Source organism: Aliiroseovarius sp. M344 (assembly GCF_025140835.1).
GTDB lineage: Bacteria > Pseudomonadota > Alphaproteobacteria > Rhodobacterales > Rhodobacteraceae > Aliiroseovarius.
In genome coordinates, this window is sequence record NZ_CP081153.1 from 1884177 (window position 1) to 1941847 (window position 57671).

The following is a 57671-nucleotide window of genomic DNA, read 5'->3' on the forward strand; positions in this document are numbered from 1 at the left end:
TGTTGCTGTGTCAATCGGAGATTGGTGATGGCATGACAGACTTGTGCGTCGCCGGCGACGGCACAGCTTCCAATGACCGAGAGCACAAATGCCATCAGAAATACTTGGATGTTATTGGTGGTCGAAATGCGATTGGCCATTACAAACGGAAGCCTGACAGAAGTCCGTTTCTAATTTGCTAACTCGCGCAGTGACGAAAAGGCTTAGCCCAACCGCCCCTTACGACCACCACGTCGTTTCGGGGTCGCCGCTTCCTCCAGTGCCAACCGCATCACCTGCGTCATCGGATGCTCTGGGGCGTCCGTACCATAATGGTCCAACAGTGCTGTAATACGCTCGCCCTGCGCCATCGCATGGTCGTCGAACAACGCCCAATCCAAAAAAATGGATCGGCATTCCTCGATCCGGATCCCGTCGATTTGATAGCTTTCACGGATCAGCCCACGCGGGTCGATGGCTTTGATGAGATCAGTCATAACATCTCCTCGGCACCCGCCGCCGTGCCGGTACTAACCGGGTGGCGACGCCAGCACCTCGTCTATGGCAAGGGCGGCGGCCCGCGCCTTATTCTCTAAATCCTCAACCAGTGCCGCCTCACTTTCGGCACCGGTTTCACGCAAGAGCAAGTCCTGCCCGCCGCGTCCCAGCGCGTCAAGGTCCAACGGACCATCCGACAACAGCTTCGAGGCCGCTTGCAGACGCCACATCAGATCATGACTGTCCGACATGGCGCGCCCCTGTGCGTCAGAAAACCACCCCGAAGCGACACCTTGCGCGATTTGGGACGCGGGGTCGCGCGCTGTGTCATGCGACAAAAGCGCGGCGGCCTGAGCGACCAGTTCCACATCCTGTAGATGGCCAACCCCCAGTTTTGCGTCCAGTGCACCGCCGCCGGTTTTGGCCTCGGCAATTCGGTTGCGCATGTCGATCACATCGGCCACCACCTTTGCGGGGTCGCGATCGAAGGCCATCACCTCGGCGCGCGCGGCCTCATAGGCGGCGGCCACGCTGTCCGGGCCGGTAACGACGCGGGCCCGGGTCAGGGCCAGATGTTCCCAGGTCCAGGCTTCGTCCTTTTGATAGGCGCGGAAGCTGTCGATCGACGTGGCCACCGGGCCCTGCCGTCCCGAGGGGCGCAGGCGCATATCAACCTCGTATAGCCGCCCTTCCGCCATCGGGGCTGACAGCGCCGTCAGGAAAGCTTGCGTCAGGCGGGCATAATATGTGCGGGTCGCCAATGGGCGGCGGCCGTCCGACATGTCTTCGCCTTCAGGGTCATAGATCATGATCAGATCAAGGTCCGAGGTTGCGGTCAGGCTGCGCGCGCCCAGCGACCCCATGCCAATAATCGCAGCCCCTGCGCCGGGCGGATTGCCATGTTTCACCGCAAAATTATCAACCACCACGGGCCAGATTGCGCGGATCACGGCATCGGCCAGATCAGTATATTGGGTCCCGGCTTCACGCGTCGGGATCAGGCCGCGCAACAGGTGCACGCCGATACGGAAGTGCCATTCTTTCATCCAGCGCCGCGTGCCATCCAGCCGTGCCTCGTAATCCGGCAAGGTCTCTAATCGGGCAACGAGCTGTGCGAACAGCGCTTCCGCGCCGGGCCAGTCTTCAAAAAATCCGCCGCCAATGACGGCGTCCAGCACCTGTGCATTGTGACCCAGATAAGCGGCCAGCGCGGGGGCTGTGGCGGCGATGTCGACGATCAGATCCACCAGTGTAGGGTTCGCTTCGAACAGCGAAAACAATTGTACCCCGGCAGGCAGGCGCGACAGGAACCCATCGAATTGGATCAGCGCGTCATGCGGGCGTGGGGCATCCGCCAGACGGGCCAGCAGGTCCGGTTTCAGCCGGTTGAAAATCTCAACCGCGCGGGCAGACCTCAGGCAGGGATAGGTTTCCCAGCGACGCACAATTTCGGCCTCTGCCTGGTCCAGTTCGCGCGTGTCGGCCGCAGTCCCGTCTGGCGCAAAGAAGCCCTCGGTGACCGAGTGCACCTCGGCCAAGGCGTCGTGGATGCGCGATTTCAGGGCACCTGTGTCCCCTTCCCCCATCATCCGCGCCAGCCGATCAAATCCGCCCTCGGTCGACGGCAGCTTGTGTGTCTGCGTGTCCCGCATCATCTGAACGCGGTGTTCAACTTCGCGGTGGAACCGATAGTGACCCGTTAGGATTTGCGCCACGTCATCAGGGATCCAGCCCTTGCTGGCCAAAGCTGCAAGCCCGTCGACCGTGCCACGCTGGCGCAGGCCCTCATCCCGTCCTCCGGCAATGATCTGCCGTGTTTGGGTGAAAAACTCGATTTCGCGAATGCCGCCGCGCCCAAGTTTCATGTCATGGCTGTCGAGCGTGATATCACCATGCAGCCCTTTGTGTTCACGAATGCGCAGGCGCATGTCATGGGCATCTTGAATGGCCGCAAAATCCAGATGTTTGCGCCAGATAAACGGTCTGAGCCGGGTCAGATAGGCATTGCCCGCCGCGATGTCGCCGCCACATGGGCGGGCTTTGATGTGGGCCGCGCGTTCCCATGTTCGTCCAAGGCCTTCATAATACCGCTCGGCCGCCTCCATCGAGACGCAGACAGGCGTCACTGCCGGATCGGGGCGCAGCCGCAGATCGGTGCGGAACACATACCCATCCGCCGTCAGCTCGGACAGCATTGCGCTCATCTTGCGGGTGGCGCGGATGTGGCTGGCGCGCGCCTCGTGGAAGTCATCACCTTCAAATTTGCTGTCATCAAACAACATGATCAGATCGATATCCGAGCTGTAATTCAGTTCATGCGCGCCCATCTTGCCCATCGCCAGCGCCACCATGCCGCCCGAATTCACGATGTCATCTTCGGTCATCCCGGGCAGCTTGCCGCGCCGGATTTCCTGCCCGACCTGAAATTGCATGGCCGTGTTGGTCGCTCGGTCCGCCAGATCAGTCAATGCACCCGTGACCTGTTCCAGACAATACACCCCAGCCAGATCAGCAAGCCCGGCCAGCAAGGCCACGCGCTGTTTGGCGATACGCAAACTTGCACGTAAGGCGCTGTCGCTGGCTTCGGTCGCCACAATCTCGGCCAGAGCGGCCGCGATCGCATCCTCGGGGGCACCAGCCAACGCGGTGCGTAGCCAGTCGGCCTGTTTCTCCATCAACCCCTTCAGATAAGGCGCGCACCCTGCGGTCCCTGCCAACACCTCGCGCAGGTCCGGCGATAGATCCGCGAACAGCGCCTCAATCTCGGCCGCCGGTTCGGCTTCGAAGGCAATGGGACAACGGGTGATGCGGTTGGTAAAGGAGGTGTGACTCATGCCTGCAAATTGCGCATTGGGCGGGGGCGGGTCAACTGGCGACTGCGATCTGCGGCAATTGTGCCGGTTGGCCCTTGCCCACGGCATGTCATTGGTTAACGTGCCCCCAATCCGAACTGAAAAGGACCAAGACATGTCGAAAAGCCTGAAGCGCGTACAGACTGCCCTGATCGACCTTGGACTTAAGACCGAGATTCACGAGATGGCGGACGGCACCCGCACCGCCGCCGATGCGGCCCAAGCTGTGGGGTGCGAGATTGATCAGATCGCCAAATCGATCATCTTTCGGGGCCTACGCAGTGGGCATGTGGTTCTGTTTTTGACGGCGGGCGGTCATCAGGTTGATGCGGACAAGGCTTCGGCGCTGGCGGACGAGCCGTTGGGCAAGGCGGACGCCAAGCTGATCCGGGACGAGACCGGCTTTGCGATTGGTGGTGTTTCGCCGGTGGGACTATTGCAACCGGTGCGGGCCTTTTATGATCCGCGCCTGCTGGCTTTTGATAAAGTTTGGGCGGCAGCAGGCACACCGCGCCATGTGTTTGCGGCCCCACCCAACGAGCTCATTCAAGCCTGCGGCGCGCAGCTCGGCGACTTCGTCACCCGCTGACCAGCATCCAAAGACGTCGTCTGCGGGTATGAGGGATATTCGTCACTTGCATATGCAAGTTATGCTTGCCCATCTTGCAAATGCAACTATCATGCGCTGAAACACTTGGTTCAGGAGACCATCATGACCCGATATCACCCTACCCTCGTTGCCCTGCACTGGATCCTTGCCATAATGATCATCGTCGCCTTGGTCATGGGGGGGCAGGTCTTGGCCGCCTTACCCAATGACAGCCCCGATAAAATGTTCAGCCTGCGCGCGCACATGTCTATCGGACTGATCATTGGCATCTTGATGGTGGCACGGTTGGTAACACGCGTGAAAACCCAACATCCACCGAAAGCGGATACAGGTAACGCCCTGCTGAACATGGGCGGGCAAGTCGCGCACTGGGCACTATACGCCTTCGTCCTTCTTATGGTCGCCAGTGGCATCGGCATTTCGGTCACTGCGGGACTGCCCGGCATTGTTTTCGGTGGATCAGGCGCTCCGTTGCCTGAAACATTCAACGATCTGGCACCCCGAGCGGCGCATGGCATCATCTCAAAGCTGCTGGCTTTGACGATACTGGCCCATATTGCGGGTTGGCTATACCACCAATTCGTCCTGAAAGATGGCCTGATCAGCCGCATGTGGTTTGGCAACCGGACCTGATCCGGACCCACACACGCCAGAAAGAGCCGCCTTTAGGGGCGGCTTTTTTGTTTGATATCAATGCTTTAAAAAAATAATGTAAAAAACTTTCACATTAAGACTTGATGCGGAGCCGGAAATACCCACATCTTAATCATGTGAAAGGCATTCACATTCAACACCAACCAACGGAGACCTACCATGAACACCGCCGCACAAACCGACTTCCCTGCCGCAACGCGCGGCTGGTTTTCGCGAAGCGAAGCATGGCTGGACGAGCGCGGCAAAGGCGCTTGGGTCGCGGCCATGGTCATCAGCTTCATCTTTTTCTGGCCCGTTGGGCTGGCCCTTCTCGCCTATATGATCTGGAGCAAACGCATGTTTTCGAAATCTTGCAGCCACCGCCGGTCAACCGAAACCACCGCATGGAAAGACGCACGCTACGCCCGTCGCCATGGGTTCTCGACCTCAGGCAACACAGCGTTTGACGCCTATAAAGCAGAGACACTGCGCCGCCTGATGAGCGAACAGGAAGCCTTTGAAGCCTTCCTTGAGCGCCTGCGCGCCGCCAAAGACAAGTCCGAGTTCGACCAGTTCATGGACGAACGCGTCAGTGCCGCCCAATCGGCCCGCGACGAGGCATATGATGAAGACTACGATCAAGACGACGTAGACGACATCGAAGTGCTGGACGAACCGGCCCGCGACAAAAAGAAGAAAAAGTCGTAAACCAGTCGCTGACACCTTTGCGGGTGTCAGCCCTGCCCCACCCGGCCCGTTTTTTGGGCCGGGCATTGCGCTGAACACCACAAGAAAACAGGACCCAAAATGTCTGACTTCCCCCACGCGTTCCAAGGCGACACACACGGCCGCGGCCCCTATTGGGGCTTGCCTGATCCCGTGACGCAAGCCGAGTTCTATCAGGACGTGACATTCAAACGACTGCTGGCTTGGTTGATCGATGTGATTTTGATTGTTGCCCTGTGCCTGCTGATCAGCCTGTTGACCTTTGGTATCGGCTTCTTTCTTTGGGGTCTCATCTATCTGGCCGTCAGCTTTACCTATCGGGTCACCACACTGACCAGCCAGTCTGCCACCCTTGGTATGCGTCTGACCGCGATTGAGCTGCGCAACCACCGTGGTGAAAAGTTCGACCGCACGACTGCTGCACTGCACACACTGGGTTTTTTCGTGTCGATGTCGACAGTGGCTGTCCAGATGATCTCTATCGTCATGATGTTCACCACGCCGCGCGGACAAGGTCTGGTTGACATGATGTTGGGAACAGCCGCCGTGAACCGCACCGCTGGCCGCTGACCCTGAGTCAGATGCAGAAATGGCGCCACAGAGCACCATATTTACCTTACTTCTATCAGGGACTTGCCCGCTCTGGCAGTCCACGCTAACTTTCTAAGACCAACACAACTTCGAAAGTGTCATGCGCCATACTTTACCGCTTGCACCACAGTTCTACGTAACCGCGCCGCAGGAGTGTCCCTACCTGGATGGCCGGATGGAACGAAAGTTGTTTACGGCCTTGCAGGGCGAACACGCCAGCACGCTGAATGACACCCTGTCCAAACAAGGGTTCCGTCGGTCGCAAAACGTTCTTTACCGCCCCTCTTGCGCAGATTGTTCAGCCTGTTTGTCAGCGCGCATTCGCGTGGCTGACTTTGTGCCAAGCAAAGGCCAACGCCGTGCCGTCAAACGCAACAATGATCTGGAACGGCGCGCGCGTGCACCGTGGGCCAGTGAAGATCAATATGACCTGTTCCGCAGATATCTGGACAGCCGCCACGCGGATGGCGGCATGGCCGATATGGATGTGTTCGAATTTGCCGCGATGATCGAGGAGACCCCGATCAAAAGCCGGGTCATCGAGTATTCGGAACGGGGCGCGGACCAAGATCCCGGTGACGAACCCACGGGTCCGTTGCGTGCCGTTTGCCTGACTGACGTTTTGGATGATGGTCTGTCGATGGTCTATTCCTTCTATGATCCCGATCGCAGAAAGACCTCGCTTGGCACTCATATGATCCTGGATCACATCCAGATCGCCCGTGAGGCCGGGCTTCCTTATGTCTATCTGGGCTATTGGGTGCCCGGCAGTCCGAAAATGAACTACAAATCCACATTCTCGGCATTGGAAATCTATCGTGGGGGGGAATGGTCCCCACTGCACGGGGACGAGGATTATGCGTCGGAATTACACCCCCTGTCGACCGATCCGATTGCCGAGCAGGTTGCCAGCATCACACTGCCGGACACTGTTCGGCCGGTCAGTAGCTAAGGCCCAGAGCACAGCTTTTCCCGTTCCTAGCACCCACTTCGCCATTCTGCCAATCACCGCGCAATCTGGCCGCCGATTTTCGATAATTGCGCCAAAACACCCACAAGCAGGCCGAAAATTTCAAAATTTTCGTGGCTGCGACACTTTATTCACCCATTTCGCGGTTGACGCCCCTCCGCCCCACTCATAATGTCGCGCCCACGTAAGCATGAAGCCCCGCAAGAAGCGCGGGCAGGCACGACAAAGGAAATGTTGCAATGGGCAGCGTCCTCGTACTTGTAAGGAAATGGCGCATGGGCCGGTAACGGAACCATATTGGATCCCCATGCGCCCCCGAAAATCGGGGGCTTTTTTGTGAATAACGCACGTGGAACGGAGAGAGTGATGACACGTCAGATGACCGGAGCGAAAATGGTGGTACAGGCCCTGAAGGATCAGGGTGTCGACACAGTATTCGGCTATCCGGGGGGCGCTGTCCTACCGATTTATGACGAGATCTTTCAGCAAAATGACATCCGTCACATTCTGGTGCGTCATGAACAAGGTGCTGTGCATGCGGCCGAAGGCTATGCGCGCTCGACTGGCAAGCCCGGCGTCGTTCTGGTGACGTCCGGCCCCGGCGCCACCAACGCGGTGACCGGCCTGACCGATGCGCTGCTGGATTCGATCCCGATTGTTGTGCTGACCGGACAGGTGCCAACCTTCATGATCGGCACAGACGGATTTCAGGAAGCCGACACGGTTGGCATCACCCGCCCCTGCACCAAACATAACTGGCTGGTGAAAGAGACCGACAAACTGTCGGAAGTAATTCATCAGGCGTTTCACGTTTCGACCGCCGGTCGTCCTGGACCCACTCTGGTCGACATCCCGAAAGACGTGCAGTTCGCTACGGGCACCTACACCCCGCCCGCGAAAGCGGACACCAGCCACTATACGCCGCAAGTCCGCGGCGACATCGACGCGATCACCGAATTGGTGGCCGCGATTGAAACCGCCAAACGGCCGATTTTTTATACCGGCGGCGGCGTGATCAACTCAGGGCCCGAGGCGTGCCAATTGCTGCGCGAACTTGTCGACGCGTCTGGCATCCCGATCACCTCGACCCTGATGGGATTGGGAGCCTATCCGGCCACTGGCGAACACTGGCTGGGGATGTTGGGCATGCACGGGCTTTATGAAGCCAACATGGCGATGCATGATTGCGACCTGATGATCTGCGTCGGCGCGCGGTTTGACGACCGGATCACCGGACGTATGGATGCGTTCAGTCCCGGCTCGAAAAAGGCGCATATCGATATTGATCCAAGTTCGATCAACAAGGTCATCCATGTCGAGATCCCGATCATCGGCGATGTCGGCCATGTGCTTGAAGACATGCTGAAAATCTGGAAAGCCCGCGGGCGTAAAACCAACGCCGACGCGCTGTCCAAATGGACCGCTCAAATCAGCGAATGGAAAGGGCGTGATTGCCTTGCCTATACCGGCAACGACAAGGTGATCCAGCCACAATACGCGATGGAACGGCTTGAAGCGCTGACCAAGGACAAGGACCGCTATGTTGCGACAGAAGTGGGTCAGCACCAGATGTGGGCCGCCCAGTTTATGGGGTTCGATGCACCGAACCGTTGGCTGACGTCGGGTGGGTTGGGCACGATGGGCTATGGCCTGCCCGCCTCGCTTGGTGCGCAGATCGCACACCCGGATGCGTTGGTGATCAACGTCGCAGGTGACGCAAGCTGGCTGATGAACATGCAGGAAATGGGCACGGCTGTTCAGTTCCGCGCGCCGATCAAGCAATTCATCCTGAACAACGAACGTCTGGGTATGGTGCGCCAGTGGCAAGAGCTGCTGCACGGCGAGCGGTATTCACAAAGCTGGTCGGAAAGCCTGCCGGACTTCGTGAAACTGGCCGAGGCCTTTGGGTGTAAGGGGCGGCAAGTTTCCGACCCCGCAGAACTGGACGACGCCATTCAGGAAATGCTGGATTTCGACGGTCCGTTCATTCTGGACGTGCTGGTTGAAAAACACGCCAACTGCTTCCCGATGATCCCATCGGGCGAGCCGCACAACAAAATGCTTTTGGGCGAAGCCGAGACGCAAGGCGTCATTGGTTCCTCAGGCGCGACGCTGGTTTAAGGAGGGTCTGAATATGTCTGCACTTAAGATCAAAAAAGGCTCGTCACGCAAATCGGCCTATGACCTGCGGGACCCAAATTCGGACGTGATCGAGCGTCATACGCTGGCGATCATCGTCGACAACGAAGCGGGCGTGCTGGCGCGCGTGATCGGCCTTTTTGCGGGCCGTGGATATAACATCGAAAGCCTGACCGTGGCCGAGGTGGACCACCTGGGCCACCTGTCACGGATCACCATCGTTACCACCGGAACGCCTGCCGTGATCGAACAGATCAAAGCCCAGCTTGGCCGGATCGTTCCGGTTCATGATGTCCACGACCTGACCGTCGAGGGGCCCGCCGTGGAGCGTGAATTGGCGCTGTTCAAAGTCGAAGGATCTGGCGACAAACGGGTCGAGGCGCTGCGCCTCGCGGATATTTTCCGGGCCAATGTGGTCGATTCGACGCTGGACAGCTTCGTCTTCGAAATAACTGGAACAACAGAGAAAATCTCGGCTTTCTCTGAACTTATGCGCCCGTTGGGCCTGATCGAAGTTGCGCGCACCGGTGTTGCAGCATTGTCGCGCGGTGAAAAAGGTTAGCACTCTTCAAGCCACCTTGGTTTAAGCCCGCCATGGTTCCATGGTGGGCGTGCTTTCTGATTGGCAAATAGCTGCTGGCATCAGCGAACACTCACGCCCGACGCCCAGCCTGTTAATCAGGCCACAACGCGCAACGCCGTCCGTGCATTTGAGGCGTCATAGCTTTCCAGAATTTTTGCCGGGTCCGTACCGCTCATGACGACGGCCACCGAAGCAATCCGACGCACTGTGCGAAACCCATTCGTCTCGTCATACTCGAACCAAATCTGAGAACCCCGCGCGAGATCGTCGACACCATCTGGTCGCATGACATCCGGCCCGATGAACGCCAACGGTCCCTGATCTTCGCACCAGATCAAGCCAACGCTCTTCTCGGCGTTGTACCATAGGATTATTCCCAACATAGCCTTCTCCACTTCTAGTAGATATTTTATCCACCGGATGCGGCAGGAACAGGGCAAACTTCCGCCTATGTAAAAAAAAGTGCTACTTGGCAGGTCTTCGACGCTCACTTTCGATCCAATCGCCTCCGGACATCGCTATTGGTGCCGTAAAGTAAACTTCGGTTTGCTGCGCAGCAGAATCAGTTAGCGGTAGAGGGCGTGTTGTGGTCCTTTCCATTCGACCCTCCGCAAAAAGAATGGGGCGCCAAATGGCACCCCAGTTTCGCTGATAAGGCTCGTGATTGTTACTACCCGAGATGTTGTTGCCTGCGGCCTTATCCGCGTCAGGGGACGAGCGCACCCGCCCCGTGTTGAAATGGGCGGGCGCCCAGACGCCCTGCCCTGTTTTTCGCCGGATGCCGCCCCTTGGGAAAAGCCCGCATCCGGCAGAAAATCTTAGCTACAGCCGGTGGTCGACCCACAGGTGTTGCACTTCATGCAGGTGCCGTTGCGCACCAGCGTGTAGTTTCCGCATTCGCCACAAGGATCGCCCTCGTAACCTTGCATCTTGGCTTTGGTCCGCGCGTCGATCTTGTTGATCGTCCCGGTCGAGATTGCCGTCTCGCTGACAAAGGTTTCAGTCACCGTTTCTGTGGTGCTTGCGGTTTCCGGGACCAACGTGTTCAACGCGCCCACCGGATCAGTGCCAGTCAGCACCGCTGTCGCGTCCATGTTCGCGCCGCCCTGTAGTACCATCAGCTCTTGCGGCATCCGTTTGCGAAGATAGCCGGTCGAGCTGATTTGTTTCAGCACTTCCAATGACTTGGTGGCGGCGGTCTCGGTCATTTCCTGAACGTTCGACACCCCTTCTTCTTCGCCACGGCCCAGATCATCGAAGCTAGCGCCTTCGGGCTTCACATGTGCCAGATCGGTGCGGTCCAGATAAGACACGGCCAGTTCGCGGAAAATATAGTCAAGGATCGACGTCGCATTCTTGATCGAATCGTTGCCCTGAACCATGCCGGCCGGTTCAAACTTGGTGAAGGTGAACGCGTCCACAAACTCTTCCAGCGGCACACCGTATTGCAGGCCAACGGACACAGCGATTGCGAAGTTGTTCATCATCGCCCGGAAGCCGGCGCCTTCCTTGTGCATATCGATGAAAATCTCGCCCAGATTGCCGTCTTCGTATTCGCCGGTGCGCAGGTAAACCTTGTGCCCGCCAACGATGGCTTTCTGGGTATAGCCTTTGCGGCGTTCCGGCAGCTTTTCGCGGCCACGCGCAACTTCCTTGATGACGATCTTTTCAATGATCTTCTCGGCCAGTGTTACTGCTTTGTCATGGGTCGAACCCGATGCGAGGATCTCTTCGGCCTCTTCATCATCTTCAACCAGAGCTGCCGCCAGCGGTTGGCTCAACTTCGAGCCATCGCGGTACAGCGCGTTGGCTTTGATCCCCAGCGACCAGCTGAGTTCATAGGCCTTCTGGCAATCCTCAATCGTGGCATCATTCGCCATGTTGATGGTTTTCGAAATCGCGCCCGAGATGAAGCTTTGCGCGGCGGCCATCATATAGATATGGCTGTCAACATTCAAGAAACGCTTGCCTTTTTTGCCGCACGGGTTGGCGCAATCAAAGACATTGTAATGCTCTTCCTTCAGATGCGGCGCCGCCTCAAGGGTCATCGTGCCGCAGACGTGGTCGTTGGCAGCTTCAATGTCCTTGCGGGTGAACCCCAGATGGCTCAGCAGGCTGAAATCGGGGTCGGTCAGCTTCTTGGCCGGAATGCCCAGAACGTTGGTGCAGAACTCCTCGCCCAGCGTCCACTGGTTGAAGACGAACCGGATATCGAAGGCTGACGGCAGGGCGGCTTCGATCTTGTCGATCTCATTCTGCCCAAACCCATGGCCAATCAGCGTCGTGTGGTTGATGCCCGGCGCGTTGCCAAGGGTTCCGTGCCCCACAGCATAGCTGATGATCTCTTCAATCTCGGACGAGGCATAGCCCAGTTTCTCAAGCGCAGCTGGCACCGAGCGGTTGATGATCTTGAAATAGCCGCCGCCTGCGAGTTTTTTGAACTTCACCAGTGCGAAGTCAGGTTCGATGCCGGTCGTGTCGCAATCCATCACCAGACCAATGGTGCCGGTCGGCGCGATCACCGAGACCTGCGCGTTGCGATAGCCGTGCTTTTCCCCCAGCGCCAGTGCTTCGTCCCATGCGCCCATGGCCAGATCGATCAGATTGGCATCGGGGCAGTTGGCGTGATCCAGCGCCAGCGGCTTGATCGCAAGATCTTCATAGCCCTCGGTCGCGCCGTAAGCTGCGGTGCGGTGGTTGCGGATGACACGCAACATATGGTCTTTGTTGCGCTCAAACCCTTCGAACGCGCCCAGCTCACCCGCCATTTCGGCAGATGTGGCATATGATACGCCTGACAGGATCGCGGTCAACGCGCCACACATCGCCCGGCCTTCTTTGCTGTCATAGCCAAAGCCCATGTTCATCAGCAGACCGCCAATGTTGGCATAGCCCAGACCCAATGTGCGGAACACGAAGCTGCGCTCGGCGATTTCCTTGGATGGGAATTGCGCCATCATCACAGAGATTTCCAGCGTGATCGTCCAAAGGCGCGTGGCGTGCATATAGTCTTCGGCCTGGAACACACCGTCTTCGAGGAAGGTCAGCAGGTTCATCGACGCAAGGTTACAAGCCGTGTCGTCAAGGAACATGTATTCCGAGCACGGGTTGGAACCACGGATCTGGCCGTCTTCCGGGCAGGTGTGCCACGCGTTGACTGTATCATGATATTGGATGCCCGGGTCGGCACAGGCCCAAGCGGCGTGACCGATCTGGTCCCACAGGTCGCGCGCTTTGATGGTCTTGGCGACCGAGCCGTCAGTACGGCGGATCAGCTCCCAATCAGCGTCCGCTTCCACGGCTTTCAGATACGCATCCGTTACACGCACTGAGTTGTTCGAGTTCTGGCCCGACACCGTGGCATAAGCTTCTGAATCCCAGTCCGTATCATAGGTCGGGAACTCGATCGAGCCATAGCCCTGCTTTGCATAATCCAACACGCGCTTCACGTATACTTCGGGAATTGCGACTTTTTTGGCCGCACGAATTGCACTTTTCAAACCTTCGTTGACCTTTGGGTCAAACGCATCGTCCTCGGCTCCATCCCACGCACGGATCGCCGCAAAGATGTGGTTCAGATGCTCTTCGTGCATCTTCGACCCGGCCACGAGCGAGGCAACTTTCTGCTCTTCCTTGACCTTCCAGTTGATGTATTCCTCAATGTCCGGGTGGTCGCTGTCGACGATCACCATCTTCGCCGCGCGACGCGTGGTGCCGCCCGATTTGATCGCTCCGGCTGCGCGGTCGCCGATCTTCAAAAAGCCCATCAGGCCCGAGGATTTACCACCGCCCGACAGCGGCTCGTTCGCGGCGCGCAGGGACGAGAAGTTGGTGCCGGTGCCTGAGCCATATTTGAACAGGCGAGCCTCGCGCACCCACAGGTCCATGATGCCGCCATCGCCCACCAGATCGTCGCCGATCGACTGGATGAAACAGGCGTGTGGTTGCGGATGCTCATAGCTGGACTTCGATTTGGTCAGCTTGCGGGTTTTGTGATCGACGTAATAGTGACCTTGGGCCGGACCATCGATGCCGTAGGCCCAGTGCAGGCCAGTGTTGAACCACTGCGGCGAGTTCGGTGCGGCGCGCTGGCTGGCCAACATGTGCCGCATTTCGTCGAAATAGGCCTGCGCGTCGGCTTCGGTGGTAAAGTAACCACCCTTCCATCCCCAATATGTCCATGCACCTGCCAGACGATCAAACACTTGCTTGGCCGACACCTCGCCACCGAAGCGTTCCTCTTTTGGCAGATCCGCCAACGCTTTATCATCGGGCACCGAACGCCACAGGAATTCTGGTACGCCTTTTTCCTTTACGCGCTTCAGGGCCGCAGGCACGCCGGCTTTGCGGAAGTATTTCTGCGCGATGACGTCGGACGCGACTTGGCTCCAATCAGATGGGACTTCGCAATTGTCCAGTTTGAACACAACGGTGCCATCCGGGTTGCGGATTTCGGAAGATGTCGTGATGAAATCCAGCTCGGAATAGGCGTCTGCTCCAGCTGTGGTAAATTTGCGTTCAATTTTCATGGTGCCCCGTTTGTCCTTCGTGCGCTGCGGTGGTGCACGTCTTGGCGCGCCTTCACCCTTCTAAAATTTGCGCTGATCACGAAGGACGAAAACAAGGCATGAGTTCCTTGGCCGGGAGAATGGCATAACACCAGCCCCGGATGAGGGCGACCCGTTAGGTCTTGTCATATTTGTTTCACTGTCCCGCTCTAACCTGCCGCCACTATATGTTGTGGCTTGATGACCAGCGCCCACAACTTGGCGTAGCGACCCCTATCAGGTCAACAAAAACTTATGACATATCCACAACTCTTTTTCGTTGACCTCAAAAGGTGATTGGGCGTGCCGGTGTTAACAATTTGATTCCCGCAAACAGACCACCTGTGGGCGCTTTCAGAATTTTTTAGGAAACCAGCAGACTTACACCTTGAAGGACAAGCATCACCTCAATTCGCGGCCACGGAACACAAGTTCCTTGTGCGGCCGGGCAAGTGTTGCAACAACGCAAACAGGCGACATTCTGTCTAAAAAGCATGTGAACGGCGATCTGCCCCAAAAAAAGGTGCGGATCTGGTGTTTCTCGCCCATTGTTGCGGCAGCGGAAACAGTTTTTGTCAGCTTTCAGCAGAAAAAAGGAATCAGCGCTGGGTGAAGTGCCGGGTGGGCCAGCGGGGCGAAAAGAAAGCGCCACGCGAGGACCACATGCCAATCGCTCACGGTTGGCCAATCAAAAGAAGAAGTGGTCGGGACGGCAAGATTCGAACTTGCGACCTACGGTACCCAAAACCGTCGCGCTACCAGGCTGCGCTACGCCCCGAACGCCCTCTCCTTAACGGGGGTTCCGGGCGATGAAAAGAGCAAATTCGCGGCATCGGCAAACTACCTGCTGTTCGCTGGGTTACTCTGGCCCTGCGCACGGCCAGACGGCGATGCTCTGGTCCAAAGACGGGTGGCGCAAAACGCTGCCCTCCGCGATGCCGAAACGTGCCGCAACACCGCCGTTCACTTCAAGAACAGCAAGGATGTCCGCGCCGCCGTCAATTGGCGACAAGTCAAGCGGGACGGCATTCTGGTGTATCCGCGCCACTGTTCCATCTGCCGACAAAAACAACATATCCAAGGGAATCAGCGTGTTTTTCATCCAGAAGCTGACCTGTTGCGGCGTTTCATACAGAAACAGCATCCCGTGTGTGATGGCCATGCTTTCGCGATGCATCAAACCGCGGGCCCGTTCAAGCGGATCATCCGCAAGTTCGACCGTAAACCGCGCCTGCCCCCAATCGCCGCGCAGGTCGGCACGGTCAGGCGCGCAGTCCTCAGCCCATGCCATGCCGGAAAACAAAAGAGCGCCCGCTGTGGACGCCCCAATTGTTGGCAGGATTCGCATTTGGCCCGCCATTTTAGTGCTCAGAGTCGACAGCAGTGTCCCACGAGGTCACGCTGACGGCCATACACCCGCGCTTGCCCGCCGCAGACCGCAGGCCGATCGCTTCACCCGGCTGCAAATCAGCCAGACCTGAACGGCGCAGAACTTCAACATGAATGAACACATCTTCGGAACGGCCAAACACATTGGCAAACCCAAAGCCCTTGGCTTTATCAAACCACTTCACCCGCGCAGGTTCCAATGGGCCGACACTGTCAGGATCGACGAGGCCATCGGCAAATTCTTCAAGCTGGTGTTCGCCATCCCCTTCGGGCGGTTCAATCGACAGCACGCTGACAGCCTGACGACCGCGTTCGGTCGACTGCACAGTAATCTCGATCATAGATCCGTCCGCAACGGAGCTTTGGCCAAAGTTACGCAAAACGTTGGCGTGAAGCAGAATATCTGCCCCGCCCTCATCTGCGATCACGAAACCAAACCCCTTGCTTGGATCAAACCATTTGACTTGGCCGCGCAACACGATTGGTTCATGCGCGTCAGTATCTTGCGCCATAGTCATCCTCAAAATTTCGCATCCCCAAAGTCACTATTGAGGGGTTTGGATTCTGGGTGCAAGCCCTAAACACCTATACTTTTAGGTAGGTACATCACGTGAATCCCTTTTATTTAAGGGTTTAAGCGCACAACAGACCAAGAGGTATTTTTTTCCGATCGGGTCCACCGAAACCGGTCGTGAAGGCGAAATGCACCATCGGCCCAGAACTCGATTTCCGTCGGATGAAGGCGGTATCCTCCCCAAAATGGGGGGCGCAGCGGGTTGGTGCCATGGGTTGCGGTGACCTTTGCCACCTCGGCCAACAAAGTCGCGCGCGAGGCCAGAGGTTGGCTTTGCCGTGATGCCCAGGCCCCCAGCCGACTTTTCAGCGACCGAGAGGTATAATAGGCGTCCGCTGGTGGCCCCTCCTCCCGTTCGATTACACCGCGCACGCGGATTTGCCGGCGCAGGCTTTTCCAGTGCATCACAAAGGCCGCTTTGCCTGCGTGATCCAACTCTTGCGCCTTGGCTGATCCGTAATTGGTGTAAAATACGAACGCGTCGTCCTCGATATCTTTCAAAAGCACCATCCGGGCGTTCGGCAAGCCATCGGCGTCAACGGTCGACAGCGCGATCGCATTGGGATCGTTGGCTTCGGACTTCTCGGCCTCTGCCAGCCAGCTTCGCGCAATTACAAAAGGATCGTCACCCGCAAATATCCCACTTCGTTCCGCCATAAAGGCCCCCTTTTCGTTGCATTCCAATCATATGGCGTGCGCGGTTCCGTGCCAACTCTGTTACAAACACATAGCAGAAGGTTGGCCACAGGCTTGAAGAGACCCGGCCAATCGCCTAAACGGGCATATCGCAGTATCTCGGGACGGGGAACCAGAATGTCGACGGAATTGATGAAGGGCAAACGCGGCCTGATTATGGGGCTAGCCAACGATAAGTCCATTGCATGGGGGATCGCGAAAGCCTGTGCCGACGCCGGGGCTGAACTGGCGTTTTCCTATCAGGGAGAAGCGCTGAAAAAGCGGGTCGATCCGCTGGCCGCTCAACTGGGATCAGACATTATTGTTGAATGTGATGTGTCCGACCAAGGCTCAATCGACACGCTGTTTGGCGAACTTGAAAAGCAATGGGGCAAGTTGGACTTCGTCGTTCATGCCATTGGTTTCTCGGATAAAAACGAACTTCGCGGCCGTTATGTCGACACCAGCCAGGAAAATTTCCGCGTGACCATGGATATCTCGGTCTACAGCTTCACAGCCGTCGCCCGCCGGGCCGCCGCGATGATGCCGGATGGCGGGTCGATGCTGACGCTGACCTATTATGGCGCCGAGCAGGTCATGCCGCATTACAACGTCATGGGCGTGGCCAAGGCCGCGCTTGAGGCGTCCGTCCGTTACATGGCCGAGGATCTGGGCAAGGACGGCATCCGGGTGAACTCGATCTCGGCGGGACCGATCAAGACATTGGCTGCTTCGGGGATCGGTGACTTCCGTTACATTCTGAAATGGAACGAACTGAATTCGCCGCTGCGTCGCAACGTGACCATTCAGGACGTTGGCAATTCGGCCCTGTATTTGCTGTCTGACCTCGGCTCAGGCGTGACCGGCGAAACACATCATGTCGACAGCGGCTATCATGTCGTCGGCATGAAAGCTGTCGACGCGCCTGACATTGACGTGGCCACGGGCCGCAAAGAAGGAACAGCCTGACATGAGCGACCGTCTACCTCACGAAAAGGGCTTCCACATCAGCTGGGACCAGATTCACCGCGACAGCCGGGCTTTGGCCTGGCGGCTTGATGGTCAGGGCCCCAAGGACACCGGATGGCGGGCCGTGGTCGCGATCACGCGGGGCGGATTGGCCCCTGCCATGATTGTCGCGCGCGAGCTGGACATTCGCAAAGTGGACACAGTGTCGGTTAAATCCTACCACCACCAATCACAGGGCGAGGCAGAGTTGCTGAAGGCCCCTGACCCCGAAATGATGGGCGATGGCGAAGGTGTTCTGATCATCGACGATCTGGTCGATACCGGCAAAACGCTGGAACTGGTGCGCAAAATGTACCCCAAGGCCCATTTCGCCACGGTGTATGCCAAACCCAAAGGTCGCCCGCTGGTGGACACGTTCATCACCGAGGTCAGCCAAGATACATGGATCTTCTTCCCATGGGACATGGCGCTGCAATATGTCGAGCCTTATCGCGGCACGGACTAAACACCGCCTGATCTGACGCAAATTCGACAAAGCCCCGCCCTGTTGCGGGGTTTTCTTTTTGTGGGTTAGTGATCAGCCGTTCGACCCCATATGCACCAAACATGAAAAAGCCCGGCTCTTTACTGAAGAACCGGGCCTAAATTGTCGCCTTGGCCGCGCTGTTACTCGGCGGCTTCCGGTGCATCCGGCGCTTTGTTGTCACCCGGTTGATCTGAAGATTGATCGTTGGTCGGCGTGTCCGACTTCGCCGGCTTGCGCGGCTTGCGCGGGCGCGCGGGCGCTTTCTTTGGCTTGCTTTCGGGGGTTTCCACCAAGCCGCTTTCGGATGCGTCAGCCATCATTTCTGGCTGGGGCGCAACGTCGGGCTGGTCGCCGTCACCTGCAACATCCTGAGAAGATTTGCGCTCTGCACGTGCGTCCCGCTCTTCTTTCTCGCGCTGTTGACGCTCGCGATTTTGCTGTTCGGTCTGTTGACGACGCGCATCCATTTCTTTCTGCGCTTCGCTCAGCAAACGGGTGTAATGTTCAGCGTGCTGTTGAAAATTCTCGCCGGCCACGCGGTCGTTTGACAAAAACGCGTCACGTGCCAGTTGAGTGTATTTGTCGATGATCTGCTGAGGCGTGCCACGCACCTTACCCTCAGGACCCGAGCTGTCATAGACGCGGTTAATGATATTTCCCGGATTGTTCCGGTTACGGTTCGACTTATTGTTACGCGAACGTGATTTGGGCGATCTCATAAGCTTGTTTTTCCAGCTTTAGCTTTGAACGTGCGGAGCAATTGCCGCGCTGTGTTTTCGAACAAGACACCAATCTGTGCCACATCGTCCGAATTGTTGGGCTTACCAGCGGCGGCTGTCGCAAGGACTGCATCACTGCTAAATCCTGATTGTCACGTGGGTCGTCGAAACACAAGACTTATCTGGAAAAAACGTCGGAAACGGGGATTTTTGCCAGAATAACGACGCTTTGTGTGGCCTATCCCCCCGGTTTTCGGGCTGTTCAGATCGCGGTTTCACCGATCGGGCGCCAAATGGCCAACAACAACCCGATCATGACCAGACAGATCTTTCAGAACCTGAATTGAAAGGAAACCAGCCGCATTAAACAGTGCCTTAACCGCATCCCCCTGTGTGGCCCCGATCTCGACCATCAACCGACCACCTGGCGTAAGGCGGCACGGCGCGCCGGAGGCGATCACCCGATAGGCGTCCAGACCGTCGCCACCGGGGGTCAGCGCAAGATGCGGCTCCCACGACTTCACATCCGGGGAAAGCTCTGCCATTTCAGTCGCTGAGATATAGGGCGGGTTTGAGACGATCAGATCGAATAGCGCGTCGCTTTGCATATCTTCAAACCACGACGCTTCGCAAAACCTGACACGGCTCAAGACGTCCAACGCCTGCGCGTTGCGTTTGGCAACCTCCAACGCCGCGCCAGACAGGTCCACTCCAAGCCCCTCGGCCGCAACTTTTTCTGCAAGCAATGTCAAAAGGATACAACCCGACCCTGTTCCAAGATCCAGTACGGTTGAAAAGGGCGCTTCCAACGCAGTGTCCACCAAAAGCTCCGTTTCCGGTCGCGGATCCAATACATCGGGTGTGACGATGAAATCACGCCCATAGAAGGCGCGCGTTCCGGTGATCTGGGCAACCGGCTGGCGGGCGGCGCGGGCGGTGATGGCATTTTCAAATGCGCGCGCCCTGTCGCCGTCAATCTCGTCCGGCAACACCAATGTCAGGTGGCTGCGGTCGATGCCCAGAGCATATGCCAGCAGAACCCGCGCATCGCCCGCCGGATCGTCCACACCTGCCGCCCGCAACGTCTGCGTGGCCGCAAAAAGCAAGGCAGTGCCGGTTGTCATCCGTCCATATCGGCCAGTTGCGCCGCCTGATCTTCGGAAATAAGCGCGTCGATCACTTCGTCCAGATCCCCCGCGATGATCTGGTCGAGCTTATAAAGCGTCAGATTGATCCGGTGATCCGTCATCCGGCCTTGCGGAAAATTATAGGTGCGAATGCGTTCAGACCGGTCGCCAGACCCAACTTGCGCTTTGCGATCAGCAGCACGGGCGTCATCCACCCGTTGGCGTTCAAGATCGAACAGCCGCGTTTTCAGAACCTGCATCGCGATCTCGCGGTTGCGGTGTTGGCTTTTCTCGGAACTCGTCACCATGATGCCCGTCGGCAAGTGGGTGATCCGCACCGCGCTATCGGTGGTGTTCACGTGTTGCCCGCCAGACCCGGACGCCCGCATCGTATCGATGCGAATGTCATTAGCATCAATCTGGATGTCCACATCCTCGGCCTCGGGCAGCACGGCCACCGTCGCCGCAGAGGTGTGAATACGCCCGCCGCTTTCGGTTTCCGGCACGCGCTGCACCCTGTGTACACCACTTTCGTATTTCAGCCGGGCAAACACGCCCTCGCCCTTCACATGTGCCACAACCTCTTTGATCCCGCCAAGTTCGGTCAGGGATTGCTCCATGATCTCAAACTTCCAGCCGCGTGCTTCTGAATACCTTTGGTACATCCGCAACAGGTCGGCGGCGAACAGCGACGCCTCGTCGCCACCGGTGCCGGGACGGATTTCGATCATTGCAGGCCGGGCGTCGGCGGCGTCCTTGGGCAAAAGTACCAGTCGCATCGCCTGTTCGACATCGGGCAAGCGGTCTTTGAGGGTTGGCAACTCTTCCTCAGCCAATTCGCGCATGTCCGGGTCGTCCAGCATCGCCTCGGCATCGGCGATATCGTCCAGCAGACGGCGATAAGCGGCGATTTCTTCCACCACCGGCTTGAGCTCGGCATATTCACGGCCAACTTGCGCGATTTCTTCGCCCGACAGCCCTTGGGCCATGCGGGCTTCCAGAAACTCGAACCGTTCCGTGATCGCTGAGAGTTTTTCCATAGGAACCATTGTGGCGGTGTCTCTTATCACGGGGGTTTGGTCAAGGGGCGCGAATATGCTAGGCTAAGCCATGTTCAGGATAACGCCCATATTCCTTGTCGCGGGCGGGACGTTCGCAGAGCCGGCGCTGGCTGATGTCACGACGCCGGGTGGCAAGGTTATTGATTGTTATTGCACAGATACGTCCGGCAGCCGGGTTGAGTTGGGCGAGAGCATCTGCCTTTTTGTGGGGGGGCGCGCCTTCATGGCGCGATGCGAAATGAGCCTGAACGTGCCGATGTGGCGTGAGACAGGCAAAGGCTGTGTGTCGTCGCAATTACAAAGCCAAACGGAACGGCCTGCCAGTGCGGCCCCTGACGTCCTGCCGCACCTTTAGTCAGAACTCATCTTCCAAATCATTATCAAGGTGTCTGAGTGTATCAAGCCACCCCTCGACGCGTTGTTCATTCGCGCCCATGTCGTTTTTGCCGTACACCAGATGTGCGTGGATATGCAGAGACCCGTCGGCAACCCATGCCACTGTGATGTCTGGAAAGCCGATGCGGCGCGAGCGGGTAACTACCGCGAACAGATCATCTTCCTGATATTTCAGATGGGTGCGCGGTGCTTCCAGCGCGATCCAGGCCAGATGATCCAACGCGCCCTCGGGCAGAATACGCAACGGGATCACGTATTTCACACCGCCTGGCAGCTTATGCGTTCCCGGATCTTGTGGCCCGGGACGCGCAGAAAAACGATCCTCTGGCAACGGCGCAAGGCGCACCCAGCCAAGCGCCAGCACAGCCAAAAATAAAATTCCTAAAAATATAGCAACAGGATAATTCACACACGCCCCCTCACCCTCCGCCCCCCGCGGATCGGGATTAGTCAACTATTGGTAGCGATAGAGGAGCCCGGCAAACCCTGCAAGCCCAATCCTTTAAGGCGATGGAGGTTGATGTTTCCAGCAAGTGAACCTGCGCCGCCTGCAATCTTTCTGATCCCAAGCAGGCGGGCGCCCTGCATGCCAGTAGTTACCGGATTTAACTTCGGCGCGTAAAACCCCATAGATTAAGGATTTCCATTGCAACATGGGCCCCTGCGATGGCCGTGGCCCCGGTGGTGTCAAACGGCGGGGAAACCTCGACCACATCGCCACCGACCAGATTGATCCCCGCCAGATCGCGCAGGATCATTGACACCTGTGCCGAGGTCAGACCGCCCCAAACCGGTGTGCCCGTGCCCGGGGCAAACGCCGGGTCCAACCCGTCGATGTCAAAGGTCAGATAGGTCTTGTGATCACCGAGGATCGATTTGATCTTCTTAACCACCGCATCCGGCCCGGTTTCATGCACCTCGCGCGCGTCGATGATGTTCACGCCCAATGTGTCGTCATTATGGGTGCGAATACCCACTTGAACCGAGCGTGCCGGGTCGATCAACCCCTCTTTCACAGCCTTATAGAACATCGTGCCATGATCCACGCGGGTCATGTCATCGTCTTGCCAAGTGTCCGTATGCGCATCGAATTGAAGAAGGCTCAGTGGCCCGTGTTTCTTCACATGAGCCCGCAGGATCGGGAACGTAATGTAGTGATCGCCGCCCAGGGTCAAACAGGCCGCACCCTGATCCAAAATGCCCGCAATATGGGCTTCAAGCGCGGCTGGAAACTGGTCGATATGGGCATAGTCAAACGCCATGTCGCCATAATCGGCTATGGCAAATTCGCTCATCACATCGAAATCCCAGCCATAGGCCTGATCCGGAGATTGCAGACACGATGCTTCCCGGATGGCGCGTGGGCCAAGGCGAGTGCCGGGGCGGTTGGTGACCGCCTGATCAAACGGAATGCCCGTGACTGCGATGTCGACGCCCGTCAGGTCTTTGGAATAAGTGCGGCGCAGAAAAGACAGAGCGCCACCAAACGTATTTTCAAAGGCCAAACCCTTGAACCCGTCCCGCGTGAACGCGTTATCAACTTGTGTTTTTGCGTCTTCCAAAGCCATGAGTGCCTCCTTCGTTTCTGATCGGTTATCACAGGTTACTCGGCCTGACTAGATAATTTGATCAAATTAAGGGGCGGTGGTCAAATCGGGTTCAGGCGCTCCACCAGACGCGCGAAGAAACTGGCACCATAGGGCGCGGCCTCGTCGTTGAAATCATAGGCGGGGTGATGCACGCCCGCGCCATCCTCGCCCTGCCCCAGAAACAGATAGGCGCCGGGGCGTTCTTCCAACATATAAGCGAAATCTTCGGCCCCCATTTCGCGCCCCTCATTGGCGGCAACCCGATCCGCGCCGCTAATCTCTCTAGCGACGGCGGCTGCCTTTTCGACCGAATCTGGGTCATTCACGGTGGGAGGATAACCCAGTTCATAGTCGATATGGGCGGTGACACCAAAACTGGCCGCCTGCCCTTCGATCACCTCGCGCAGGCGGCGCTGCGCCATCTCGCGCACCTCGGGGGTGAAAGACCGGATGGTTGCGGCGAACCACGCATCCTCGGGGATGATATTGTCGGCCGTGCCCCCGCCAATCATCGTCACCGAGACCACCAGATTGTCCATCGGCGACAGGTTACGGCTGATGATGGATTGCACCGCCTGCACCATGGTCACAACCGCGATAATCGGATCGACCGTGTCCTGTGGGTAAGCGGCATGGCCGCCACGCCCGGTGACCTTGACCTTCAGCGTATCCACAGCGGCCATGATTGGGCCGGGCGTGGTATAGAACTTGCCCACCTCATGCCCTGGCATGTTGTGAAGCGCATAGACCTCGGCAATATCAAAGCGGTCCATCATCCCTTCGTCACACATGTATTTCGCACCACCATCGCTTTCTTCAGCGGGTTGGAAGATCAGCGCCACGCGACCCTTGAAGTTCCGCGTCTCTGCCAGATACCGCGCAGCACCCAGCAACATCGTGGTGTGCCCGTCATGGCCACAGGCATGCATCCGCCCCGGCACCGTCGAGGCATAATCCAGACCTGTCGTTTCCATCATCGGAAGCGCATCCATATCGGCGCGCAGACCAATGGTTGGCCCTTCCCCCTGCCCGTTGATGATCGCCACGACGCCTGAGATGCCAATTTTCTCGTGAACCTCGTCCACCCCGAAGGCACGCAGCTTGTCTACCACATAGGCTGCGGTATCGTGACACTCCAACCCCAGTTCGGGATGGGCATGCAACCAGCGCCGCCAAGTTTTCATGTCTTGGGCAAATTCGCCAATGCGGTTGATGATCGCCATGACTTCCTCCTATCAAGGGTGCAATGAAACAATCCTGATTTGGACCATGACGCAATGAGCAAAACCGAAGATCATTCCCCCTCTGACAGTCTGGTTCACCACCCGCAAGGGGGGATGGATCGGTTGCGCGAGATCATGCGCCGACTTCGCGACCCCCAGAGCGGCTGTCCGTGGGATATCGAGCAGACCTTTACCACCATTGCCCCCTATACGATCGAGGAAGCCTATGAGGTCGCCGATGCGATCGAGCGCGAGGCATGGGGCGAATTGAAGGGCGAGTTGGGCGATCTGCTGTTTCAATCCGTCTTTCATGCCCAGATGGCCGAAGACGCCGGCCTGTTCACTTTTGACGAGGTCGCCGACACCATGTCTGACAAGATGGTCGCCCGCCATCCCCATGTTTTCGGGGACGAAGATCGCGACAAGTCGGCCGAGCAGCAGACCCGCGACTGGGAAGCCATCAAGGCTGCTGAGCGGGCTGAGAAAGCCCAGCAAGGCGTGTTGGACGGCGTGGCCATTGGCCTGCCCGCCCTGCTTCGTGCGGTGAAACTGCAAAAACGCGCCGCGCGTGTAGGTTTCGACTGGCCCGATATTGGCCCGGTGCTGGACAAGATCACCGAAGAGGCCCGCGAACTGGCCGAAGCCCGCGAAACGCTTGGGCCGGACGAGGTGCGCGAAGAATTGGGGGACTTGCTGTTCGTCGTCGCCAATTTGGCCCGCCACCTTGGCGTCGAGCCTGAAGAAGCCCTGCGTCATGCCAATGCGAAATTCGAACGGCGCTTTCAAGGCATCGAAAGACGGCTGGCGGCGGACGGACGCACGCCTGTGGACGCCACGCTTGAAGAAATGGACGCCTATTGGGACGCGGAAAAAGCCGACGAACGCCAGAGCAGAAAATAAATTCTGATTATTTTAATCAGGTATTGACCTGAGCAAAAGACTCGGATTTAAGCGCCTTATCGAAACAAGGAGATTCACGTGATGAACACTGTTCGCACCCTTGCCACGGCCTCGATCATGGCCGCAGCCCTGACCCCCGCCATTGCCAGCGCGGACGAGGTCAATGTTTATTCCTATCGCCAGCCCGAGCTGATCCAGCCGCTGATGGATGCGTTCACTGAAGAAACCGGCATTCCGGTCAATGTTGCCTTCCTGAAAAACGGCGTGATCGAACGCCTTCAGGCCGAAGGCAAACGCAGCCCCGCCGACCTGATCATGACGGTTGACTTCGCCCGTCTGGCAGCCGTGGTCGAAGCTGATCTGACCCAGCCGGTCGAGAACGAGACGCTGACCGCGAACATCCCCGCCGCCTATCGCGATCCGGGCAATGAATGGTTCGGCCTGACCTCACGTGCGCGCATTGTTTACGCGTCGAAAGATCGTGTGGCCGATGGCGAAGTGACCACCTATGAAGATCTGGCTGATCCCAAATGGAAAGGTCGCATCTGCACGCGCTCGGGCACACATGCCTACACTCTTGGACTGGTTGCGGCTCACCTAACCCACAATGGCGAAGAGGCAACCCGCGCCTGGATCGACGGCGTGAAAGCCAACCTGGCCCGCAAGCCACAGGGTAACGACCGCGCTCAGGTCAAGGCGATCTGGGCGGGTGAATGCGATATTTCGATCGGCAACACCTATTACATGGGCAAAATGCTGCAAGATCCGGAGCAAAAGGAATGGGCTGACAGCGTCAACGTCGTCTTCCCGGTTTTCGAAGGCTCTGGCACCCATGTGAACGTGTCGGGCATGGCGCTGACCAAATACGCGCCCAACAAGGAAACAGCCATCAAACTTATGGAATTCCTGTCCTCGCCAAAAGCGCAGCAGATCTATGCCGCCCAGAACTTTGAATACCCGCTTGCACCCGGCGTTGACGCGGATGAGATCGTGAAAAGCTGGGGCAGCTTTACGCCGGATGGCGTGAACCTGATGGATGTCGCAAGCCATCGTGACGACGCCCTGAAACTGATGCAGGAAGCCGATTTCGACGGCTGATCGGAACCACCAGAGCACTGAACAAAGCCCGGCTGTGACGCCGGGCTTTTTTTTGGATCATTCGCCAGCGGCCCGCAACGGCGTCAGCATCTGCGTCAGATAGTGGCCGGTATAGCTTTCCGGAACCGCCGCCACCTGTTCAGGTGTGCCGACCGCCACAATGCGCCCGCCGCCGTCACCGCCTTCAGGGCCGATATCTATCAGGTAATCTGCGGTTTTTACCACGTCCAGATTGTGCTCGATCACCACAACCGTGTTGCCCTGATCGACCAGTTCATGCAGCACCTCCAACAGCTTACGCACGTCTTCGAAATGCAGCCCGGTCGTCGGCTCATCAAGTATGTAAAGCGTGCGACCGGTCGAGCGTTTGGACAATTCCTTCGACAGCTTCACCCGCTGCGCCTCGCCGCCCGACAAGGTCGTCGCCTGCTGGCCCACCTTGATATAGCCCAGCCCCACACGCATCAGCGCATCCATCTTGTCGCGGATCGAAGGCACGGCTTGAAAGAATGTCTGCGCGTCTTCGACAGTCATATCCAGCACGTCGGCAATCGACTTGCCCTTGAACTGCACTTCCAGCGTTTCACGATTATAACGTTTGCCCTTGCAGGTCTCGCAGGTGACGTAAACGTCGGGCAGGAAGTGCATCTCGATCTTGATGACGCCATCGCCCTGACACGCCTCGCAGCGTCCGCCCTTGACGTTGAAGCTGAACCGGCCCGGCTTGTAACCGCGGGTCTTGGCTTCGGGCAGACCCGCAAACCAATCACGGATCGGCGTGAACGCTCCGGTATAGGTCGCGGGATTCGAGCGCGGCGTGCGCCCGATTGGGCGCTGGTCGATGTCGATGACCTTGTCCAGATGCTCCAACCCTTTGATGGTTTCGCAGGGCGCGGGCGTCTGACGCGCGCCATTCAGACGCATCGAGGCGGTCTTGAACAGCGTTTCAATGGTCAGCGTGGATTTCCCCCCACCCGACACGCCGGTCACACACACAAACTGGCCCAGCGGGAAGTCGGCGGTCACATTTTGCAGGTTGTTGCCCGTGGCCTTCACCACTTTGACCTTCTTGCCATTGCCCTTGCGCCGTTGGGCAGGCACAGCGATCTCGCGCGCGCCGGTCAGATACTGTCCGGTTATTGACGCTTTGCAGGCCGCAATATCGTCGGGCGTGCCGTGCGCGATCACCTCGCCCCCATGAACGCCTGCGCCGGGACCAAGGTCGAATACGTAGTCCGCCTCGCGGATCGCTTCTTCGTCATGCTCGACCACGATCACGCTATTGCCTTGATCGCGCAGGTTTTTCAGCGTGGTCAGAAGCCGCCCGTTGTCGCGCTGGTGCAACCCGATCGAGGGTTCGTCCAAAACATAAAGCACGCCGGTCAGGCCCGATCCGATTTGGCTGGCCAGCCGAATGCGCTGACTTTCCCCACCCGACAACGTGCCAGAATTGCGGCTCAGCGTGAGATACTCCAAGCCCACATTGTTCAAAAAGCCCAAGCGTTCACGGATTTCTTTCAGGATCGCACGGGCGATTTCATTCTTTTGGGCAGACAGATGGTTAGGTGCGTCCTCGATCCAGTCCAGCGCCTCGCGGATCGACATCTGAACCACCTGCCCCACATGCAGCCCGCCAATCTTCACCGCCAGCGCTTCGTCGCGCAGGCGATACCCGTGACAGGCGCCACAGGGGCGATTGTTTTGATAGCGTTCGAATTCTTCACGGATCCAGTTCGAATCCGTCTCGCGATAGCGGCGTTCCATGTTGGGAATGACGCCTTCGAACGGTCGCGTCACCTCATAAACGCGCCCGCCTTCGTCGAAGCGAAACTTGATTTCTTCCTCGCCCGAGCCATACAGGAACACCTGCTGCACAGGTGCGGGCAAATCCTTCCACGGCGTGTTCTTGTCAAACTCGTAATGGCGCGCGATGCTTTCGATGGTTTGCAGGAAATAGGGTGACTTTCCCTTGCGCCATGGGGCCAGCGCACCGTCATAGATTTGCAGCGTGGCGTCGGGCACGACGAGGCGTTCATCAAAAAACAGCTCTTTGCCCAACCCGTCGCAAACCGGACACGCCCCGAAGGGCGCGTTGAAGGAAAACAGGCGCGGCTCAATTTCGGGGATCGTAAAGCCCGAGACCGGACAGGCAAAGTTTTCCGAAAAGGTGAAAATCTCGGGCTCACCTTCGGTGGGCGCGGTTTCCAGAAGCGCAATGCCATCGGCCAGATCAAGCGCGGTTCGGAAACTGTCGGCCAGCCGTTGATCCATCCCTTCACGCACCACCACACGGTCCACGACAACGTCGATATTATGGCGGTATTTCTTGTCCAATTTGGGTGGGTTATCAAGCTCGTGAAGCTCTCCGTTCACCTTGATGCGCTGGAATCCCTTCTTCTGAAGGTCTTGAAATTCCTTGCGATATTCGCCTTTCCGGTCACGCACGATGGGGGCCAGAAGATAGGCGCGCGTGCCCTCCTCCATCTTCATCACGCGATCCACCATGTCCTGAACCTGCTGGGCCTCGATGGGCAGCCCGGTGACAGGTGAAAACGGCGTACCGGCGCGGGCAAACAGCAAGCGCAAATAGTCGTAAATCTCGGTCACCGTGCCGACGGTAGACCGAGGGTTCTTTGACGTTGTCTTTTGCTCAATGGAAATCGCAGGCGACAGCCCCGCGATATGATCCACATCGGGCTTTTGCATCATGTCAAGGAATTGCCGCGCATAGGCCGACAGGCTTTCGACATAACGCCGCTGCCCTTCCGCATAGATCGTGTCAAAGGCCAAAGACGACTTACCAGACCCGCTGAGCCCGGTGATCACCACCAGCCGATCGCGGGGAATGTCCACATCGATGGATTTCAGATTGTGTTCGCGCGCGCCGCGGACCTGTATTTCTTTCAGCTCGGCCATTCTGACCCCCAGTTCACAGTTGCTTAACGGTTAGGACAAACCGCGCGGCGGGACAATCGAAAAGTTAGAACATTTGAGGAACATTTACAACTGCTACCCAATTCTCCACCCATCACATTCACTTTTATGAATTTAAATTGCGCCACCCGTTGATCTGTATACGGCGAAACCTATATCTCAGATCAAACCCCAGTCGGGATAGGAGAAACACATGTTTGGAACCATGATGAGCAGGCAAGGATTGGACCCGCGCGAGGCTGTTGCGCGCGCGCAGGCGGGTGAGATCACAGTGATCGACGTGCGTGATCACGGCGAAGTCCAAATGACTGGAAAGGCGAAAGGCGCGGTTGTCGTACCGCTGACCGTCATGCCATTCCAATGCGACCCCAAAGGGCCGGATTTCAACACTGATATCGATCCAACCAAACCCATCGCGCTTTATTGTGCTTCGGGCGCGCGCTCGGCACAGGGTGTGCAACTACTCAAGCGGTTGGGTTATAAAGAGGTCCACAACATTGGCGGCCTGGGTCATTGGTATCAGGCCGGCGGCGAGATCTCTCACTAACCGCCTTCAGAGGCTGCAATCTAAAACGCCGGCGCGAGTCGGCGTTTTTTCTTGTCCGGACGTTCATTCACCTTTCTGGTTGACTGAAAACAAGGCGCGCGTTATTCATCCATATGGTTGAACGAAAGGAAACTGGCCGTCTTAGCACGGTATTGAAGGCCGCGTCTGATCCGACGCGACGTGCCATTCTGACCCTGTTGGCTCAGGAAGGGCCGCTGCGGGTCACAGATATCGCCCGTCATTTCGACATGAGTCTGAACGCGATCTCCAAGCATATCAAAGTGTTGGAAGGTGCGGGTCTTGCGACCCGACGCACCGAATGGCGCGAGCATCTGATCGAAGTGCAGATGGCCCCCCTTTCCAAAATCGATCAATGGTTTGCCGAATTGCGTTCGATCTGGGCGCTGCGGTTGGATGCCCTCGAAGCTGCCCTTAAGGAGGACGACAATGACTGAACTCTCACTGGAAATAACCCGCCACATCCCCTACCCGCCAGAACGCGTCTTCGATGCCTGGCTGGACCCGAAGATGCTGACGAAATTCATGATCCCCGGCGCCGGCGTGACGGTGCCCGAGGCCACCGCCGATGCCAAAGTTGGCGGCCGCTTTCGCATCATAATGCGGGTGCCCAACGCCGGCGATCTGCCACATCAGGGCGAATACAGGGTCATCAACCGGGCCAAGAAGCTGCAATTCACATGGGAATCGCCTGCAAGCACGGCCGAAAACTCGGTTGTCACGCTGGACCTGACGCCCAAGGATGGCGGAACGGATCTGCGGCTGCATCACATCCGGTTTCCATCCGAAGAAAGCCGCGACAACCACAATGGCGGTTGGTCGTCTATTATATCAAAACTGGATGAGGTTCTGACCTAAGAGCGTGTCAGACCGGAGTGCCGTCCACCTACTCAAAGAAAAGGCCGGGCGATTTGCCCGGCCTTTTCTGTGGCTTACATGTGAATGACGCGATCATAAGCGTCCAGCACCGCTTCGTGCATACTTTCCGAGATTGTCGGATGCGGGAAGACGGTGTGCATCAACTCTTCTTCGGTGGTTTCCAGCGTTTTGCCGACCACATAGCCCTGGATCATTTCGGTCACTTCCGGGCCGACCATATGGGCGCCCAGCAACTCGCCTGTCTTGGCATCGAAGATGGTCTTGATCATGCCTTCCGGGTCACCCATGGCGATGGCCTTACCATTGCCGATGAACGGGAAGCGACCAACTTTGATCTCGTGCCCCTGCTCTTTTGCCTTAGCTTCGGACAGCCCGACGCTGGCAACCTGTGGGTGACAGTAAGTGCAACCGGGGATGCTTTCGGGCTTCACCGGATGGGCGTGCAGGCCCGCGATCAGCTCGGCAACCATTACGCCTTCATGGCTGGCTTTGTGAGCAAGCCACGGTGCACCGGCGATATCACCAATAGCATACAAGCCATCAACACCCGTGCGGCAATGCGCGTCGGTGACGACGTGGGTGCGATCAATTTTCACGCCCAGCTTTTCAAGCCCCAGACCTTCGACATTGCCAACGATCCCAACAGCGGAAATCACCGTGTCGAATTCCTGCTTCTCGACCTTGCCGCCGACTTCGATGTGAGCTGTGACCTTGCCCTTCGCCCGGTCGAGCTGTTTGACCATGGCTTTCTCCATGATCTTCATACCCTGCTTGACGAAAGACTTCTTGGCGAAGGCCGAGATCTCTGCATCTTCGACCGGCAACACGCGATCCATCACCTCGACGACCGTTGTGTCTGCGCCCAAAGTATTGAAGAAGCTGGCAAATTCGATGCCGATTGCGCCGGACCCAATGACAAGGAGCTTTTTCGGCATGCGGGGCGGGTTCAGCGCGTGTTTATAGGTCCAGACCAGATCGCCGTCGGCTTCCAGCCCCGGCAACTCACGGGCGCGCGCGCCGGTGGCCAGCACGATGTTCTTCGCCGTCAGCTCCTCGGTCCCTTTGTCGGTTTTGACCGAGACTTTGCCCTTGGCAGGGATCGTGGCCTCGCCCATCACAACATCGACCTTGTTCTTCTTCATCAGGTGGCCGATGCCGCCCGAAAGCTGTCCGGCCACACCGCGCGAACGCTTCACAATCGCTGGCAGATCATAGTCGATTTTGTCTGCGGACAGACCAAACTCTTTGGCCCGATGCATCAGGTGGAACACCTCTGCCGAGCGCAAGAGCGCTTTAGTCGGGATACAACCCCAGTTCAGGCAAATACCGCCCAAATGCTCTCGTTCGACGATGACAACCTTCTGCCCCAGCTGGGCCGCCCTTATGGCCGCCACGTATCCGCCCGGCCCTGCGCCGATCACGATGGTATCATATGCCTTACCCGCCATGGGGGATCCTCCTCATCCAAAAAGTAGTTTGCCATTAAACTATTTTGTTCAACGGATCAATGATCCTACGGAAGACCCGCTATTCGCTCAGCGAAACACTCGCAGGCCTCTCACCAGAATGGGAACACAAATGGAGTGACGGTGCAACTGTGGTACTTACCCGCCCTCGGCCTCGAACTTTTTGCGAAGGGCGGTGTATCCGCCATTCTCAATAAACGCGCGTTCTTCATCGGTGGTATCGCGCCCCAACGCGTCATTGCGATAGGGAAAGCGCCCGAAACGCTCGATGATCGCCCGGTGCACACGGGCGTGTAACGTGTCACCCTGCCCCGGTGTGTCGGCCATCCGCTCTGCCATCAGCGAAATGCACCGATCCTGATCAGCCATCGCTTCGCTGTGCATGAAAGGCATATAGAAGAACTGCCGGTCCGGCAGGGCAATCTGCATGTCCAGGCCGCGCGCGATTGCATGATCGGCACAGGCGTGCGCCGCCGGGTCGGTAGCAAAGGACCGCGCGTCGCCGCGAAACATGTTGCGTGGAAACTGGTCTGTCAGGATCAGAAAGGCCAGCGCCCCGTCCGGGGTATCGCGCCAGTCATCGCGCGAACCGCCCCGTGCAGCCTCCCAGTCTGCCATGAACCGGGTGCGGATGGTGTTGTCCAACGCGTCCGAGCTTTCATACCAGCCCTTCGGCCCGACATCCTTTATCCAGAACGTGGTTATTTCATCTGGTGCTGACATGGTTGCGCCCTCCATTAGCAACACCCTAACGACTAACACCTGCTGTGCAAGGCAGCTTCTAAAGGCTCAGGCTTACTCGTCCAGCTCGGCCTCGTCGGCCCAAACTTCCTGCGCCATGTCTACAGCCACCAGCGACGACGCAGGCGACATGTTCACATAAGCCCCCGTATCCTTGGGCCCCGGGCTGGACCGTCGGGATACGCGCCACAGGCCATAGGCCAGAAAACCAACCAGCAAAAGTGCCATATAGCCAAAGAACCCAAGCGGCCCCATCACGCCCATAACCCAGCCGGTCACGACGGGGCCAGCGATGGCCCCCATTCCATTGATGAAAAGCAGTCCAGCCGAAGCGGCAGGCATATTCTCCGGTTCCAGAAAATCATTCACATAGGCCAACAGCAGCGCATATAGGGGGTTCGTCATGCCACCCAGAAAGAACGAGGCTATCAAAAGCACCTCGTAACGTGTGCCGAACACAACCGGCAAAAGTGCAGCCACTGCGGCGATTGTGGTGATGATCAGGATCAGGGTACGTCGATCCATTCGGTCGGAAATCCAGCCGATCGGGTATTGCAGCACCAATCCACCGATATAAAGCGCGGACACAAAGCCCGAGATTTGCCCAACCGTCAGGCCGATTTGCTGACCGAACACAGCTGCCATTCCGAATTGCGCGGCAAAAACGCCGCCAAGAAGTGCGAAACCCACACAGCCGAGTGGCGAGATATGGAACAGTTCTCGCAAGCTCAGACCTTTTGTGGTCTCGAACGCAGGCGTTGGGTTGACCGACAAAAGAATGGGCGCGAATGCGATGGACACGAGCACCGAAGGTAGGATGAACAGGATAAATCCGCCGGGATCGCCGATCACCACAAGCCCTTGCGCCGCAATGATGCCCACCATCTGCACAAACATATAAAGCGACAGCGCTTTACCGCGATTTTCGTTGTCTGCTGCATTGTTCAGCCAGCTTTCCGCTGTCACGTACACACCCGAGAAACAGAACCCGACGATGACCCGCAGGACCGTCCAGATCCAAGGGTCGGTGAACGTCGGAAACAAAATCAGCACCGCCGAGATGAACGACCCAAGGGCCGCAAAGACCCGCACATGCCCTACGCGGCGGATCATGATGGGCGCCATGCGCGAGCCAAACAGGAACCCAGCGAAATAGCCCGACATAACGACGGACAGCTGGAACGTTGAAAACCCTTCCATGCCACCACGGATGCCCAACAACGTGCCCTGCACACCATTGCCGACCATAAGTAACATCATGCCAAGGAGCAGCGCCCAAGAGCTCGACAAGACCTGTAGCATGGGATTCTCCTGAATGCGTCGGTTATCAGATTAGCAAACCCGCGCGACCGTAAAGCGACAGATCACGACCATTGAAGGTCTGCCACCGCCCCGGCCCGCGTTTGGTCGTGCCTTTAAGGCAGCAACAACGAACTGTCACCATATGAAAAAAATCGATAGCGCCGTTTGATCGCATGAACATAAATCGCGCGCGTCCGATCCGTCCCCATCAAGGCAGAGACCAGCATCATAAGTGTTGATTTCGGCAGGTGAAAATTGGTCATCAAGCCGTCGGTAATCTTGAACTGATAACCGGGGGTGATGAAGATATCCGTCTCTCCCTGCCACGGCGAAATCTTTCCGGGCGCGGTGGCAGCGCTTTCAATCAGCCGGAGCGCGGTTGTGCCCACGGGAATAACGCGCCCACCTGCTGCTTTCGTGGCTTCGATCTCCTGAGCAGCCTCGGCACTGACCCGACCCCATTCGGCATGCATTTTGTGCTGTGTGATGTCGTCGACTTTTACCGGCAGGAACGTCCCTGCCCCGACATGCAGGGTGACATGGGTCAGATCGACCCCCATTGCCGTGATCTGTTCCAAGAGATCGTCGTCAAAATGAAGCGACGCGGTTGGCGCGGCTACGGCCCCGGAATGGCGGGCGAAAACGGTCTGGTAGTCCTCATTGTCGCGCGCATCAGCGTCACGCTTTGCCGCAATATAGGGGGGAAGCGGCATTTTCCCGGCACCTGCAAGGGCGGCATCGAACGCCGCGCCCTCAAGATTGAAGCGGATCACAGCCTGTTCACCATCCCGCCCTACATAGTTCGCCGACAGATCGTCCGAGAATACAATCACGTCCCCTTCCCGCAATTTGCGCAGCGGCTTGGCCATAACGTGCCATTGTCCGGCTTTATCCGGGGACAGAAGCGTGATTTCGATCTTTGAGATGCCTTCGCCCGGCGCTTGACCGGCCCGGGTACGGGTGCCGAAAAGACGACCGGGAATAACCTTGGTGTCGTTCAACACCAACCGGTCACCAGGCCGAAGCCAATTCGTCAGGTCGCTGAAATGCGCGTCTGTGATCTGATCAGCCGCCGCCACCAAAAGACGGCTGGCCGTGCGTGGGCGCGCAGGCCGGGTGGCGATCAGATCGTCAGGCAGGTCAAAATCAAAATCACTGAGTTTCATGGCCGCGCGTGTAGGTCGCTTCCCTGCCCGCGTCAATCGGATTACCCATTACTGCCCTTCCGGCCGCGTAGGTGGGTTGCGGCGGAAAATGTCGCGAAAGAACCCCGGTGTAAACAGCGACAAGGGGTTCACGCCGACTTTTGGGTCGGTCGCTGTGCCTTTTAGTGTATAGTTGAAGCCCACCAGCCCTTCCCCCTTGCGTGCAAAAATACGGCCGGCCGAGTTTACCAGATAGAACGGCGACAGCACCCCCTGCATGTCCATTTGGCCAGACCCAAGGAAATAGTACCCGTCCATCGAGATACCCATGGAATGGCCGGTCGCCGCGCCCTCGTAGATCGTCACCTTTTCCGGATCCAGCCGGAACCGCGCGTCCACATCGGTGAACGGGATGCCCTGCCCCCCCAGTTGCTGCAGCAAGCCGACCACCGAAATGGCAGACAAAAGCTCTGCCATGGCCGGAGCATCATGAACATCGATATTTTTGATTTTCAGTTTGCCGTCGTAAACGCCTTTGCCGCCGCTGGGGGCAAGGATCAACTCCATGTCGCCTTTGCGCGCGGATTTCAGAACCCCAGCCGCACGCAAAACGCCACCTGCATCCTTACTGGTCAACCGAAAGGCAGTGCCCTTTGGCTGCGCGGCCGCAGTGCCCTGAATCTGCGGGCCACCCCCGATGCGCCCGCGGAAAGTACCATTGAGGCCGCCTTTGGCTTGCGTGAAATCCCCTTCGAATCCGGTGACCGAGATGCCTTTCGAGATGATGAGCTTGTCCAGCAGAAGCGAGATGGGCACGGGTTGGTCAGCGCTACCGCTGCGTTGAGCAGACCCAAGTGTCGCTTGGCGCATGTCAACCGTGCCACCCTTCACGGACACCGCGACCGGTTGCCCGGCCCCGCGCCCGGTCAGGGTGACTGGCGCATCCAGCCAACCGCCCAGGGTGACCCGATCAAACTGCGCGGCCACCAGACCGCCGCCTTCGGCCATGATGATGCTACCATTGGCGTCCAACCCTGCGGCGCGCAGAGAAATCTCATCGATCACTGGTGCCTTGCCCAGCTTGCCCTTGAGTTTCAGCGCGCCATTGCTGCTTCGGGCTTTCGACCAGCCCAGTGGGGGGATGCTCAGACCAAGGCCGCTTAACGAGGCCTCCAGTTCCATTCGAGGCGCTTCGCCACGTGCCAAAGAAATCTCATACTTGCCCTTGGCCGCACCCGTTACGCTGCCCTTCGGCAAGCCGATCGAGAATGCATCCAGAAAGGCCTGATCAAGCGTCATTTCACCCGTGACAGTCGACCGACCCGATGACTTTCCTGCCTCAAACGCCTGCTCCCACCGACCCGAGACTGGGACGCCCGACAAACTGCCGTCTCCGCTTATGCTGACGCCCTTGTTCGAGACAGCGAGATCAGCACGAGGCAGTTTCAGAACGCGGCCGGCGACTATTTTTTCGCTGCTGACATCGCTGAGCACACCGGCCAACTCATAATCGATTGCGCTGCGCGGCGTTTTGGGTTGCATTGCGATGTCGATCCGCCCCCCTAAAGTGACGCGCCCTTTTGCCATGTCCGGGCCAATCGCGCCTTCAGGGGCGTCGCGGAACACCCGAAACGGCTTGTCATCAAGCAAGTGCAGAGCAGCCGTCATTGGACCAGAGACAGCCAGATCCACCCAAGCCGGAACCGGCGGGCGTGGCGCAGCTGGGTCCACTGGTGGGCGCGCCATTTCCGGGATCACGAAACTGGTCCCCGACGCGTCAAGCACACCGGCCACAGCATTGTCGCGATCAAGCGGTCGCACGACACCCTGATCAGCGGTCACCACCAGACGCCGCCCGTCAATGCTGAACTGGCCGGCTGCGTTTTCGATGGGCACCATCTCTTTGACCGCATGCACGGTGACGCCATCAAACGCCGCACTAAGGGCTGTGTGGGCTCGCTTGCCCTGCACTTTGCGCCACGCAACCGTCACATCGGTGAATTGACCCTTGGCAACGTTATCGCGGGCCCAGATACGGGTGCGCTGCCCGCCTGTGAGTGGCCAAAATGCCTTGACCTGATCGGGGCTGACATGGTCTGCCGCCGCGTCGACCGCAATTGTCCAACCGGCAGAGCCGATGCCGATCCGGGCCGATCCGGTCGCCAGCGCGCCTTCATGCGTTACAGCAAACTGCCCGATATCAACCCGGAACGGATCAAGGTTCAGCCGAAAATCTGCCGAACCCTGCCCCAGTGTCAGTGGCGCTTCGAATATCTCTGGCGGGCTGATCCGCGCCTGCGTCAGGTTCAGTTGCCCCAAAAGTTCGGTCGGCCAGCCGCCCGACCATCCGCGCAGATAGGAATGACCGTCGGCCTGAATTTCACCCCAGTCTGACTGCAGCGTCATCTGGGTGAAGTTCATCCGCTCACGTTCGGGGTCGTAATCGAGATAGACCTTGCCGCCAGTGAATTTCACGGGTTTCGCCTCGGGATCAGGCGACAGACGGCCCGCGCCGAACTCCAATGTGCCGGCAAGTCCAGACACGACGCCTGTTTCGTCAATCACGGTGCGCAACGCACCCGAGATCGGCGCATCCACCAACCCCAGAAAGGTTAAGAGCGGAGTCTGGGCGGCGATGTCGCGCGCCAAGGCATTCTTGAATGTCGCCGTCAGACGGGCAGATGAATTGCCCTTGGTCGACCGGAACCCCAGCACGGTTTCGGCCAATTCTTCGGTCTGGTTAAAAACATCAAACGACAAAGTCATGTCGACTAATGTCGCGGTCTGGCTGATCTTAAGCGAGCCGTCCGTGACCTGCCACAATCGCCCGGTCCGCGCGTCTTCCAACGTAATCGTCAGGTTCGAAGCCGTAATGCGGTCGGTATTCGACAGGATGCCCGTCATGAAAACTGCGTCAATGCGATCAAGGACCGAGGCCAGATCGCCGCTCGCCCCGATACCTTGTCCAAGGCTCATATCGAATGACCCGTCACGGCTGCGCCGTATGGTGATCTGTGCACCTCTCAGAGACAGGGACGCAGGCTCGACCCGCCCCGAGAAGACCGGCCCCAGCAACAACGCCCCTTCGACCGCATTCAATCGCCCGATCTCAAGCCCGGTTTCGTCACGCACACCCAGATCGACAAGTCGCAATCGGGGCAGCCCCAGTTTGGTGACACCCAGTTCGACTTGCGACAAAGAAAGCTTCACGCGGTTGGTCTGAGCGTTAATTTTTGCTTCGATCCGTTCCGTTGCCCATTTTGGCAGAACAAAAACGTGACCCGTCACCGACATGGACAAAAGCGACAGAAACACCGCCGCCGCCGCAACCATCACGAACGACCAGAAACCAAAATGCCATTTCAACCGTTTCCGGCGGCGCGCACGAAGATCGGGTGGCACGTGGTCGCTGTCCTGCGACGCCTTGCGGCCACGCCAGCGTCTGTGTGCTACAGGCACGACCAGCACCTCAGCACCAATACCCTGTGGGTCGACGAGGGCTGCATCGACATTACCTTCAGCGGTGCCGGACTTCTCGTCCGAAAAGTCATCATCTCGGTCTGGATCGGGCGTCTCTATGTCCGATGCGACAGAATCTTCCCCACTGGACACATCGTCGGCAGTCGCCTCGACAGCGGCTTCGTCTTCTGCGTCATCGCTTTTCTCTGTGTCATCGGAACGATCTTTCGACTGCAACAGCGCAACCTCTGCCTTGGACAGTTCTTTTTTGTCAGACGGCAGATCACCAGCCGTGTCCGAGGGCGCGCCCTCGACATCATCTTGTTGTGCTGGCTTGTCGTCTTCGTCCATACAGATTGCCCAAATGCCGCTTGGCTGCGCTGCCTCGTGCCTTTCATCCCAATGCGAAACGGCATAGAAGGAAAGTCAACAGAACACTAGAGACTCAGCACCAAGAAAGCCAAGACAATGACGGATAACATGCTGAAGACAGGCGATATTGCGCCGGATTTCACCCTGCCGCAAGACGGCGGCGCAGATGTGACATTGTCGCTGCTCGCGCCAGCACCAGTGGTGCTCTATTTCTACCCAAAGGACAGCACCCCCGGATGCACCACAGAAGCGCTGGATTTCTCAGCCCTTTTGCCAGAATTTCAGGCCCTTGGCGCGCATGTCTTCGGTGTCTCAAAAGACAGCCTGAAGCGGCATGAAAACTTTCGCACCAAGCAAGACCTCAGCGTTCCGCTGCTGTCCGATGCTGACAGTGACGTGTGCGAGCGCTATGGCACTTGGGGTGAGAAGATGAACTATGGCCGCACCTATATGGGGATCACCCGCACCACCTTCCTGATTGGTGCCGATGGCAAGATTGCGCGGGTCTGGAACAAGGTGAAGGTCAAAGACCACGCCGACGAGGTGCTTGCCGCCACGCGCGACCTGGCCAAGGCATGAGCCGCGTCGACCAGCCCTTGTCACGACCCTTGGCCGAAATGGCCGACGCGGTGTTGCGCACCGCGGACGGGCGCGCCAAAACGGCGCTGGCGCGAACCTACGCTGCCGAATGGTTTGCTGCACGCGACGCAGGCACAATCGGCAGCCCGCTAACGGATCGCGAAAAGATCGTCGGCGCGGCCACACCGCCCGATTTCCCGGCCCGGCCCGACAAGCCCGAATTGAAAGACCCGCGTGATGTGCCGCGCCGCCGCCCCGGCAGCCGGGACGGCCAGATCGCGCTGCTTCACGCCGTCGCACATATCGAACTGAACGCGGTGGACCTGCACTGGGACATCATCGCCCGCTTCACAGACACGCCGATGCCGCTTGGGTTTTACGACGATTGGGTGAAAGCCGCAGATGAAGAGGCCAAGCACTTCAACCTTGTCAGCGATTGCCTGGAAGCACTGGAAAGCCACTACGGCGCGCTGCCAGCCCATGCCGGCATGTGGAAAGCAGCTGAAGACACGGCGGATGATCTTCTGGGGCGGTTGGCGGTTGTCCCGATGGTGCTGGAAGCGCGCGGCTTGGACGTGACACCCGGCATGATCAAGGTGTTTCGCAACGCCAAGTTGGAGGACACGGTCGCTGCCCTGGAGGTGATCTATGCCGAAGAGGTCGGCCATGTCGCCTATGGGTCGAAATGGTTCCACTTTCTGTGCGGGCGTCACGAGCTGGACCCGAAAGACACGTTTCACGACCTTGTTCGCACCTATTTTCACGGTGCACTCAAGCCGCCTTTCAACGAAGAAAAGCGTGCCGAGGCCGGATTGCCGCCAGACTTCTATTGGCCGCTGACGGAAAAAACGCCTGCTCAGACGCGCGGAACGCCCAGCTGACATCAGATTTCTGGTGAAATTGATCGGCAATATCTCGCTTGAAACCACGATGATCGTTGAGGAAATTCAAAATTCCTTGCGTGAATGTGTTCGCCACGCTAATCACCACGGGTCTGGATGGGTCGCCACAAGAAGCAAAACTGCCAACAGACAAGGGATCAAAGGGATAAATTCGGGGCTTCAGACTTGCATACTAGCTTGATGAACAAGGTTAATCACCTTCTTGAACGCGTGTTCCCAGAACAACGCCTTTTTCTGCGTTCCGAAGATGGTACACGCTTTGTTCGACTGTCACCGCTGACCCAAGCATTGGGTTGGACCGGTTCAGCCGCGTTTTTTGCATGGTCGATTATTGCGACCGCCGTCCTTTTGATGGATTCCATCGGCTCGGGCAATCTGCGCGATCAAGCGCAGCGCGAGAAGCTGCTGTATGAACAACGTCTGCAATCACTGTCCGAAGAGCGTGATGCACGTGCGTCCGAAGCCGCCGCCGCGCAGGAACGCTTCAACCTGGCACTGGCCGAGATTTCGGATATGCAAAGCGAACTGCTGGCATCTGAAGAAAGCCGCAAGGAATTTGAAACCGGCATCGGCGTTATTCAAGCCACATTGCGCCGCACAATGGGCGAACGCGACAAAGCCAAGGACAGCTTGGAAACCATGCTGGCCGCTGCACAGCAAGACAGTGCCGCTGGTGCAAAGGGCTCAGTCCCTGTTCAGGCAACCGCCACATTGGACTTCCTGACCACAGAACTGACACGCACCGCCGCCGAACGCGACCTTGTTGCGCAGAACGCCGTCGAAGCCGAGCGCTTCGCACAGGACATGCTGTATGAGGCCCGCCTGCGCGATGAGCGCAACGACCAGATTTTCCGCCAGCTTGAGGACGCCGTGACGATCTCGCTGGAGCCGCTGGATAAGATGTTTTCCAAATCCGGCATGTCGGTTGATCACATATTGGATCAGGTACGCCGGGGGTATTCCGGTCAGGGTGGTCCGCTGACCCCGATGATTCTGTCGACCCGCGGCCAGGGCCCCGACCCCGACGCGGAACGCGCCAATAACATCTTGGGCGAACTGGATAAAATGAACCTGTATCGCATCGCGGCACAGAAAATGCCATTTGGTATGCCGGTCAAATCCGGGTTCCGCTTCACGTCGGGCTTTGGCTCGCGTTGGGGCCGGATGCATAATGGCACTGATTTCGCCGCGCCGGTTGGCACACCTGTCTATGCTCCTGCCGACGGCGTCGTGATCAGCGCCTCTTGGAGCTCGGGCTACGGGCGACTGATCAAGATCCGCCACGAATTCGGGATCGAAACGCGCTATGCCCACCTTTCGCGCATGAATGTGCAAAAGGGACAAAGGGTCTCGCGCGGAGAGAGAATTGGTGATATTGGAAACTCCGGGCGTTCAACCGGCCCGCATCTTCACTATGAAGTGCGCATCGGTGGCAAGCCCATCAACCCGATGATCTATATCAAGGCAGCAAAAGATGTTCTCTAAAAGCAGGATCAACGAACCGGGACCCAAAGCCGGTGACAAGGAAACCCAATCCGAGGCAGTGGCTGACAAGCCCGCATCCTCTGCCCCGGCAGTTCCACCCGCGCCATCCTCGGCTGCTCCAAAGGTTAAGCCGCCCGCATCTACTCTGTCGTCAGACATTGTGATCAAGGGTGACATCAAGTCGACCGGTGACATTCTGGTCGAAGGCACCGTCGAGGGCGACATTCGCGCCCACCAACTGACCATTGGCGAAAGCGCCACGGTGCGCGGCGAAGTTGTCGGCGATGATGTCGTCATCAATGGTCGCATCATTGGTCGCCTGCGTGGCCTGAAAGTGCGCCTGACATCATCGGCGCGCGTCGAAGGCGACATCATCCACAAGACCATCGCCATCGAAAGCGGCGCGCATTTTGAAGGCTCGGTGCAACGTCAGGACGATCCGCTTGGGGGCTCCAAGCCGGCGGCACCACAGGCCGCCGCTGCTCCGGTTCCACCAAAGGCCGACAAAAGCTAATTCGTTCCCCATAAGGAACTGAAAAAGGCCGCCCATTGGGCGGCCTTTGTTGTGTTCCGGTTGGTCAGATACGGGCTTTGACCTTTGCGCGGCTATTCCTCGAAACTCATGACCCGGCGATACAGATGCCATGTCGCATGGCCCAATACGGGCAACACGACGAACAATCCCACAAAGAACGGCAGCATCCCAAGCAGCATCAGCAGAGAAATCAGAATGCCCCACCCGATCATCGGCACGAGGTTCTGTAGAACCGACTGGAATGAGTAGATCATCGCAGTAATGAAATCGAGTTCGCGATCCAGCAGCAAAGGCAGGCTGGTGACGGTCAGCGAAAACAGGCAAAATGACAACACGGCCCCGACGCCGGTTCCGACGATCAGCATGGTAATCCCATTGCGGTTCAGCAACGCGTCTTGCCAGTTAGAGGTGATGTTGGTCAACGGCTCCAGCCCCATGAAAATCGCAAAGACCAGATGCGCCACGAAGACCCAGAACATGAAGATCATGATGATCACCATGGCGATGGACGGCATTTGCCGATCTTTCTGGTTCACCACAACGCCCAGCACCTGGGCCCAATCAAGCGGCTCACCGGCTTCCATCCGGCGGCTGACTTCGTACAGGCCGACCGCCAGAAACGGCGCAAGCAGCGGAAAACCAAGCGCGACCGGAATGATCCAGTAGCTTTGCTCCAGCACATCCAATTGCAAATAGATCACGATCCCCATGATCACATAGAAGGCCGCGAAAAAAAGCCCAAAAGCCGGGGCGCGCATGAAGTCCCGAAAGCCGGCTTTCAATGCGGAAATGATATCTTCAAAACCGATGGATTCGATGTTTGGCGGCGCGGACGCCTCCAAGGTTGTCGAGTCTGTCATATGTCCTCCCAGCACGTATTAAATTTTCGCGCGTAAGAAGAGTGTCGCGGTTGCAGTGCAAATCGTCAAGCTTATGAACATGTGAATATGAAGTAAGATTCAGGAAAACAGACGCATCAAACACGCATTTCATGCTACACACCTCGGACCCCTTTACTTCGCGCTTGGGCAATCTTGCGCTATTCTGGGTGCAACCAACACCGATGGAACTAGGAGGTTGCGCTATGACGTGGGAAGAACGGACCAAGGTTGGGGCAACTCTTTTGTCACTTGTTGCCATCGTCGTAGGCGGCTCACAATTCATCCAAAATCAGCGCATTTTGGCTGCCACGCCGTTTCTGCAAAAGAAGCTGGAGTGGTGTGAAAAAGCTGTCACAACAGTGTCTGCTTTAGCCGTGAGCGATTTCCCCAGCCCGGAAGTCGAGCAAAATTTCTGGCAGCTTTACTGGGGGCTGATGGTGCTGATCGAAAATGAGAGCATCGAGAAGGCAATGGTCGAATTTGGAGAAGCACTGGAAGGGTCGCGCCAAATTGAAAGTGGCGCTAAAGACAGCGCCACGCCCGTGATCGGGCTGCGAGGAGCCTCGCTTGGCGTCGCACGTGCTTGCCGAAGGGAACTTGCCGAAGAATGGTCGCCATCTTGGTTGCGGCAGGCCGACACAACAGAGGCGACAAGCCCACAGAATAGCGCGTTCCCGTCATCCCCAAACAGCAAATGAACCCGCCAGAGTTTATTCTTCCGCGTTCGCTTCAGCTCGCGACTTACCAGCCACATCCTGCGCCAGCACTGCCGCCATGAACGCATCCAGATCACCATCCAGCACGCCTTTGGTGTCCGATGTCTCGTGCCCGGTGCGCAGGTCTTTGACCATCTGATAGGGCTGCAGAACGTATGACCGGATCTGGTTGCCCCACCCCGCGTCGCCCTTGTTTTCATGGGCCGCGTTGATGGCTTCGTTCCGTTTATCCAGCTCCATTTGGTATAGTCGCGACTTCAGGGCCTTCATGGCGATATCGCGGTTCTGGTGCTGAGACTTCACCGAACTGGTGGTGACGATCCCGGTCGGGATGTGGGTGATCCGAACGGCCGAATCCGTCGTGTTCACGTGCTGGCCGCCTGCACCCGACGACCTATAGGTGTCGATGCGAATGTCAGACGGGTTCACATCGATCTCGATATTGTCGTCGACCACCGGATAGACCCAGACCGAGCTGAAAGAGGTGTGGCGTTTGGCGGCGCTGTCGAACGGAGAAATCCGAACAAGACGATGCACACCACTTTCCGACTTTAACCAGCCGTAAGCGTTATGGCCGGAAATCTTATAGGCGGCGGATTTGATGCCCGCTTCTTCGCCCGCACTTTCCGATTGCAGTTCGACCTTATAGCCCTGCTTTTCCGCCCAACGAACATACATCCGCGCCAGCATCGACGCCCAGTCGCAGCTTTCCGTGCCACCGGCACCAGAATTGATCTCAAGAAACGTGTCGTTGGCATCGGCTTCCCCGTCCAGCAACGCTTCTAACTCAGCAGCCGCCGCCTTTTTGGCCAGCTTCCCGAGCGAGGCTTCCGCTTCCGCGACAACCTCCGCATCATCTTCCATTTCGCCCATTTCGATCAGGTCGATATTGTCCTGAAGGTCCTGCGCCATCGCTTTGTAATTGTTTACGGAATCCAAAAGGCCCTGACGCTCGCGCATCAGCTTCTGCGCGCGTTCCGGGTCGTTCCAAAGGTCCGGGTCTTCGGTCATCGCGTTGAATTCCTCCAACCGATGTTCTGCCGTGTCCCAACCGATCCGCTGACGCAGCAGCGCCAGAGATTTCTCGATTGCGTCAACGTTGTTCTGAGCCTCTGCCCGCATGGGTGCGTCCCTTGTCCGAAAACCTGCCCCCGCAATATCAACAGGGGCGCGGATGAGCAAGATGATCAGTTGTTGGGCGTTGGCTCACCCTATTTGTTTGCGCCTGCAGATATGTGTGTGATTCTACCTTTGAACATCGATATCCCAACGGTGGCATCGCACCGGTAAAAGAACAGACGCCCTGGCAATTTTCGGGGTCTGCAAAAGGCAATGACTTGATCACGTTCAAATTGCTTTGATGCTGGACCATTCACGGAGTATCCTATGGACTCCCCTGATAGCTCACATCCTGCGCGTTCGAAATAACTGGAGATCTGCTCGCTTGTGCATTGGACGCCTAGAAGCGACTGCCCTAAGCGGTCGCTGGCAATTTGCCAGAAATTTGCGCCGTCATTGTCTAAAAACAGATTCTCAATCGGAGGTGCGTTTATTATCCTTGAGCAGGCATACTTGTCAGTTTCGGCAAGCGCGGCGATGATTGATCCTCCATACAGGCCCGCCGCGCCGATCACGGCCAATATCAGATTCATCAATTCACCTCGAACAAACCTCGTGCTGTTAGCCTAGGACGGGTGATATTGATCAATCAATGGTAGATCAGCGCAATAGATGATTGCCGTGGGTCGCTCACCCCCGCATCGTCACACCGTCATGAAAAATCTGAAGCTTCGATGGGTCCGCGGTCAGCTTGACCGTCTTGTTTTTCAGATCATCATGGATGCCCGGTACCTTGGCGATCAGGTGAGTTTGATTGGCGCTGTCCGCCCCCTCGCCCACCGACATATTTGCAGGCAGGTACAGCAGTGTGACCTCACCCAAGGCTTCGACGATTTCGACCTTGCCGGTGAAGATCGCGTCGCCGTCGGTCTGCACGAAATCCTCGGGCCGTACGCCAAGATTGACGGGCTTGCCCATGTCGGCGTCGGTGGTGGCAACGTCCGCGCGCCCGAGGCCACCTGCATCCAGCGTTACCTCGGTCTGCGAACCCGTGCCGGTGATCTTGCCGGGCAGCAGGTTCATGGCAGGCGAGCCGATGAACTGCGCCACAAATTCGGTGCGGGGACGTTCATAAAGCTCCAGCGGGCTGCCGACCTGCGCGATGCCTTTGTTGGCAAGCACCACGATCCGGTCGGCCAGCGTCATCGCCTCGACCTGATCATGGGTCACATAGATCATCGTGCTGTCCGGCATCGCCTCTTTCAGTTGAGAGATTTCAATGCGCGTGGCCACCCGCAACGCCGCGTCGAGGTTTGAGAGCGGTTCGTCGAACAGATAGACTTTCGGGTCGCGCACAATCGCCCGCCCAATGGCGACACGCTGGCGCTGCCCGCCAGACAGGGCCTTGGGCAGTCGATCCAGATAGGGTTCCAGCTGCAAGGCCTTGGCGGCTTTGTCGACCGCCGCGTTGATCTCGGCCTTGGGTTTCTTCGCGATGTTCAGGGCAAATGCCATGTTGTCGCGCACCGTCATATGCGGATAAAGCGCATAGGACTGGAACACCATCGCGATCCCGCGCTGGCTGGGGGGCACGTCGTTGACGACCTCGCCATCAATTTCCAGCGTGCCGTCTGAAATCCTTTCCAGCCCCGCTATCATCCGCAACAGCGTGGACTTGCCACAGCCTGAGGGGCCAACAAACACGACCAGCTCGCCGGTTTTAATGTCCAGATTGATATCGCCAAGTACGTTGACTTTGCCGTAATCTTTGCCAACTGCGGACAGCTTCAGATCAGCCATTTATTCGTCCCCTTTTGGTGTCATAACAAGCGATTGCCAACCGCCAAGGTCATAGTTGGTTGCGCCTGCGATGGGAGTGTCGGGTTGCGTCACGTCCACCCAAGCCCCATCAGGCAGTAAGAATTGATGGGCACTGGCCCCGATATTGAAGACGCAAAGCAGGTCCTCATCCGCCAGTCGTCGGCGGAAGCTCAAAACGGTACCATCGACGCGAATACCCTCCATCCCCCCATGCGCAAGCGCGGGGTGGGCGCGGCGAAGCGCAATCGCCTGTCGGTAATGCTGAAGCAGGCCATCCGGCTCGGCCTCGGACAGCTCGACCGCGTGGTGAAGATGTTCGGGCGCTACGGGTAGCCACGGTTTCGGTGCTGCTGTGAACCCGCCATTGCCGTTCGAAGCTTCCCACACCATCGGTGTGCGACAGCCATCGCGGCCTTTGAATTCTGGCCAAAACTCGATGCCATAGGGGTCTTGCAGGTCGTCAAAACCCACATCGGCCTCGGTCAGGCCCAGCTCTTCGCCTTGATAGATGCAAGCCGACCCGCGCAAACACATCAGAAGCGTTGCCAGAAGCTTCTGGCCTTCGGGCGGCAAGCTCCAGCGCGTCGCGTGGCGCACCACATCGTGGTTGGAATAAGCCCAGCAGGCCCAGCCATCTTCGGCAACCCGCGCCACATGCGCCATCACCTCTGCCACACGGGCCGCGTCAGGTTGATCGCCGGACAGAAGTTCGAACGCGTAACACATATGGGCCAGATCATCCCCGGCGGTGTATTCGCCCAGTATCTCCAACCCGCGCTGTGCATCACCGACCTCGCCCAGAATGGCGCCGTTGGTCGGTGCCATGACCATGCGCAATTTGCGCAGAAACGCCAAGGTTTCGGGCCGGTTCTTGTCATAGACGTGATCTTGATGGTTATACGGGTTCACCGCAGGCGCGATCGAGGCATTGCGATCCTCGGGCGCAAGCGGCGGATTGTCCCGCAGTTGCGCGTCATGGGTATAGAAGTTGATCGTGTCCAGCCGGAACCCATCCACGCCCCGTTCAAGCCAGAACCGGGCCACATCCAGCAGTGCGTCCTGCACGTCAGGTTCGTGGAAATTCAGGTCCGGCTGCGAGGTCAGGAAGTTGTGCAGATAATACTGGCAGCGCCGCGCATCCCAGGTCCAGGCCGACCCGCCGAAAACCGACAGCCAGTTGTTGGGCGGTGTCCCGTCCGGTTTCGCATCCGCCCAGACATACCAGTTTGCTTTGTCGTTTTCGCGGTCCTTGCGGCTTTCGGAAAACCATGGGTGCTGGTCCGAGCTGTGGCTGAGCACAAGGTCGGTCATCACCTTCAACCCCAACCCGTGCGCCGCCTGCACAAGTGCATCGAAATCTGCGAGCGTGCCGAACATCGGGTCCACATCTCGGTAATCGGAGACGTCATAACCGAAGTCTTTCATAGGCGAGGTGAAGAACGGCGAAACCCAGATTGCGTCCACGCCAAGACTGGCGACATAGTGCAACCGACGCGTGATGCCGCGCAGATCCCCAATACCGTCGCCATTATCGTCCTGAAAACTGCGCGGATAGATCTGATAGATTACTGCGCCACGCCACCAGTCTGCCTGTTTGGCCAGATGCGTCAGCGCGCTGTTTGCGACGGTTGCATTCATTTCTCAGCCTCCTTTGACCGAGCCGGCCAACAGACCGCGCACAAGATAGCGTTGTAGTGAGAAGAACACCGCAATTGGCACAGCGATGGACACAAAGGCCGACGCGGCAAGGATTTCCCAATCCCCCCCACGGGATCCAAGAAGGTCCACGATCCGGCCGGTCATCACGACCTGATCCTCGCCAGTGCCAAGGAACACCTTGGCCACCAGAAGGTCATTCCAGACCCAAAGGAACTGGAAGATCGCGAAAGAGGCCAGCGCGGGAAAGCTAAGCGGCAGGATGATCTTGCGGAAAATCGCGAAGTCGGACGCGCCGTCGACGCGGGCGCTTTCAATGATCTCGCCCGGCAGACCCGCCATGTAATTTCTGAGCAGGAACACCGCCAAGGGCAGACCAAACCCGGTATGCGCGAGCCATATCCCGATATAGCCTTTGCCGATCCCGATATTGTTATGCAGCTTCAGAAGCGGGATAAACGCGACCTGAAGCGGCACGACCAACAGGCCCACAATGCCCGCGATCAAAAGCGCGCGGCCCGGCATCTCCATCCATGCCAGCGCATAGGCTGCAAACGCCGCGACAAGGATTGGGATGATGGTGGCAGGAATCGTGACAGTCAGCGTGTTCAGAAGCGCCTTGCCCATGCCTTCGGCAAACAAGACCTCGCGGTAGTTATCCAGCGTGAAGCTGGGCGGGCTTTCTGCGCGCACGAACAGGCGTTGACCGCGGCTGCCTGACGGTTGCTCGCTATACGTGATCCGGTAATCCCCGTTGGCTTCAACACTGATCTGGTGCCCTTTCGCGTGGGTCGCGATCTCGCCCGGCGCGAAAGCTTCTGGTTCGCGAGAGGTGATACCGAAGGCGGTCACGTCACCCGAACCACTTTCAAAAACACTGCCAGACAGGACCCAGCCGGCACCGTCTGGTGTGGCATTGTCCGGGGCATCAGCGCGCACGATGATGTTTTGTTCCGAAGCAGACATTGCAGTCCACCAGCCCGACGTCGAAATCGCATCACGATCACGAAACGAACTGACCAAAAGGCCAAATGTCGGGATGATCCAAAGAAGGACCAGAAATCCGACCGACAGGTTGACCGCCCATGTCAGGCGGGATTTTGTACCAGCCATTTCCATCAGCGGTTCTCCTTATGTGCGTTCGAGATGTTCCAGATCATGACCGGCGTGACCAGCAACATGATCACCATGACTATCGCAGAGCCGCGACCAAAATCTGGCGAACCGCGGAACATCCAGTCATACATGAGATTGGCCAAAACCTGCGTGCCCCATTGCCCGTTGGTCATGGCAAAGACGATGTCGAAGACCTTCAGGACGGTGACAGTAATGGTCGTCCAGACCACCGCGATCGTCCCCCAGATTTGCGGGATCTTGATCTTGAAAAAGATCTGCATCGGCGTCGCGCCGTCAAGATAGGCTGCTTCAATGGTTTCCTCGCTGATGCCCTTCAGGGCGGCGGACAGGATCACCATCGCAAAGCCGGTCTGGATCCAGATCAGGATGATCATCAGGAAAAGATTGTTCCAGAACGGGACCGTGATCCAAGTTTGAGCGGATCCCCCAAACACTTCGACAATCGCGTTCAGAAGACCGATTTGCTCGCCCTGATTCTCGCCGCGATAGTCATAGATGAACTTCCAGATGACCGAAGCGCCCACAAAGCTAATTGCCATTGGCATGAAAACCAGGCTCTGCGCGATGGATCCCCATTTGATCCGGTCCGTCAATCCGGCGGCGACAAGGCCGAAGAAGGTCGAAGCCGCAGGCACGATCACCAGCCACAGAAGGTTGTTTCCAAGGCTTTCCCGGAACTTCTCGTCTCCGGCAAGCCAGGTGTAATTATCGGCCCCGATAAACGCGCCACGCGTGTCGCGCATGGACAGAAAGAAGGTCGAGAACACTGGGTAGACAAGGTAAAGTCCCAAAACCAGCAGCGCAGGCAGGACGAACAGCCACGGGCGGATCGCATTGGCCTTGTTTATGTTGGCCCCAGCGTTCGGGCCACTGGCCGGAAGCAAGCGATCCAGAAGGATGTTTGAGAAATAGAAATAGGCAACACACCCAAACACGCCCACAACAATTGTCGAAACAGCGAACAGAAGCTGATCCATGACGTCCCCCAATCACCGGTTTTCGGCGTTTTGATATTGGCACAGTCCGGCGGCACATGACCGCCGAACCTGTTGATGTTGTGGGTTTACTTGATCGAGTCCCAGGTCGATTGGATCGACGCGGCCACTTCACCGGCATCCTTGCCGCCGGCATAGTCCACCATACCAGTCCAGAACACGCCGGTCCCGATTGCACCGGGCATCAGGTCAGAGCCGTCAAAGCGGAACGTGTCTGCGTTCAACAGAATATCGTTCATCTTGGCGACGGTCGGATCGGTGTAAACCTCAGTGTTGACACCCTTATGAGGAGTCAGGAAGCCCTTTTGCGCCATCCAAATTTCATGCGCGATCGGGGATTTCAGGAACTCCATAAAGGCTTGCGCCCCTTTTGAATCGCTGGTCACGCCCCAAACGGTGCCTGCCCCAAGGACCGGTTTGCCAAGGTCTTTGTCCGCATAGGCCGGGAAATAGAAGAAATCCGCATCTACGCCCACTTCTGTGCCTTCAGGGAAGAAGGTGGGGATAAAGCTCGCCTGACGGTGCATGTAGCACTGTGGCGGTGAGGCAAACATGCCCTGGGGGCTGTCACGGAAGTCCGTTGTGGCAACCGCGCCCGCACCACCCGAGACATAGGCATCGTTGCGCGCAAAGGCGCCGAATTCCTCAATCGCGGCGACCACTTTGGGGTCGTCGAACGCAAGCTCGTTCTTGGTCCACGCGTCGTAATCTTGCGGCGTATTGATGCGCAGCATCATATCTTCGACCCAGTCGGTTGCAGGCCAGCCCGTCGCACCACCTGATCCCAGACCGATACACCACGGCACGCCGCCATCGGCGACGATCTGATCAGTCAGCGCCTTCAGCTCTTCCATCGACTGCGGCACGTCATAGCCGGCATCTTCGAAATTCTCAGGTACATACCAAACCAGCGACTTCACATCGACTTTGTAGAAAAAGCCGTAAAGCGCATCTGCCCCGTCTTTACCGGCATAGGTCCCAAGATCGACCCAGCTTTGGCCAGCGGCATAGTTGTCACGCACCCAATCGGCCGTTTCGGCTGGCAAGGGCGCTAAAAGCCCCTTGGATGCCAAGTCGGCTGCCAGACCCGGCTGCGGGAAAATCGCGATATTGGGTGGGCTGCCCGCTTCCGTGTCGATGACAATCTGCTGCTCGAAACTGTCAGACCCGGAATATTCCACATCTGCGCCAGTTGCGTCTTCGAAATAATGCACAACGCTTTCGATTAGTTCCTTGTCCGGCCCAAGCCACGGCCCGAGGATCGAAATTTCTTCGCCCGACAGATCCATTGATTTCAGCGCTTCAAAGCTGTCCCAGCTAAACGCCCCCTCGCCCGGCGCGAATTTCAAATGGCCGTCGGCCTGCGCCATACCAACTGTCAGCGCCAGCGCTGCTGCGCTTGCGTAAAATGCGTTCTTCATTGTTTCCTCCCTACGGCCCTCGCGGACCTCCCAGGTTTTGAGATCGGATGACCGACCCCGGCGCCTATGCGCCTGATGACTTCACCAAAGCGGATCGGATGGCAGATTCGCCAAATTCCCCAAAGCGCTTTGAACACCTCAACTTCGCGTAGATTCTACAACCTGTCAACGATCACGTTAGCGCAAACAGCCTTTTTGCCTAATTTCTTTATTTAACAGGAAAAGTATCATTCTCGATTTGACGTTCCGGCTTGCCCTCAGTAACGTTAAGGTCATTCAAACCGCTTTGGAAACCAACCGTCGCCATGACTTTGAAAGAACTCTCGGATTTGTTGGGCCTGTCCCCGACCACCGTCAGCCGCGCGCTGAACGGTTATCCGGAAGTGTCCGAAGCCACGCGCAAGAAGGTGACCGCCGCCGCCCGTGTACATGGCTATGCGCCCAATACCCGCGCCCGGTCGCTGGCCACGGGGCGCGCCATGGCCATTGGCCACGTGATCCCGATCAGTTCCAAACATGAGATGGTGAACCCGGTGTTCGGCGACTTCATTGCGGGCGCAGGCGAGGTCTATTCCCGCAACGGGTATGACATGCTGCTTTCCGTCGTGCCGGACGCTGATGAGGATGAGGCCTATCGCAGTTTTCTGACCAAACAGAACGTGGACGGCATTATTCTGCACGCGCCCACGCTGAACGATCCCCGCATTCCTCTATTGAACACTCTGGGCTTGCCCTATGTGGTACACGGGCGCAGCTCTGAGACCACGGCGTCTTATGCTTGGGTTGACGTCAATAACAAGCGGGCTTTTCAACGGGCGACCGATTTCCTGTTGGATCTTGGCCATCAGCGCATTGCACTGGTAAACGGGCTTGAACATATGGACTTCGCTATTCGTCGTCGCGCGGGTTACGAGGCGGCGCTTAAAGCACGCGGCATCACGCCCGACCCGGACCTGATGTTCTCGGGCGAGATGACCGAAGCGCAAGGGCATGACATTACCCGGACATTGTTGACCCAGCCCGACCCGCCAACCGCCCTTCTGGTCAGCTCGATGATTACCGCCATCGGCGTGCGGCGCGGGATCGAGGAATTGGGCCTGACGATGGGTCGCGACGTCTCGTTGATCACACATGATGATGATCTGAGCTATTTCCGGAACGGGGCAGACATCCCCGTCTATACGGCCACACGATCTTCGGTGCGAGATGCGGGTCGCAAAGCCGCCCAGATGTTGATCGATATCATTCAAAGGCGCGATTCCACGCACGAGATCCTGCTTGAGGCCGACCTGACGCTGGGCTTGTCGACAGGCCCAGTCGCCCGAACCAGGGTCGAGACCGGCTGAGAGAACGGCGCGTATTACGGGCCACAAATTCACGAATACCAGCGCAAAGAGATAGATTACGATGCTGCCACATCGCACTGAATTTCCATATGATTTCCTGTTTGGCGCGGCGACGTCCGCCTATCAGATCGAAGGCCATGCCAATGGCGGTGCCGGGCGCACCCATTGGGATGATTTCGCCGAAACCCCCGGCAACGTAGCTGGTGCCGAAACGGGCGCACGGGCCTGCGATCACCTGACCCGGTGGGCCGAAGATCTGGATCTCGTGCGCGACGCAGGGTTCGATGTCTATCGCTTCTCGACCTCGTGGGCGCGGGTACTGCCCGATGGGCGCGGCACGCCAAACACGGCAGGTCTGGATTTCTATGACCGGCTTGTGGATGGCATGTTGGAGCGCGGCATCAAGCCGGCGGCGACGCTTTACCATTGGGAACTGCCCTCGCCGCTGGCGGATTTGGGGGGCTGGCGCAATCGCGACATTGCGGGTTGGTTTGCCGATTTCACCGAAGTGATCATGGGGCGGATCGGGGATCGCCTGTGGTCGGCTGCCCCGATTAACGAGCCTTGGTGTGTTTCGTGGCTCAGCCATTTCGAAGGCCACCATGCCCCCGGACTGCGCGACATCCGCGCCACCGCGCGCGCGATGCACCATGTTCTGCTCGCGCATGGACGCGCGACCGAAGTGATGCGTGGACTTGGCATGTCGAACCTGGGAGCCGTTTGCAACATGGAGTTCGCAGCCCCCGTCGATGACACGCCCGAGGCCTTGCGCGCCGCCCGTGTGCAAGACGCGATCTATAACCGGTTCTTCATCTCTGGCATCACCAAGGGCGCGTATCCTGACGAGGTGCTGGAAGGGATCGAACCGCATCTGCCCCGTGGTTGGCAGGATGACTTTCCCACCATCACCGCACCGATCGACTGGATCGGCGTGAATTACTACACCCGCAAACTCTATGGCCCCGCCGCCACGGCGCACGATGCGCCCGCCCCTTGGCCCGCAACATCCGAGCACGAAGGCCCCTTGCCGAAAACCGCGATGGGCTGGGAAGTCTACCCGGACGGCCTTTCGCATTTCCTGAAGATGGTGGCGCGCGACTATACAGGCGAGTTGCCAATCTATGTGACCGAAAACGGGATGGCCGGACTTGTAGAACGTGACGCCGCCCCCACACATGACCCAGACCGCACGGCTTTCCTGGCAGAGCATTTGAAGGTCGTCAAAAAGGCCATAGCAGAGGGACTTCCGGTAAAAGGCTACTTTACGTGGTCGCTTCTGGACAATTATGAATGGGCTTTGGGCTATGCGCCGCGCTTTGGGCTGGTCCATGTCGATTTCGAAACGCTGAACCGCACGCCGAAAGCGTCCTATCACGCACTCAGAAAGGCCCTGTCTCGCCCATGACCACATATTCGCTTGTCGCCGATGTTGGCGGCACCAATACCCGTGTCGCTCTGGCCATCGGGACAGACCTTCTGCCGGACAGCATCATCAAGCATCGAAATACCGACTATGATGGCCTGCCACAGTTGCTCGCGGCCTATCTTCAGGGGCAGCACAGCCCCAATTGCAAACGGGCCGCTGTCGCCATTGCGGGACCGGTCAAGGATGGCGCGGGTCGCCTGACCAACCTGAATTGGGAGATCGACAAAACCACGCTGGCCGACGTCTCGGGCGCAAAGCGCGGTGCGGTCTTGAATGACCTGCAAGCGCAGGGCCATGCGTTGGGGCATATTGCCGACACCGATCTGAGCACCCTGAAACTGGGCGAAGACGAGAACCCCAACGCCGCCATGCTGGTCATCGGCGTGGGCACAGGGTTCAACTGCGCGCCGGTGTTTCAGACCGCCAAAGGGCGGTTTGTGCCCCCGTCCGAAGCCGGGCACCTGACCTTCGCCGCACGCGGGGACGAACAATTGGCATTGTCCCAGTTCCTTGAACAGAAATTGGGCCATGTCGCCGTCGAAGACGTCCTGTCAGGGCGCGGGCTTGAACGGTGCTATGCATGGGCGTCAAGCGAAGCTGGCGATGCCAAGACAGCAACAACCGCCGAGGTTTTTGCCGCCGCTGCGGCCGAAGACCCGGTCGCAGTGCGCGCGATTGGAGCCTTTGTCACCGCCTTGGGCAACGTAACCGGTGATCTTGCCCTGACGCTTTTACCTTTTGGCGGCATTTACCTTGTCGGCGGCATGTCCCGTGCCGTCGCCCCATGGTTTGAGCGCTGCGGATTTGATACGGCCCTGACCGACAAGGGGCGGTTTGGCGACTTCCTGAACGCGTTTTCAGTCAGGTTGGTCGAGGATGATTATGCCGCGCTGTCCGGCTGCGCACATTTTCTGGCGCGCTCAGACAATCAGTAGCGAGACCTCACAGGCAAATAGCCGAGATCGGAGACAACGATGACCGGATGGGTCGAATATGGTCTGGCATTCATCGCGTTCTTCCTGACGCATTCCATCCCGGTGCGACCGGCGGTGAAATCGCGTCTGGTTCGGGTGCTCGGCGGGCGAGGTTTTACCATCGCCTATTCGACATTATCCACGGCTGTGCTGGCTTGGGTGATTGTCGCGGCAGGACGCGCGCCATTCGTCGGACTTTGGGATTGGGCGCCGTGGCAAAACCACCTCACATTGACCGTTATGTTTCTGGTTTGCCTGATCGCAGCATTGGCCATCGGTCGCCCCAACCCCCTGTCCTTCGGCGGCGCGAACAACGACCGCTTTGACCCCAGCCACCCCGGCCTGATCGGTTGGATACGTCACCCGTTGCTGGTGGCGCTGTTTCTTTGGGCGTTCGGGCACATGATCCCCAACGGAAACCTCGCGCATGTGATCTTGTTCGTGGTGTTCGGGGGCTTTGCGCTTTTGGGCATGTGGATCATCGACCGGCGGCAAATCCGCCTTCTGGGCGCTGATCAATGGGCCGCACTGACGGACACCCGGCGTGAGATCATTGTGACGCGCGGTGGGCTTTTGCGCGTTGCGATTGGCATCCTTGTCTATGCGCTGCTGCTGACCCTGCACGGCCCTGTCATCGGCGTCGAGCCTCTGCCCTGACCGGCGCTCCACGTGCGATAGCGCGCGGCGTCAGGCCAAATTCCACTCGGAAAGCGCGGCTGAAGGCGCTGGCATCCGAATAACCGGCCCGAACGGCGACCTCAGCAATCGACAGCCCGCCCGCCGCCAACATCCGGCGCGCTGAATTCAGCCGCACACGCCGATAGACTTTCTGCGGTGGCGCGCCGAAATGTGTCTCAAACCGCTGCTCCAGATCGCGTTGCCGACAGGCTGATCGGCGCGCCAGCTCCGGGATCGATAATGGGGCCTCGATATTCGCCTCCATCTCGCGCAGGCAGGCCTCTACCCGGCGATCACCCCGCACCCGCGCCAAAGGGTGAGACATGGTCGCGCTTTCAGACATGAACATCTGGGTCAGCCCAAGCAGCAACGCGGCGCCGTGCTCTTCTCCGATCAACTCGCACGCCAATTCGAACGCAGCCATACCGCCGCTGCAAGACACACGTGGGCCATCACGCACCCATCTGGCACGTTCGACATCCACCGCAGCAAACCGTTCGGCGAACTCATCAAGCAGATCGAAATGGATGGTGGCCCGGTGCCCGTCCAGCAAACCGGCAGACGCCAACAACCAACTGCCGGCATCCACCCCGATCACAACCCGAAACTGTCGTGCAAGAACACGCAGTTTCGCCAAGATCGCCGGCTTTGCATGCGCCAGGTAATCATAGCTTGCCACCACAAAAAGCGCGTCCCCCACCCCGGCGTCGGCCAGTGACGCCGTCGGCATAACGGGCAACCCACTGGAGGTGTGGGCGGCAGCGCCATCCGGCGTGAAGATGCGCCAGTCATAGGCTTGCCGGCCCAGCAGCGTATTGGCGGC

The 57671-nt window shown here is 58.1% G+C and carries 53 protein-coding genes and 1 tRNA gene (2 of these 54 cut by a window edge); 24 read left to right on the plus strand and 30 right to left on the minus strand.

Annotated features, from left to right (window positions below):
- The 3 genes from K3556_RS09190 to K3556_RS09200 form a co-directional block, all read right to left on the minus strand.
- A protein-coding gene (locus K3556_RS09190; protein WP_260516502.1) for a hypothetical protein crosses the window boundary here: on the minus strand, positions 1-140 show its start. The gene continues 832 nt to the left of window position 1, outside the view; only the first 140 of its 972 coding nucleotides appear in the window; its start codon is at positions 138-140; its stop codon lies beyond the left edge, outside the window.
- A 63-nt stretch (positions 141-203) separates the two neighbouring features.
- The gene (locus tag K3556_RS09195) at positions 204-476 is read right to left on the minus strand and encodes a hypothetical protein (RefSeq protein WP_260516503.1); all 273 of its coding nucleotides are present in this window, start codon (positions 474-476) and stop codon (positions 204-206) included.
- Positions 477-509: 33 nt separating this feature from the next.
- Positions 510-3311: a glutamine-synthetase adenylyltransferase gene (locus tag K3556_RS09200; RefSeq protein WP_260516504.1), complete on the minus strand. Its 2802-nt coding sequence runs from the start codon at positions 3309-3311 to the stop codon at positions 510-512.
- Positions 3312-3444: 133 nt separating this feature from the next.
- Here K3556_RS09200 and K3556_RS09205 point away from each other — a divergent pair, with 133 nt between their 5' ends.
- The 7 genes from K3556_RS09205 (at position 3445) to ilvN (ending at position 9560) form a co-directional block, all read left to right on the plus strand.
- Positions 3445-3918, plus strand: a complete 474-nt coding sequence (locus K3556_RS09205) for a YbaK/EbsC family protein (RefSeq protein ID WP_260519212.1) — start codon at positions 3445-3447, stop codon at positions 3916-3918.
- 123 nt (positions 3919-4041) lie between these two features.
- Complete coding sequence (locus K3556_RS09210) at positions 4042-4572, plus strand: cytochrome b (RefSeq protein ID WP_260516505.1); 531 nt, start codon at positions 4042-4044, stop codon at positions 4570-4572.
- A 180-nt stretch (positions 4573-4752) separates the two neighbouring features.
- A complete protein-coding gene (locus K3556_RS09215) occupies positions 4753-5280 on the plus strand; it encodes a DUF2852 domain-containing protein (protein WP_260516506.1) in 528 nt (175 codons plus the stop codon).
- A 99-nt stretch (positions 5281-5379) separates the two neighbouring features.
- On the plus strand, positions 5380-5868 hold the full coding sequence (locus K3556_RS09220) for an RDD family protein (RefSeq protein WP_260516507.1): 489 nt from the start codon (positions 5380-5382) through the stop codon (positions 5866-5868).
- 121 nt (positions 5869-5989) lie between these two features.
- Positions 5990-6841 (plus strand): arginyltransferase, encoded by an 852-nt coding sequence (locus K3556_RS09225; RefSeq protein ID WP_260516508.1) that lies wholly within the window; start codon positions 5990-5992, stop codon positions 6839-6841.
- 384 nt (positions 6842-7225) lie between these two features.
- Positions 7226-8980 carry an acetolactate synthase 3 large subunit gene (locus tag K3556_RS09230; protein ID WP_260516509.1) on the plus strand — a complete coding sequence of 585 codons (1755 nt, stop codon included), beginning with the start codon at positions 7226-7228 and terminating at the stop codon, positions 8978-8980.
- A 13-nt stretch (positions 8981-8993) separates the two neighbouring features.
- A complete protein-coding gene (gene ilvN / locus K3556_RS09235) occupies positions 8994-9560 on the plus strand; it encodes an acetolactate synthase small subunit (RefSeq protein WP_260516510.1) in 567 nt (188 codons plus the stop codon).
- Between the two features lie 116 nt (positions 9561-9676).
- Here ilvN and K3556_RS09240 read toward each other — a convergent pair whose 3' ends face one another.
- The 6 genes from K3556_RS09240 to pdxH form a co-directional block, all read right to left on the minus strand.
- Positions 9677-9964, minus strand: coding sequence for a hypothetical protein (locus tag K3556_RS09240; protein ID WP_260516511.1), 288 nt, complete (start codon positions 9962-9964; stop codon positions 9677-9679).
- Positions 9965-10399: 435 nt separating this feature from the next.
- A complete protein-coding gene (locus tag K3556_RS09245) occupies positions 10400-14110 on the minus strand; it encodes a vitamin B12-dependent ribonucleotide reductase (RefSeq protein WP_260516512.1) in 3711 nt (1236 codons plus the stop codon).
- A 719-nt stretch (positions 14111-14829) separates the two neighbouring features.
- A tRNA-Pro gene (locus K3556_RS09250) sits at positions 14830-14906 on the minus strand.
- Between the two features lie 81 nt (positions 14907-14987).
- Entirely contained in the window at positions 14988-15476 is a 489-nt protein-coding gene (locus tag K3556_RS09255; RefSeq protein ID WP_260516513.1) for a DUF192 domain-containing protein, read from the minus strand.
- Between the two features lie 13 nt (positions 15477-15489).
- Complete coding sequence (locus K3556_RS09260; RefSeq protein ID WP_260516514.1) at positions 15490-16029, minus strand: cold-shock protein; 540 nt, start codon at positions 16027-16029, stop codon at positions 15490-15492.
- 113 nt (positions 16030-16142) lie between these two features.
- Positions 16143-16748 carry a pyridoxamine 5'-phosphate oxidase gene (gene pdxH, locus K3556_RS09265; RefSeq protein ID WP_260516515.1) on the minus strand — a complete coding sequence of 202 codons (606 nt, stop codon included), beginning with the start codon at positions 16746-16748 and terminating at the stop codon, positions 16143-16145.
- Positions 16749-16904: 156 nt separating this feature from the next.
- Between pdxH and fabI the strand changes: the two genes are divergently transcribed.
- Complete coding sequence (gene fabI / locus K3556_RS09270; RefSeq protein WP_260516516.1) at positions 16905-17735, plus strand: enoyl-ACP reductase FabI; 831 nt, start codon at positions 16905-16907, stop codon at positions 17733-17735.
- A 1-nt stretch (position 17736) separates the two neighbouring features.
- Positions 17737-18240, plus strand: coding sequence for a xanthine phosphoribosyltransferase (gene gpt, locus K3556_RS09275; protein WP_260516517.1), 504 nt, complete (start codon positions 17737-17739; stop codon positions 18238-18240).
- Positions 18241-18401: 161 nt separating this feature from the next.
- Here the strand turns inward: gpt and K3556_RS09280 are convergent, their stop codons facing one another.
- From K3556_RS09280 to prfA, 3 genes are all read right to left on the minus strand, one after another.
- Positions 18402-18980, minus strand: coding sequence for a DUF4167 domain-containing protein (locus tag K3556_RS09280; protein WP_260516518.1), 579 nt, complete (start codon positions 18978-18980; stop codon positions 18402-18404).
- 275 nt (positions 18981-19255) lie between these two features.
- The gene (gene prmC / locus K3556_RS09285; protein WP_260516519.1) at positions 19256-20104 is read right to left on the minus strand and encodes a peptide chain release factor N(5)-glutamine methyltransferase; all 849 of its coding nucleotides are present in this window, start codon (positions 20102-20104) and stop codon (positions 19256-19258) included.
- On the minus strand, positions 20101-21156 hold the full coding sequence (gene prfA / locus K3556_RS09290) for a peptide chain release factor 1 (protein WP_260516520.1): 1056 nt from the start codon (positions 21154-21156) through the stop codon (positions 20101-20103). The genes prmC and prfA overlap by 4 nt, the downstream gene beginning before the upstream one ends.
- Positions 21157-21217: 61 nt before the next feature.
- Between prfA and K3556_RS09295 the strand changes: the two genes are divergently transcribed.
- Entirely contained in the window at positions 21218-21523 is a 306-nt protein-coding gene (locus K3556_RS09295) for a hypothetical protein (protein WP_260516521.1), read from the plus strand.
- On the opposite strand, the gene K3556_RS09300 is transcribed toward K3556_RS09295, so the two are convergent.
- The 3 genes from K3556_RS09300 to K3556_RS09310 form a co-directional block, all read right to left on the minus strand.
- Complete coding sequence (locus K3556_RS09300) at positions 21524-21928, minus strand: DUF1499 domain-containing protein (protein ID WP_260519213.1); 405 nt, start codon at positions 21926-21928, stop codon at positions 21524-21526.
- 241 nt (positions 21929-22169) lie between these two features.
- Positions 22170-23132 carry an agmatinase gene (gene speB, locus K3556_RS09305; RefSeq protein ID WP_260516522.1) on the minus strand — a complete coding sequence of 321 codons (963 nt, stop codon included), beginning with the start codon at positions 23130-23132 and terminating at the stop codon, positions 22170-22172.
- An 80-nt stretch (positions 23133-23212) separates the two neighbouring features.
- Entirely contained in the window at positions 23213-24376 is a 1164-nt protein-coding gene (locus K3556_RS09310) for a M20 aminoacylase family protein (protein WP_260516523.1), read from the minus strand.
- 54 nt (positions 24377-24430) lie between these two features.
- Between K3556_RS09310 and mazG the strand changes: the two genes are divergently transcribed.
- Complete coding sequence (gene mazG / locus K3556_RS09315; RefSeq protein ID WP_260516524.1) at positions 24431-25276, plus strand: nucleoside triphosphate pyrophosphohydrolase; 846 nt, start codon at positions 24431-24433, stop codon at positions 25274-25276.
- Positions 25277-25357: 81 nt separating this feature from the next.
- Positions 25358-26374 (plus strand): Fe(3+) ABC transporter substrate-binding protein, encoded by a 1017-nt coding sequence (locus tag K3556_RS09320; protein WP_260516525.1) that lies wholly within the window; start codon positions 25358-25360, stop codon positions 26372-26374.
- A gap of 57 nt (positions 26375-26431) precedes the next feature.
- Here K3556_RS09320 and uvrA read toward each other — a convergent pair whose 3' ends face one another.
- Positions 26432-29290 (minus strand): excinuclease ABC subunit UvrA, encoded by a 2859-nt coding sequence (gene uvrA, locus K3556_RS09325; protein WP_260516526.1) that lies wholly within the window; start codon positions 29288-29290, stop codon positions 26432-26434.
- Between the two features lie 211 nt (positions 29291-29501).
- On the opposite strand from uvrA, the gene K3556_RS09330 reads away from it, so the two are divergent.
- The 3 genes from K3556_RS09330 to K3556_RS09340 all read left to right on the plus strand — a co-directional run bounded on the left by K3556_RS09330 (position 29502) and on the right by K3556_RS09340 (position 30731).
- Positions 29502-29855, plus strand: a complete 354-nt coding sequence (locus tag K3556_RS09330) for a rhodanese-like domain-containing protein (protein ID WP_260516527.1) — start codon at positions 29502-29504, stop codon at positions 29853-29855.
- Between the two features lie 113 nt (positions 29856-29968).
- Positions 29969-30310 carry an ArsR/SmtB family transcription factor gene (locus K3556_RS09335; RefSeq protein ID WP_260516528.1) on the plus strand — a complete coding sequence of 114 codons (342 nt, stop codon included), beginning with the start codon at positions 29969-29971 and terminating at the stop codon, positions 30308-30310.
- Positions 30303-30731, plus strand: a complete 429-nt coding sequence (locus tag K3556_RS09340) for an SRPBCC domain-containing protein (protein WP_260516529.1) — start codon at positions 30303-30305, stop codon at positions 30729-30731. Before K3556_RS09335 ends, K3556_RS09340 begins: the two co-directional genes overlap by 8 nt.
- Positions 30732-30805: 74 nt before the next feature.
- Here the strand turns inward: K3556_RS09340 and lpdA are convergent, their stop codons facing one another.
- The 5 genes from lpdA to K3556_RS09365 all read right to left on the minus strand — a co-directional run bounded on the left by lpdA (position 30806) and on the right by K3556_RS09365 (position 39216).
- Entirely contained in the window at positions 30806-32200 is a 1395-nt protein-coding gene (lpdA, locus tag K3556_RS09345) for a dihydrolipoyl dehydrogenase (protein ID WP_260516530.1), read from the minus strand.
- 156 nt (positions 32201-32356) lie between these two features.
- A complete protein-coding gene (locus K3556_RS09350) occupies positions 32357-32956 on the minus strand; it encodes a DUF924 family protein (RefSeq protein ID WP_312847253.1) in 600 nt (199 codons plus the stop codon).
- Between the two features lie 57 nt (positions 32957-33013).
- Positions 33014-34261 carry an MFS transporter gene (locus tag K3556_RS09355; protein WP_260516531.1) on the minus strand — a complete coding sequence of 416 codons (1248 nt, stop codon included), beginning with the start codon at positions 34259-34261 and terminating at the stop codon, positions 33014-33016.
- A 113-nt stretch (positions 34262-34374) separates the two neighbouring features.
- Positions 34375-35427: a tRNA preQ1(34) S-adenosylmethionine ribosyltransferase-isomerase QueA gene (gene queA, locus K3556_RS09360; protein ID WP_260516532.1), complete on the minus strand. Its 1053-nt coding sequence runs from the start codon at positions 35425-35427 to the stop codon at positions 34375-34377.
- Between the two features lie 48 nt (positions 35428-35475).
- Positions 35476-39216, minus strand: a complete 3741-nt coding sequence (locus tag K3556_RS09365; protein ID WP_260516533.1) for an AsmA-like C-terminal region-containing protein — start codon at positions 39214-39216, stop codon at positions 35476-35478.
- A 117-nt stretch (positions 39217-39333) separates the two neighbouring features.
- Here K3556_RS09365 and bcp point away from each other — a divergent pair, with 117 nt between their 5' ends.
- The 4 genes from bcp to K3556_RS09385 all read left to right on the plus strand — a co-directional run bounded on the left by bcp (position 39334) and on the right by K3556_RS09385 (position 42717).
- Positions 39334-39816: a thioredoxin-dependent thiol peroxidase gene (bcp, locus tag K3556_RS09370; RefSeq protein ID WP_260516534.1), complete on the plus strand. Its 483-nt coding sequence runs from the start codon at positions 39334-39336 to the stop codon at positions 39814-39816.
- Positions 39813-40697 carry a ferritin-like domain-containing protein gene (locus K3556_RS09375; RefSeq protein ID WP_260516535.1) on the plus strand — a complete coding sequence of 295 codons (885 nt, stop codon included), beginning with the start codon at positions 39813-39815 and terminating at the stop codon, positions 40695-40697. Before bcp ends, K3556_RS09375 begins: the two co-directional genes overlap by 4 nt.
- A gap of 186 nt (positions 40698-40883) precedes the next feature.
- Entirely contained in the window at positions 40884-42203 is a 1320-nt protein-coding gene (locus tag K3556_RS09380) for a DUF5930 domain-containing protein (RefSeq protein ID WP_409557744.1), read from the plus strand.
- Complete coding sequence (locus K3556_RS09385) at positions 42193-42717, plus strand: polymer-forming cytoskeletal protein (RefSeq protein WP_260516537.1); 525 nt, start codon at positions 42193-42195, stop codon at positions 42715-42717. The genes K3556_RS09380 and K3556_RS09385 overlap by 11 nt, the downstream gene beginning before the upstream one ends.
- A gap of 92 nt (positions 42718-42809) precedes the next feature.
- Here the strand turns inward: K3556_RS09385 and K3556_RS09390 are convergent, their stop codons facing one another.
- Positions 42810-43598: a DUF2189 domain-containing protein gene (locus K3556_RS09390; protein ID WP_260516538.1), complete on the minus strand. Its 789-nt coding sequence runs from the start codon at positions 43596-43598 to the stop codon at positions 42810-42812.
- A 224-nt stretch (positions 43599-43822) separates the two neighbouring features.
- On the opposite strand from K3556_RS09390, the gene K3556_RS09395 reads away from it, so the two are divergent.
- Positions 43823-44317, plus strand: coding sequence for a hypothetical protein (locus K3556_RS09395; RefSeq protein WP_260516539.1), 495 nt, complete (start codon positions 43823-43825; stop codon positions 44315-44317).
- A gap of 12 nt (positions 44318-44329) precedes the next feature.
- Here K3556_RS09395 and prfB read toward each other — a convergent pair whose 3' ends face one another.
- From prfB to K3556_RS09430, 7 genes are all read right to left on the minus strand, one after another.
- Positions 44330-45457 carry a peptide chain release factor 2 gene (gene prfB, locus K3556_RS09400; RefSeq protein ID WP_260516540.1) on the minus strand — a complete coding sequence of 376 codons (1128 nt, stop codon included), beginning with the start codon at positions 45455-45457 and terminating at the stop codon, positions 44330-44332.
- 89 nt (positions 45458-45546) lie between these two features.
- Positions 45547-45987, minus strand: coding sequence for a hypothetical protein (locus K3556_RS09405; protein WP_260516541.1), 441 nt, complete (start codon positions 45985-45987; stop codon positions 45547-45549).
- A 97-nt stretch (positions 45988-46084) separates the two neighbouring features.
- Positions 46085-47194 (minus strand): ABC transporter ATP-binding protein, encoded by a 1110-nt coding sequence (locus K3556_RS09410; protein ID WP_260516542.1) that lies wholly within the window; start codon positions 47192-47194, stop codon positions 46085-46087.
- Positions 47195-48853, minus strand: coding sequence for an alpha-amylase family glycosyl hydrolase (locus K3556_RS09415; RefSeq protein WP_260516543.1), 1659 nt, complete (start codon positions 48851-48853; stop codon positions 47195-47197). It lies immediately after the preceding gene.
- A gap of 3 nt (positions 48854-48856) precedes the next feature.
- A complete protein-coding gene (locus K3556_RS09420; protein ID WP_260519215.1) occupies positions 48857-49993 on the minus strand; it encodes a carbohydrate ABC transporter permease in 1137 nt (378 codons plus the stop codon).
- Entirely contained in the window at positions 49990-50985 is a 996-nt protein-coding gene (locus tag K3556_RS09425) for a carbohydrate ABC transporter permease (RefSeq protein WP_260516544.1), read from the minus strand. Before K3556_RS09425 ends, K3556_RS09420 begins: the two co-directional genes overlap by 4 nt.
- 86 nt (positions 50986-51071) lie before the next feature.
- On the minus strand, positions 51072-52424 hold the full coding sequence (locus tag K3556_RS09430; protein WP_260516545.1) for an ABC transporter substrate-binding protein: 1353 nt from the start codon (positions 52422-52424) through the stop codon (positions 51072-51074).
- A gap of 305 nt (positions 52425-52729) precedes the next feature.
- Between K3556_RS09430 and K3556_RS09435 the strand changes: the two genes are divergently transcribed.
- The 4 genes from K3556_RS09435 to K3556_RS09450 all read left to right on the plus strand — a co-directional run bounded on the left by K3556_RS09435 (position 52730) and on the right by K3556_RS09450 (position 56827).
- Positions 52730-53770 carry a substrate-binding domain-containing protein gene (locus K3556_RS09435; protein ID WP_260516546.1) on the plus strand — a complete coding sequence of 347 codons (1041 nt, stop codon included), beginning with the start codon at positions 52730-52732 and terminating at the stop codon, positions 53768-53770.
- Positions 53771-53831: 61 nt separating this feature from the next.
- Positions 53832-55175: a GH1 family beta-glucosidase gene (locus K3556_RS09440; protein WP_260516547.1), complete on the plus strand. Its 1344-nt coding sequence runs from the start codon at positions 53832-53834 to the stop codon at positions 55173-55175.
- Entirely contained in the window at positions 55172-56131 is a 960-nt protein-coding gene (locus K3556_RS09445; protein ID WP_260516548.1) for a glucokinase, read from the plus strand. Before K3556_RS09440 ends, K3556_RS09445 begins: the two co-directional genes overlap by 4 nt.
- A 39-nt stretch (positions 56132-56170) precedes the next feature.
- Positions 56171-56827, plus strand: coding sequence for an NnrU family protein (locus K3556_RS09450; protein WP_260516549.1), 657 nt, complete (start codon positions 56171-56173; stop codon positions 56825-56827).
- On the opposite strand, the gene K3556_RS09455 is transcribed toward K3556_RS09450, so the two are convergent.
- Positions 56802-57671 carry the 3' portion of a GlxA family transcriptional regulator gene (locus K3556_RS09455; protein WP_260516550.1) on the minus strand. 105 nt of this gene lie beyond the right edge of the window, so the window shows 870 of its 975 coding nt (coding positions 106-975); its start codon lies beyond the right edge, outside the window — the gene reads right to left on this strand; the stop codon is at positions 56802-56804. The two genes, K3556_RS09450 and K3556_RS09455, sit on opposite strands and share 26 nt — an antisense overlap.

Coding starts and splice junctions, on each gene's coding strand:
- K3556_RS09195 (WP_260516503.1), bottom strand. CDS start 476: ATGACTGATCTCATCAAAGCCATCGACCCGCGTGGGCTGATCCGTGAA.
- K3556_RS09200 (WP_260516504.1), bottom strand. CDS start 3,311: ATGAGTCACACCTCCTTTACCAACCGCATCACCCGTTGTCCCATTGCC.
- K3556_RS09205 (WP_260519212.1), top strand. CDS start 3,445: ATGTCGAAAAGCCTGAAGCGCGTACAGACTGCCCTGATCGACCTTGGA.
- K3556_RS09210 (WP_260516505.1), top strand. CDS start 4,042: ATGACCCGATATCACCCTACCCTCGTTGCCCTGCACTGGATCCTTGCC.
- K3556_RS09215 (WP_260516506.1), top strand. CDS start 4,753: ATGAACACCGCCGCACAAACCGACTTCCCTGCCGCAACGCGCGGCTGG.
- K3556_RS09220 (WP_260516507.1), top strand. CDS start 5,380: ATGTCTGACTTCCCCCACGCGTTCCAAGGCGACACACACGGCCGCGGC.
- K3556_RS09225 (WP_260516508.1), top strand. CDS start 5,990: ATGCGCCATACTTTACCGCTTGCACCACAGTTCTACGTAACCGCGCCG.
- K3556_RS09230 (WP_260516509.1), top strand. CDS start 7,226: ATGACACGTCAGATGACCGGAGCGAAAATGGTGGTACAGGCCCTGAAG.
- ilvN (WP_260516510.1), top strand. CDS start 8,994: ATGTCTGCACTTAAGATCAAAAAAGGCTCGTCACGCAAATCGGCCTAT.
- K3556_RS09240 (WP_260516511.1), bottom strand. CDS start 9,964: ATGTTGGGAATAATCCTATGGTACAACGCCGAGAAGAGCGTTGGCTTG.
- K3556_RS09245 (WP_260516512.1), bottom strand. CDS start 14,110: ATGAAAATTGAACGCAAATTTACCACAGCTGGAGCAGACGCCTATTCC.
- K3556_RS09255 (WP_260516513.1), bottom strand. CDS start 15,476: ATGCGAATCCTGCCAACAATTGGGGCGTCCACAGCGGGCGCTCTTTTG.
- K3556_RS09260 (WP_260516514.1), bottom strand. CDS start 16,029: ATGGCGCAAGATACTGACGCGCATGAACCAATCGTGTTGCGCGGCCAA.
- pdxH (WP_260516515.1), bottom strand. CDS start 16,748: ATGGCGGAACGAAGTGGGATATTTGCGGGTGACGATCCTTTTGTAATT.
- fabI (WP_260516516.1), top strand. CDS start 16,905: ATGTCGACGGAATTGATGAAGGGCAAACGCGGCCTGATTATGGGGCTA.
- gpt (WP_260516517.1), top strand. CDS start 17,737: ATGAGCGACCGTCTACCTCACGAAAAGGGCTTCCACATCAGCTGGGAC.
- K3556_RS09280 (WP_260516518.1), bottom strand. CDS start 18,980: ATGAGATCGCCCAAATCACGTTCGCGTAACAATAAGTCGAACCGTAAC.
- prmC (WP_260516519.1), bottom strand. CDS start 20,104: ATGACAACCGGCACTGCCTTGCTTTTTGCGGCCACGCAGACGTTGCGG.
- prfA (WP_260516520.1), bottom strand. CDS start 21,156: ATGGTTCCTATGGAAAAACTCTCAGCGATCACGGAACGGTTCGAGTTT.
- K3556_RS09295 (WP_260516521.1), top strand. CDS start 21,218: ATGTTCAGGATAACGCCCATATTCCTTGTCGCGGGCGGGACGTTCGCA.
- speB (WP_260516522.1), bottom strand. CDS start 23,132: ATGGCTTTGGAAGACGCAAAAACACAAGTTGATAACGCGTTCACGCGG.
- K3556_RS09310 (WP_260516523.1), bottom strand. CDS start 24,376: ATGGCGATCATCAACCGCATTGGCGAATTTGCCCAAGACATGAAAACT.
- mazG (WP_260516524.1), top strand. CDS start 24,431: ATGAGCAAAACCGAAGATCATTCCCCCTCTGACAGTCTGGTTCACCAC.
- K3556_RS09320 (WP_260516525.1), top strand. CDS start 25,358: ATGAACACTGTTCGCACCCTTGCCACGGCCTCGATCATGGCCGCAGCC.
- uvrA (WP_260516526.1), bottom strand. CDS start 29,290: ATGGCCGAGCTGAAAGAAATACAGGTCCGCGGCGCGCGCGAACACAAT.
- K3556_RS09330 (WP_260516527.1), top strand. CDS start 29,502: ATGTTTGGAACCATGATGAGCAGGCAAGGATTGGACCCGCGCGAGGCT.
- K3556_RS09335 (WP_260516528.1), top strand. CDS start 29,969: ATGGTTGAACGAAAGGAAACTGGCCGTCTTAGCACGGTATTGAAGGCC.
- K3556_RS09340 (WP_260516529.1), top strand. CDS start 30,303: ATGACTGAACTCTCACTGGAAATAACCCGCCACATCCCCTACCCGCCA.
- lpdA (WP_260516530.1), bottom strand. CDS start 32,200: ATGGCGGGTAAGGCATATGATACCATCGTGATCGGCGCAGGGCCGGGC.
- K3556_RS09350 (WP_312847253.1), bottom strand. CDS start 32,956: ATGGAGGGCGCAACCATGTCAGCACCAGATGAAATAACCACGTTCTGG.
- K3556_RS09355 (WP_260516531.1), bottom strand. CDS start 34,261: ATGCTACAGGTCTTGTCGAGCTCTTGGGCGCTGCTCCTTGGCATGATG.
- queA (WP_260516532.1), bottom strand. CDS start 35,427: ATGAAACTCAGTGATTTTGATTTTGACCTGCCTGACGATCTGATCGCC.
- K3556_RS09365 (WP_260516533.1), bottom strand. CDS start 39,216: ATGGACGAAGACGACAAGCCAGCACAACAAGATGATGTCGAGGGCGCG.
- bcp (WP_260516534.1), top strand. CDS start 39,334: ATGACGGATAACATGCTGAAGACAGGCGATATTGCGCCGGATTTCACC.
- K3556_RS09375 (WP_260516535.1), top strand. CDS start 39,813: ATGAGCCGCGTCGACCAGCCCTTGTCACGACCCTTGGCCGAAATGGCC.
- K3556_RS09385 (WP_260516537.1), top strand. CDS start 42,193: ATGTTCTCTAAAAGCAGGATCAACGAACCGGGACCCAAAGCCGGTGAC.
- K3556_RS09390 (WP_260516538.1), bottom strand. CDS start 43,598: ATGACAGACTCGACAACCTTGGAGGCGTCCGCGCCGCCAAACATCGAA.
- K3556_RS09395 (WP_260516539.1), top strand. CDS start 43,823: ATGACGTGGGAAGAACGGACCAAGGTTGGGGCAACTCTTTTGTCACTT.
- prfB (WP_260516540.1), bottom strand. CDS start 45,457: ATGCGGGCAGAGGCTCAGAACAACGTTGACGCAATCGAGAAATCTCTG.
- K3556_RS09405 (WP_260516541.1), bottom strand. CDS start 45,987: ATGAATCTGATATTGGCCGTGATCGGCGCGGCGGGCCTGTATGGAGGA.
- K3556_RS09410 (WP_260516542.1), bottom strand. CDS start 47,194: ATGGCTGATCTGAAGCTGTCCGCAGTTGGCAAAGATTACGGCAAAGTC.
- K3556_RS09415 (WP_260516543.1), bottom strand. CDS start 48,853: ATGAATGCAACCGTCGCAAACAGCGCGCTGACGCATCTGGCCAAACAG.
- K3556_RS09425 (WP_260516544.1), bottom strand. CDS start 50,985: ATGGATCAGCTTCTGTTCGCTGTTTCGACAATTGTTGTGGGCGTGTTT.
- K3556_RS09430 (WP_260516545.1), bottom strand. CDS start 52,424: ATGAAGAACGCATTTTACGCAAGCGCAGCAGCGCTGGCGCTGACAGTT.
- K3556_RS09435 (WP_260516546.1), top strand. CDS start 52,730: ATGACTTTGAAAGAACTCTCGGATTTGTTGGGCCTGTCCCCGACCACC.
- K3556_RS09440 (WP_260516547.1), top strand. CDS start 53,832: ATGCTGCCACATCGCACTGAATTTCCATATGATTTCCTGTTTGGCGCG.
- K3556_RS09445 (WP_260516548.1), top strand. CDS start 55,172: ATGACCACATATTCGCTTGTCGCCGATGTTGGCGGCACCAATACCCGT.
- K3556_RS09450 (WP_260516549.1), top strand. CDS start 56,171: ATGACCGGATGGGTCGAATATGGTCTGGCATTCATCGCGTTCTTCCTG.